The sequence below is a fragment of the Cupriavidus taiwanensis genome (genome assembly GCF_900250075.1).
Classification (GTDB): domain Bacteria; phylum Pseudomonadota; class Gammaproteobacteria; order Burkholderiales; family Burkholderiaceae; genus Cupriavidus; species Cupriavidus taiwanensis_C.
The window spans coordinates 1,943,879-1,992,633 of sequence record NZ_LT977070.1; the positions used below are offsets into that span (position 1 = coordinate 1,943,879).

The 48,755-nt window shown below is 68.2% G+C and carries 45 protein-coding genes; 24 read left to right on the plus strand and 21 right to left on the minus strand.

What is annotated here, in order from left to right; genetic code table 11:
* Window positions 1–255: 255 nt before the first annotated feature.
* The 4 genes from CBM2588_RS09005 to CBM2588_RS09020 are packed head-to-tail and all read right to left on the minus strand — an operon-like array spanning window position 256 to window position 3,631.
* Window positions 256–1,644 (minus strand): efflux transporter outer membrane subunit, encoded by a 1,389-nt coding sequence (locus CBM2588_RS09005; protein ID WP_115681446.1) that lies wholly within the window; start codon window positions 1,642–1,644, stop codon window positions 256–258.
* A gap of 10 nt (window positions 1,645–1,654) precedes the next feature.
* Window positions 1,655–2,830: an HlyD family secretion protein gene (locus CBM2588_RS09010; protein WP_115680245.1), complete on the minus strand. Its 1,176-nt coding sequence runs from the start codon at window positions 2,828–2,830 to the stop codon at window positions 1,655–1,657.
* Window positions 2,831–3,238 carry a DUF3302 domain-containing protein gene (locus CBM2588_RS09015; RefSeq protein ID WP_115680246.1) on the minus strand — a complete coding sequence of 136 codons (408 nt, stop codon included), beginning with the start codon at window positions 3,236–3,238 and terminating at the stop codon, window positions 2,831–2,833. It abuts the gene before it with no gap.
* Between the two features lie 51 nt (window positions 3,239–3,289).
* Window positions 3,290–3,631, minus strand: a complete 342-nt coding sequence (locus CBM2588_RS09020; protein ID WP_115680247.1) for a hypothetical protein — start codon at window positions 3,629–3,631, stop codon at window positions 3,290–3,292.
* 275 nt (window positions 3,632–3,906) lie between these two features.
* On the opposite strand from CBM2588_RS09020, the gene CBM2588_RS09025 reads away from it, so the two are divergent.
* Window positions 3,907–4,371 carry a hypothetical protein gene (locus CBM2588_RS09025; RefSeq protein WP_115680248.1) on the plus strand — a complete coding sequence of 155 codons (465 nt, stop codon included), beginning with the start codon at window positions 3,907–3,909 and terminating at the stop codon, window positions 4,369–4,371.
* Window positions 4,372–4,377: 6 nt separating this feature from the next.
* Here CBM2588_RS09025 and CBM2588_RS09030 read toward each other — a convergent pair whose 3' ends face one another.
* Complete coding sequence (locus CBM2588_RS09030) at window positions 4,378–7,335, minus strand: hybrid sensor histidine kinase/response regulator (RefSeq protein ID WP_115680249.1); 2,958 nt, start codon at window positions 7,333–7,335, stop codon at window positions 4,378–4,380.
* Window positions 7,332–7,982 (minus strand): response regulator transcription factor, encoded by a 651-nt coding sequence (locus tag CBM2588_RS09035; RefSeq protein ID WP_115680250.1) that lies wholly within the window; start codon window positions 7,980–7,982, stop codon window positions 7,332–7,334. The genes CBM2588_RS09030 and CBM2588_RS09035 overlap by 4 nt, the downstream gene beginning before the upstream one ends.
* Before the next feature lie 363 nt (window positions 7,983–8,345).
* On the opposite strand from CBM2588_RS09035, the gene CBM2588_RS09040 reads away from it, so the two are divergent.
* On the plus strand, window positions 8,346–9,398 hold the full coding sequence (locus CBM2588_RS09040) for a glycosyltransferase family 4 protein (protein WP_115680251.1): 1,053 nt from the start codon (window positions 8,346–8,348) through the stop codon (window positions 9,396–9,398).
* A 9-nt stretch (window positions 9,399–9,407) separates the two neighbouring features.
* Here CBM2588_RS09040 and CBM2588_RS09045 read toward each other — a convergent pair whose 3' ends face one another.
* The 3 genes from CBM2588_RS09045 to CBM2588_RS09055 all read right to left on the minus strand — a co-directional run bounded on the left by CBM2588_RS09045 (window position 9,408) and on the right by CBM2588_RS09055 (window position 11,619).
* Entirely contained in the window at window positions 9,408–9,635 is a 228-nt protein-coding gene (locus CBM2588_RS09045; RefSeq protein WP_115680252.1) for a hypothetical protein, read from the minus strand.
* 278 nt (window positions 9,636–9,913) lie between these two features.
* Complete coding sequence (locus tag CBM2588_RS09050) at window positions 9,914–10,735, minus strand: class I SAM-dependent methyltransferase (protein ID WP_115680253.1); 822 nt, start codon at window positions 10,733–10,735, stop codon at window positions 9,914–9,916.
* Between the two features lie 92 nt (window positions 10,736–10,827).
* Entirely contained in the window at window positions 10,828–11,619 is a 792-nt protein-coding gene (locus CBM2588_RS09055) for a TorF family putative porin (RefSeq protein WP_115680254.1), read from the minus strand.
* 242 nt (window positions 11,620–11,861) lie between these two features.
* Between CBM2588_RS09055 and CBM2588_RS09060 the strand changes: the two genes are divergently transcribed.
* The gene (locus CBM2588_RS09060; protein ID WP_115680255.1) at window positions 11,862–12,731 is read left to right on the plus strand and encodes a DUF72 domain-containing protein; all 870 of its coding nucleotides are present in this window, start codon (window positions 11,862–11,864) and stop codon (window positions 12,729–12,731) included.
* A gap of 30 nt (window positions 12,732–12,761) precedes the next feature.
* Here the strand turns inward: CBM2588_RS09060 and CBM2588_RS09065 are convergent, their stop codons facing one another.
* Genes CBM2588_RS09065 through CBM2588_RS09090 form a run of 6 tightly spaced genes read right to left on the minus strand, consistent with a single transcriptional unit; the run spans window position 12,762 to window position 18,622 of the window.
* Window positions 12,762–13,106, minus strand: coding sequence for a Na+/H+ antiporter subunit G (locus CBM2588_RS09065; RefSeq protein WP_013956828.1), 345 nt, complete (start codon window positions 13,104–13,106; stop codon window positions 12,762–12,764).
* Between the two features lie 11 nt (window positions 13,107–13,117).
* Window positions 13,118–13,390 (minus strand): K+/H+ antiporter subunit F, encoded by a 273-nt coding sequence (locus CBM2588_RS09070; protein WP_115680256.1) that lies wholly within the window; start codon window positions 13,388–13,390, stop codon window positions 13,118–13,120.
* Complete coding sequence (locus CBM2588_RS09075; protein ID WP_115680257.1) at window positions 13,375–13,878, minus strand: Na+/H+ antiporter subunit E; 504 nt, start codon at window positions 13,876–13,878, stop codon at window positions 13,375–13,377. Before CBM2588_RS09075 ends, CBM2588_RS09070 begins: the two co-directional genes overlap by 16 nt.
* A gap of 3 nt (window positions 13,879–13,881) precedes the next feature.
* Complete coding sequence (locus CBM2588_RS09080; protein ID WP_115680258.1) at window positions 13,882–15,423, minus strand: monovalent cation/H+ antiporter subunit D; 1,542 nt, start codon at window positions 15,421–15,423, stop codon at window positions 13,882–13,884.
* Complete coding sequence (locus CBM2588_RS09085; protein ID WP_115680259.1) at window positions 15,420–15,806, minus strand: Na+/H+ antiporter subunit C; 387 nt, start codon at window positions 15,804–15,806, stop codon at window positions 15,420–15,422. Before CBM2588_RS09085 ends, CBM2588_RS09080 begins: the two co-directional genes overlap by 4 nt.
* A complete protein-coding gene (locus CBM2588_RS09090; RefSeq protein WP_115680260.1) occupies window positions 15,806–18,622 on the minus strand; it encodes a monovalent cation/H+ antiporter subunit A in 2,817 nt (938 codons plus the stop codon). Before CBM2588_RS09090 ends, CBM2588_RS09085 begins: the two co-directional genes overlap by 1 nt.
* Window positions 18,623–18,994: 372 nt before the next feature.
* On the opposite strand from CBM2588_RS09090, the gene CBM2588_RS09095 reads away from it, so the two are divergent.
* Both CBM2588_RS09095 and CBM2588_RS09100 read left to right on the plus strand, forming a co-directional pair.
* On the plus strand, window positions 18,995–20,422 hold the full coding sequence (locus CBM2588_RS09095; RefSeq protein WP_115680261.1) for an amidase: 1,428 nt from the start codon (window positions 18,995–18,997) through the stop codon (window positions 20,420–20,422).
* Between the two features lie 56 nt (window positions 20,423–20,478).
* The gene (locus CBM2588_RS09100; RefSeq protein ID WP_439897443.1) at window positions 20,479–21,471 is read left to right on the plus strand and encodes a Bug family tripartite tricarboxylate transporter substrate binding protein; all 993 of its coding nucleotides are present in this window, start codon (window positions 20,479–20,481) and stop codon (window positions 21,469–21,471) included.
* 25 nt (window positions 21,472–21,496) lie between these two features.
* Here the strand turns inward: CBM2588_RS09100 and CBM2588_RS09105 are convergent, their stop codons facing one another.
* The gene (locus CBM2588_RS09105; RefSeq protein ID WP_115680262.1) at window positions 21,497–23,665 is read right to left on the minus strand and encodes a PQQ-dependent dehydrogenase, methanol/ethanol family; all 2,169 of its coding nucleotides are present in this window, start codon (window positions 23,663–23,665) and stop codon (window positions 21,497–21,499) included.
* 300 nt (window positions 23,666–23,965) lie between these two features.
* Between CBM2588_RS09105 and CBM2588_RS09110 the strand changes: the two genes are divergently transcribed.
* On the plus strand, window positions 23,966–24,763 hold the full coding sequence (locus tag CBM2588_RS09110) for a crotonase/enoyl-CoA hydratase family protein (protein ID WP_115680263.1): 798 nt from the start codon (window positions 23,966–23,968) through the stop codon (window positions 24,761–24,763).
* Between the two features lie 30 nt (window positions 24,764–24,793).
* Here CBM2588_RS09110 and CBM2588_RS09115 read toward each other — a convergent pair whose 3' ends face one another.
* A complete protein-coding gene (locus CBM2588_RS09115; RefSeq protein ID WP_115680264.1) occupies window positions 24,794–25,609 on the minus strand; it encodes an IclR family transcriptional regulator in 816 nt (271 codons plus the stop codon).
* Window positions 25,610–25,823: 214 nt separating this feature from the next.
* Here CBM2588_RS09115 and CBM2588_RS09120 point away from each other — a divergent pair, with 214 nt between their 5' ends.
* The 7 genes from CBM2588_RS09120 to purT all read left to right on the plus strand — a co-directional run bounded on the left by CBM2588_RS09120 (window position 25,824) and on the right by purT (window position 33,148).
* Window positions 25,824–27,002, plus strand: a complete 1,179-nt coding sequence (locus tag CBM2588_RS09120; protein WP_115680265.1) for a thiolase family protein — start codon at window positions 25,824–25,826, stop codon at window positions 27,000–27,002.
* A 132-nt stretch (window positions 27,003–27,134) separates the two neighbouring features.
* Complete coding sequence (locus CBM2588_RS09125) at window positions 27,135–27,899, plus strand: SDR family NAD(P)-dependent oxidoreductase (protein ID WP_115680266.1); 765 nt, start codon at window positions 27,135–27,137, stop codon at window positions 27,897–27,899.
* Between the two features lie 27 nt (window positions 27,900–27,926).
* Window positions 27,927–28,691, plus strand: coding sequence for a crotonase/enoyl-CoA hydratase family protein (locus CBM2588_RS09130; protein WP_115680267.1), 765 nt, complete (start codon window positions 27,927–27,929; stop codon window positions 28,689–28,691).
* 90 nt (window positions 28,692–28,781) lie between these two features.
* Window positions 28,782–29,783 (plus strand): Bug family tripartite tricarboxylate transporter substrate binding protein, encoded by a 1,002-nt coding sequence (locus tag CBM2588_RS09135; protein ID WP_115680268.1) that lies wholly within the window; start codon window positions 28,782–28,784, stop codon window positions 29,781–29,783.
* 295 nt (window positions 29,784–30,078) lie between these two features.
* The gene (locus tag CBM2588_RS09140; RefSeq protein WP_172583613.1) at window positions 30,079–31,248 is read left to right on the plus strand and encodes an MFS transporter; all 1,170 of its coding nucleotides are present in this window, start codon (window positions 30,079–30,081) and stop codon (window positions 31,246–31,248) included.
* Between the two features lie 143 nt (window positions 31,249–31,391).
* On the plus strand, window positions 31,392–31,871 hold the full coding sequence (locus tag CBM2588_RS09145) for a hypothetical protein (protein WP_115680270.1): 480 nt from the start codon (window positions 31,392–31,394) through the stop codon (window positions 31,869–31,871).
* Window positions 31,872–31,942: 71 nt separating this feature from the next.
* Window positions 31,943–33,148, plus strand: a complete 1,206-nt coding sequence (gene purT / locus CBM2588_RS09150) for a formate-dependent phosphoribosylglycinamide formyltransferase (RefSeq protein ID WP_115680271.1) — start codon at window positions 31,943–31,945, stop codon at window positions 33,146–33,148.
* An 11-nt stretch (window positions 33,149–33,159) separates the two neighbouring features.
* Here purT and CBM2588_RS09155 read toward each other — a convergent pair whose 3' ends face one another.
* Both CBM2588_RS09155 and CBM2588_RS09160 read right to left on the minus strand, forming a co-directional pair.
* The gene (locus CBM2588_RS09155; protein ID WP_115680272.1) at window positions 33,160–34,488 is read right to left on the minus strand and encodes a mechanosensitive ion channel family protein; all 1,329 of its coding nucleotides are present in this window, start codon (window positions 34,486–34,488) and stop codon (window positions 33,160–33,162) included.
* Between the two features lie 80 nt (window positions 34,489–34,568).
* Window positions 34,569–34,886: a DMT family transporter gene (locus CBM2588_RS09160; RefSeq protein ID WP_115680273.1), complete on the minus strand. Its 318-nt coding sequence runs from the start codon at window positions 34,884–34,886 to the stop codon at window positions 34,569–34,571.
* Between the two features lie 122 nt (window positions 34,887–35,008).
* Between CBM2588_RS09160 and CBM2588_RS09165 the strand changes: the two genes are divergently transcribed.
* The 8 genes from CBM2588_RS09165 to CBM2588_RS09200 all read left to right on the plus strand — a co-directional run bounded on the left by CBM2588_RS09165 (window position 35,009) and on the right by CBM2588_RS09200 (window position 42,445).
* Complete coding sequence (locus tag CBM2588_RS09165) at window positions 35,009–35,917, plus strand: LysR family transcriptional regulator (RefSeq protein WP_115680274.1); 909 nt, start codon at window positions 35,009–35,011, stop codon at window positions 35,915–35,917.
* 339 nt (window positions 35,918–36,256) lie between these two features.
* Window positions 36,257–36,862 carry an NUDIX hydrolase gene (locus CBM2588_RS09170; protein WP_115680275.1) on the plus strand — a complete coding sequence of 202 codons (606 nt, stop codon included), beginning with the start codon at window positions 36,257–36,259 and terminating at the stop codon, window positions 36,860–36,862.
* 28 nt (window positions 36,863–36,890) lie between these two features.
* Window positions 36,891–37,613 (plus strand): sugar phosphate nucleotidyltransferase, encoded by a 723-nt coding sequence (locus CBM2588_RS09175; RefSeq protein ID WP_115680276.1) that lies wholly within the window; start codon window positions 36,891–36,893, stop codon window positions 37,611–37,613.
* Window positions 37,610–38,590 (plus strand): NAD-dependent epimerase/dehydratase family protein, encoded by a 981-nt coding sequence (locus tag CBM2588_RS09180; protein ID WP_115680277.1) that lies wholly within the window; start codon window positions 37,610–37,612, stop codon window positions 38,588–38,590. Before CBM2588_RS09175 ends, CBM2588_RS09180 begins: the two co-directional genes overlap by 4 nt.
* Window positions 38,591–38,716: 126 nt before the next feature.
* Complete coding sequence (locus CBM2588_RS09185) at window positions 38,717–39,169, plus strand: DegT/DnrJ/EryC1/StrS family aminotransferase (protein WP_115680278.1); 453 nt, start codon at window positions 38,717–38,719, stop codon at window positions 39,167–39,169.
* Between the two features lie 251 nt (window positions 39,170–39,420).
* Window positions 39,421–40,179, plus strand: a complete 759-nt coding sequence (locus CBM2588_RS09190) for a hypothetical protein (RefSeq protein WP_147298400.1) — start codon at window positions 39,421–39,423, stop codon at window positions 40,177–40,179.
* A gap of 33 nt (window positions 40,180–40,212) precedes the next feature.
* A complete protein-coding gene (locus tag CBM2588_RS09195; RefSeq protein WP_147298401.1) occupies window positions 40,213–41,109 on the plus strand; it encodes a hypothetical protein in 897 nt (298 codons plus the stop codon).
* Complete coding sequence (locus tag CBM2588_RS09200; protein ID WP_147298402.1) at window positions 41,099–42,445, plus strand: MATE family efflux transporter; 1,347 nt, start codon at window positions 41,099–41,101, stop codon at window positions 42,443–42,445. Before CBM2588_RS09195 ends, CBM2588_RS09200 begins: the two co-directional genes overlap by 11 nt.
* A gap of 134 nt (window positions 42,446–42,579) precedes the next feature.
* Here CBM2588_RS09200 and CBM2588_RS09205 read toward each other — a convergent pair whose 3' ends face one another.
* A complete protein-coding gene (locus CBM2588_RS09205; protein WP_115680281.1) occupies window positions 42,580–43,803 on the minus strand; it encodes an HD-GYP domain-containing protein in 1,224 nt (407 codons plus the stop codon).
* Between the two features lie 224 nt (window positions 43,804–44,027).
* Between CBM2588_RS09205 and CBM2588_RS09210 the strand changes: the two genes are divergently transcribed.
* The gene (locus CBM2588_RS09210) at window positions 44,028–44,321 is read left to right on the plus strand and encodes a putative quinol monooxygenase (protein WP_062799507.1); all 294 of its coding nucleotides are present in this window, start codon (window positions 44,028–44,030) and stop codon (window positions 44,319–44,321) included.
* 121 nt (window positions 44,322–44,442) lie between these two features.
* Window positions 44,443–45,444, plus strand: coding sequence for a cysteine synthase A (locus CBM2588_RS09215; RefSeq protein WP_115680282.1), 1,002 nt, complete (start codon window positions 44,443–44,445; stop codon window positions 45,442–45,444).
* Window positions 45,445–45,460: 16 nt separating this feature from the next.
* Here CBM2588_RS09215 and prpR read toward each other — a convergent pair whose 3' ends face one another.
* Complete coding sequence (prpR, locus tag CBM2588_RS09220) at window positions 45,461–47,434, minus strand: propionate catabolism operon regulatory protein PrpR (protein WP_115680283.1); 1,974 nt, start codon at window positions 47,432–47,434, stop codon at window positions 45,461–45,463.
* A 281-nt stretch (window positions 47,435–47,715) separates the two neighbouring features.
* On the opposite strand from prpR, the gene prpB reads away from it, so the two are divergent.
* Window positions 47,716–48,624, plus strand: a complete 909-nt coding sequence (prpB, locus tag CBM2588_RS09225) for a methylisocitrate lyase (RefSeq protein WP_115680284.1) — start codon at window positions 47,716–47,718, stop codon at window positions 48,622–48,624.
* Window positions 48,625–48,755: the final 131 nt, after the last annotated feature.

The following is a 48,755-nucleotide window of genomic DNA, read 5'->3' on the forward strand; positions in this document are numbered from 1 at the left end:
AGTAGCTTGTAGCAGCTCAGCGGTAATGTCCGGTTCCGGCTAAGTTCAAATGTCCGACTTCGGGCCGACGCTCGCCGCCGAGAAGCTGCGCGAGCGCCATGCCATCGATCTCGCCAAGGAGACGGTGCGCCGGCTCATGATCGACGCCGGCTTCTGGCCGCGCAAGCTGCGCCCGCCCAAGGAGCCGCGCAGCCGCCGCGCCTGGCTGGCGAGCTGGTCGGCAGCGCTCAGGCGGCGCCCGCCAGCAACGGCAAGTCAGCCCGCCGCCGCGCTCCAGTCTCCGCCCAGCGCCAACAACAGCGCGATCCGCTGCTGGAGGTGCCGGCCGTGCGCGTCGATGCAGTCGATCTCGGCCGCCAGCAATGACTGGCGCTCCTTCAGCACGCCGCGCATGTCGGACGCGCCTATCCCGGCACGGGCTTCCTCGCGCCGGACCAGCTCCCGGCTTTCGGCTACCCGGTCCTGCAGTTGCCGGGTGCGCCCGGCATGGCTGGATTCGGCCTGCAGCGCCGCTTCGACCTCGCCCAGCGCGGCCAGCGCCTGGTTGCCATAGGCGATCAGGGCGGCCTTTTGTTCGGCGGTGTAGTAGTCGACCCGGGCCTTGAGTTCGCCGCCGCTGAAGAGCGGCGCGAAGAAGGAGCCGTTCAGTCCCTTGATTGGGCTGCCGGCCTGGTTGAGCAGGAATACGTCGCTGCGGATATCGGTGATGGCGGCACTGATGGCAATGCGCGGCAGGCGCGCCGCCTGCGCCGACTGCTTCATATCGAAAGCCGCGGCAACCTGGTGCGCGGCCGCGCTCAGGTCCGGGCGGCGGTCGAGCAGGTCCGCGGGCAACCCGGCCTGCGGCGCCGGGGGCACGGGCGGCAGGTCGCGCCCGGACGCCATGCTGCCGATCTCGCCGGCCGGATAGCGTCCCAGCAGCAGTTCCAGCGCCTGCGCGGCCTGGCTGCTGGCCAGCCTTGCCGACTCCAGCGCATCGACCCGCGACCGGCGCGCATTGCGCGCCTGCACCAGCTCGGTGTCCGGCGCGGCGCCGATGGCAACCCGCTGGCCGGCGATGCGCAGCAGCTGGTCGTGGATGGCGACGGCTTGCCGCAGCCGCGCTTCGCGTTGCGCGTGCTGGATCAGCGTGAACCATGCCCGGGCCGTGGCCGCGGCGACGACGCGCCGGGCCCACAGCTGGTCGTCCCGCGCGGCAGCGTAGCGGGATTGTCCGGCCCGCGCCTGCGCGCGGATGCGTCCCCACAGGTCGATTTCCCAGCTTGCGCCGATGGAAAGGATCTGGGTCTCGGAATTGCCCGCCCTGCCCTTCACGGCCGCATCCGGCAGCAGGCCGCTGCCCTCGATGGCGACCAGCGCCTGCGCCTGCCGGACCCGTACCTCGGCGAGCCGCAGGTCGCCGTTGTGCGCGATGGCCTCGCGCACCAGCCGCTGCAGTTCGGCATCGTCGAAGCTGGCAAGCCAGCCGTCGGCGGGGTTGCCCGCCACGGCAGGGTTGACCCAGGCGGGCTTGCCTTCAAGCACCGGCACGGCCTGGCGCATCAGGTCGGCGCCTTCTGGCGGCGCCTGCAGGGCGCAGCCGCAGAGCATCGCGGCAGCCATCGACAGCGCCGCCGGAACCCTCTTCTTGGCGTATGACGACACGGGCATCCCTCTAGTGAAGTTTGAGTACCAGGTAGTTGAGCTTGGAGCTGACGCGCAGGAACACCATCCGGACGATATGGAACATCTTCAGGTGTTCGGTATAGATTGCGCCGGCGCCGACGGCACCGACGGGCAGGTGCTGCCTTGACGCTTCAAGCAGCGCCAGCTTGACCGCGAAGCGGTTGGGCACGGCGTCGGTGGTGCCCGTGCTCGGGATCATGCCGCCCTGCGCCACCTGCCCCTGCGCTTGCGCCCAGACGATCGAGTCGACCCGCGCCTTGATGATCTGGCCCGGATGCGTGGGCAGAAAGATCTCCGCGAGGTCGCCTTCCCTGACCCGGTAGAGCTCGTTCTGCCGGTAGAAGGCGAGCACCTCCTGCTGGTCCTCGACAAAGCTGAAGGCCGGCGAGAACGGGAACGGGACCAGCATGGTGCCGACGCGCACCTGCAGGTTCACGACCCTGCCATCGGCGGGGGCGCGGTACACCGTCTGCTCCAGCTCCCACCTGGCCTGCTCCAGCAGGACTTCGGTTTCCGCGCGCCGGGCGCGCGCCGTGGCGATGGCCGCGTACTCGCCCTGGCTTTTGGCGGACAGCTTCTGCCTGGCCTCGTCCTCGGCGGCCTGCGCGCTGGCCAGTTCGCCTTCCAGTTCGCGCTGGCGCGACAGCGCCTCATCCCGATCGAACTTCGCGCCCGCGCCGGCCGCGAGCAGCGCATCCTGTTCCTTGAGCCGCTGGCGCGCCAGTGTCAGCCTGGCCGTCACCGTGCTCACCCTGCCGGCCGCGCCACGCACGGATTCGCCGAGCTGGCGCGCCGATGCCTGCGCCTCGGCCAGCGCGGCGTCGTCGGCCATCAGCCGGCGCTCGAGCTGGCGCACCGAGGCCTGATACGGAGTCGGATCGATGCGCAGCAGCACATCGCCCTTCCGGTAGCGCCGGTTTCCCTCGGCCGGGAGCTCGACGATGCGACCGCGTACCTGCGGCACCACCTGCAGGACCTTGCCGATGACGCGCACGTCATGGGAAGACGGCGCGACCACGTTGAGCGTCAGGACCATCAGCGTCAGCGCGACCACCGGGATCGTGACCACGATCACCATCGCGGTCGCGTTCCACGGCAGCCATCTGAACTTGAAGAAGATCAGCCATACAACCAGCGCGTAGGCCGCAAGCAGCAGAGCGTCCATTCAGGTCGGCTCCTTGCGCCCGCGCATGGCGCTGGCGACGCGCTGCGCCGCGGCGCCATGGTCTTCCGGTGCCTTGTCGGTGCCATAGGCGGCCCGGTAGAACACCGGCTTGGTATGCGCCCAGAGCCAGGCCAGCGGCCATAGCAGCCCGCCGAAGAACAGCGAGAGCAGGCACAGCGCGTGGATCGCCTCCTGCTGCGGATGGCGCTTGCGCTGCGCGATCCGCTCCGGCCAGATATGGAGCATCCAGAACAGGTAGATCGCGCCTGCCGGCACGAACACCAGCACCACCCAGGAGATGGCGTTGGCGGCGGTCTCGAGTGCCTTGCCGCTGAGCAGCGAGGCGAACGCGGGTTCAGTCGACGCCAGCAGGGCGATGCCCGCCAGCAGGTGTGGTCGCAGTTTCATGACGTAACGATGGGATGGAACACGGGGCGCGGCGCTGCCGCGCACATGGGCCTAGGAGCCTGCCGCCGCGCCGTGCAAGCCCGCGCGGGGCGCGTCCAGCGAGGTGCGTCGCGCCGGCTGGTCCGAGGGCGCGGGTTCTGTTTGCGGCACGGTGTCCACGGCTTCCGGCGCGTCGTCGGCGTACAGCAGGTTGTACTTGCTGCGGCCGGGATCGTCCGCAGCGCGGCACGCCGCCGTGGTCGCGGCAAGCCCGGCACCCGTGCATGCGGGCGGCAGGTCCGAGGCCGCTGGCTGCGCGGGCGTGGCCGGGTGCCGGGCATGCGCCTGCGCGCCGGCCATCACCAGCAGTGCGATGGCTGTCGCCGTGGCAGCCGATCGGCAGTTCTCGATCATGTTTGCAGTTTCTCCGAAGTCCTTGCGCGGCCGTCGATGCGCACCGGCGCGCCGGCCGCGTCCCGGCAGAGCGCACACCTTATGGCAGCGCCTCGGTCTCCGGCTATCAAAGGAATTAGAAAGTCGGCACGGGACGCTCGACACATTCACCGCAGCCCGGCCTTGCCGCGCGGATTCGAAGTCCTGTGATAGCCCGCGCGCCCCGGCCGCGCATACGCTGACGGCCTTCGCACACACCCGGGTTTCGCCCGGGTCCGCGTGAACCCGTTGCCACCATGAATGCTGTTTCCCTGATGTGCGCCGGCGTCATTGCCGCCGCAAGCACCCTGAGCGGATGCGCGATTCCCACTGCCGAGACCCTGAACCCGTTCCAGGAACCGTGGCCATGGACGCGGATCGTCGCCGTCAACCGTACCGGCCATGACGTGACCGGCGTGCGCGCCGGCCGTTGCGAAACCGGGCCGGTGTCGCGCCACTCGCAGTCGTCGCCGACGTTCTGCTTCCCTGGCGAGCGGCCCGACAAGGCGATCGAGGTCAGCTGGACCGATGCCGCCACCGGCGCGCCCGGCGCCGGGTCCGCCGGAGGCAAGCGGCACGCCGCCACGGTGCCGCTGCCACCGCTGTGGCAGGACCGACGTCTGGAGGAACTCACCGGCGGCTACCTGTGCGTGCTGCTGCGCAGCGACGCGCCGGTCGGGCTGATGCTGGCCGGCAGCGCCGAAGCGTGCGCCGTCCTCTAGCAGCTTTTAAGCGGCCGCCTGGCCGGCCACCAGCGCCTCGCACATCCGCCGCAGGCACTGCGCGATGAAGCCGGACTGGCATTCGATCTCGTCGTCCCACTCCGCCTCGTTCGCCTTGTCCATCTTTTCCGTCGCATAGTCGCGCAGGTCGGCGCACAGCTCGGCCAGCTGCGAGCCGCCGAGCACGGCCAGGGTGCCCGAGATGCGATGCAGCAGCCGTTCCAGCCGATGCACGTCGCGCGCGGCCCGGATGGCATCGTATTGCGCCAGGTCCGCGCCAGTCTGCGCAAGGAAGGCTTCGGCATATTCGCCGGGCACCGCCGGCAGTTCGGGCAGCGCCTCATCCGCCGGCGTGGCAGCCTGTGCGGCTTGCCGCTGCCCTGCCGTAGCGTCGATGCGGGCAAGCACCGAGGCGAGCGCGGCGAGAGACACCGGCTTGGTCAGGTAGCCGCTGAACCCGCCCGCCATCCCGCGCGCGACGTCGCCGGGCTGCGCGCTGGCGCTCACGGCATACGCCGGGATTGGCATGCCGGCAGCTCTGATTTCGCCGAGCAGGTCGAAGCCGTTCATCACCGGCATGTCGATGTCGGTCAGGAGCGCGTCCACGCCATCGCCATGTTGTCGCAGCATGGCCATGGCCTCGTCGCCGTTGCCCGCCTCGATCACGCTGGCCCCCAGGGCGAGCAGCTGGTCCCGCAGCAGGTTGCGGTTGAGCAGGTTGTCTTCGGCGACCAGCACCACGCGTCCGGCCAGCGGCGCAGGCACGCGCGCCGGTTCATCGAGGCCGGCCTGGCTGGCGGCCGGCTGCGGCAACGCCTGCACCTTGTTTACCACCGCCACGACGGCGGCGTGGATGCCGGTCAGGCTGTAGGCTGACACCTCGCTGCCGCCGTCGGGCCGCGTGGTCGCGACGGGCGGCCCAGACTGCTTCAGCCACACGATCGCGGCCGGCCTGCGCCACCAGGCGATGACTTCGGCGGGATCGAAGCCATCGGCCACCAGCAGGCAGTCATGGCTGTCGGCGTCCACCGGCGCATCGGTGTCCGTGCGCGCCGATGGCTGGCATGCGCCCCAGTCGAAATGGTTCAGCAGGCCTTCGAGACATTCGGCCTCGCGCGCCAGCACCAGCGTCCGGCTGCGCGGCAGCCGCAGCCGCGGCGACGGCGCCGCATCGGCCACCCGCAGCGGCAGGCGCACCGTGACCCGCGTGCCGACTCCCACCATGCTGTCCAGCGCGATATGACCCTGCATCCGCTCCACCAGCCGCAGGCAGACCGACAGGCCAAGCCCGGTTCCACGCGCCTGGCTGAGGCGGCTGTCGCCGGCCTGGGAGAACGGCTGGAACAGCCGCCCCTTGCACGCCTCGGCGATGCCGATGCCGGTATCGGAGACGACGATCTCCAGGTGCCCGTCCACCCACCGCGCGCGCAGCACGACCTTGCCCGCTGGCGTGAACTTGAACGCATTGCCGAGCAGGTTGCCGACGATCTGGGTCACGCGCACCGGATCGAGTTCGACGCTTGCGGGCAGCTCGCTGCCGTACACCGCCAGGAAGCCCAGCTTGCGCTGCCCCGCCAGCGGCGCGTGCGCGAGCGCGATTGCGCTGAAAAACGTCGTGACGGATACCGGTTCCTCGGCAAGGCTGAAGGCGCCGACATCGATGCGGGAAAAGTCGAGCACGTCGTTGACGATCTGCAGCAGGCCCTCGGCCGACATCTGCATGGCACTGACGCGTGCCCGCTGCGCCGGTTCCAGCGCGCCCATCGCGACCAGCTCCATGTTGCCCAGCAGCGACGCAAGCGGCGTGCGTATCTCATGGCTCATCGACGCAAAGAACGCCACCCTGGCCCTGGCGGCAGCATCGCTGGCGAGCTTCGCCTCGTGCAGCAGCCGCTGCGCGCGCGCCGATTCGGCATAGGTGCCGGTGAGGAAGCGATAGTTCCAGTAGCGGTACATCGCAAGCAGCAAGCCGATAAGCACGGCGGCGATCAGGCCGATCACGCTCAGCTCGCCCGCCATGTCCCGAAGCTGGTGGCCGATCGGCAGCGCAAAGATCAGGTGCCCGAAGTCGGCCACCAGCGGCGGGCGGCGCAAGGCCCAGCCATAGTCCGCAACCCAGTGGAACAGCCCGTCCGGCTGCAGCGCCAGCCGCTGGTCCAGGCGCTGCATGCCGGCGCGCGCAGCCGCTGCCACCAGCGGCGTGCCGCCACTGTCGAACACGACCGGTTCGGGAATCGGCAGGTCGGGCCCCGCTGGCCGCAGCAGCTCGCGCAGCGGCATGCGCGTCAGCACGATGGCGTAGAGCGCGTCGCCCTGTGCGACCAGCGATGCGCCGAGTATCTCCGGCTCATGCCCGTGCGTGCCGGCCGGGATGCCCTTCCAGATCACGCGCTTCTCTCTGGCCGCCTGCAGCAGGTCGGGGTCGCGGCTGCGGAAGCTCTCCAGCACCGCGGCGCTGATCGCCGCGGGCGGCATTCGCGGCGGCGCCGCCTCGTAGCGATACATGGCGCCGCTGGCCAGCGAGATCATCTCGATCGAAGGCTTCTGGCTGGCGGCCGTCAGCGTACGGACCGCCTGGTCGCAACTGCGCTGCAGCACCTCGTCCGCGGGCGCAGACGGCGCGACCCGCCTGCACAGGTGGCCGCCCGGCCGCCCCGGCGCGGCCGGAAACGTGCCACTGGCGTGCAGTTCCAGGATCAGGTTGGTCGCGGCCAGCGTGCTGCGGCGTGCCAGCAGGGCATCGACCACGCCTTGCTCATACAGGCTGGCCACCTGCTCCTGCGCGCGCAACGAGCCGTTCAGCCGGACCAGCACGGTTGCCGCGGCGCTGGCGACCACGACCAGTGCCAGCAGCAGCGCCACCATCGCAAAGACCCGGCGTTCTCGCTGCAGGTTGCGTTCGATGGCTTGCAGGTCGGCCTGCGCTGGCGCCGGCGCGGGCGGCTCGAACGGGCCGGGCGTCATGCCAGGCCGTGGTCGCGCGCGTAGGCGACCAGGTCGGCATTGCTGGTGATGTTCAGCTTGCGCATGGCCGAGCGCTTCTGCGTCGCGACGGTCGCCAGCGACCGATGCAGGTAGGCGGCGATGGCCGTGACGGTGCTGCCCGCCGCGAACATGCGCACCACCTCGATCTCCCTGGGGGACAGCGGGCTCGCGGCGCCATCGGCGCGCGCGCCGGCGCTCGCCATCAGGCCGGCGATCGCCGGCGACAGGCGCTGGCGGTGGCCGGCCAGCGCGTCGAGGCAAATCTGCCGCAGCACGGCCGGATCCTCGTTCTTGCCGACGATCGCGGCGACGCCCGCCTCCCTGAGGCGCGTGAGCAGGCCGCCATTTGTCAGCATGGTAAACACAACCACCGGCGTGGCGGGGCTGGACTGCCTGAGCCGCTGCATCAGGCGCAGCCCGTCGTCATTGCCCTCGGAACGGCCCATGGTGAAGTCGGTGACGATCAGGTCGGGGCGATGCGTGACCAGCGCGGCGAACAGTTCCTTGCCCGACGAGCACGTCGCGCAGACGTTCAGGTCGGGGACCGCGCCCAGGGTGCTCTTGACCGCGAGCTGGATCACCGGGTGATCGTCGGCGATCACGACAGAGTAAGTACGTGGGGGCATGCGCGTTATGTCTCGACACTGCGGGCAGGTCCCGGAGAGGACACGCCCTGCCCTGCAGTTCTCGGGGAGGTCCCCGCCGGGGCAGCGTCGCGCTACGGTGCTGAACGGCTGCATGGACCGGGGATTCTAACCACTTGCCGGCCAGCCCATTTTGCAATACGGGACGCGCAGTTGACCGTTCGTCCCACCGCCCGCGGCGGCGCCTGAAGGCGCTCGATGCGGTGGCGGGTCCGCTGTTGCCTCCTGCGCCGGACTGTCCACCGTGCGCCAGCGAACAGAACGCCGCACCGGCTGCCGGCATGCTGGAACATCGCCGTCCCCCCAGCGGGGCCTGTGCTGTGCAAGCCATGGAGCGCAACGAGGATGAGCCAGCCCGAGCCCCCGGACATCGCGCCGCCGCTGCCCGATCTGCTGATATTCAGCGCGCCGTTCCACCCGTCGGTGGGCGGCATGGAGCGCTTTGCCGAAGACCTGGCGCTGGGGCTGACCGAGCTGGGCTATCGCATCGAGCTGGCGACGCGCACGCCGGCAGCCGCGGGCGACGCGCCGGCGTTCCCCTATCCGGTCACGCGCGTGGCGGGCATGGCCGAGCTGGCGCGCGCCATGCTTCGGCACCCGCTGGTGGTGTTCGTCGGCCTGACTTTCTACGACGTGTTGCTGGCCACTGTGCTACGGCGCCGCATCGTGCTGACGCATCATGGCCCATACAGCCACTATGGCGAGACGCGGCGTTTCACGGCGGGCAACGTCAAGCGCTGGATGTCGCGCTTCTACCACAACATCTGCGTCAGCCGGTACCTGGCCGGATGGCTGCCAGGCCAGCCACTGGTGATTCACAACGGCTATCGCGACGACATGTTCCAGCCCGCTGCCGCGCCGCGCCCGGCGGGCAGCTTCGCCTTTGTCGGGCGGCTGGTCACAGAGAAAGGAGTCGACCTGTTGCTGCGCAGCTTCGCCAGGCTGCGCGCAATGCGGCCCGAGGCCCGCCTGACGGTGATCGGCGACGGGCCGCAGTACGCGGTGCTGGTGGCCCTGGCGGCAACCCTGGAGTGCGCCGAGGCCGTGACCTTTGCCGGCGCGCAGCGGCCCGCGGTGGTGGCGGCGATGCTGGCGCAGCATGCCTGCCTGGTGGTGCCGTCGATCGGCTACGAGCCGTTCGGCATCGTCGCCCTCGAAGGCCTGGCAGCCGGCTGCGAAGTCATCGTCACGCGTCGCGGCGGGCTGCCCGAGGCGGTCGACGGCTTCGGCTGGGTGGTGGACCCTGGCGTGGACTCGCTGTGCGAAACGATGCTGGCCGTTTGCGCCGGCGAGTCGCGCCGCAGCGAGCCAGGCCTGCGCCTGTTCCTGGCCGACCACCAGCGCCAGGCCGTGGTGCGCCGCTATGCCGAAGCCATCTCCGGCTTCCTGCGGCAATAGCGTGCGGCACTAGCGCGCTGGCTTCTTCGGCTTGCCGGTTTCAGCCTGGTGCTGCCGGCGCGGATCCTCGTTGCGGAAGCCGCCATAGCTGCTTTGCCCCGGATCGGCGCTGCGGCTCTTGATCTCGCTGGCGTCGCGGTCCATGCGCGCGCCCGGGTTCTTCCGGTCGGGGCCGGCCTTGCCAGCGGTCTTGCCTGAGGTCTTGCCTGCGGTCTTCCCGCTCGAACCTGGTTTCATTGCCAACTCCTTGTCGTGACACGTCGGTCGGTCTGAGGACTTGCTCCCCCGTACAGGCCGGCCCTGATTTCCGCAGCGGGCCGCCGGCAGCGGGAAGCCAGAACCACGCAACTTTCGTTCCACGATGCAAGGCCGCACGCTGGCTCCCGTGATGGCCTGTACGGCAGTCGTATCGAGCAAGCCGCGGAGCAGCGTTGCAGAATTTGCAGCCCGGCGCTTCGCTGCCGCCGTCGAATTGCGCACCCCCTGCGCGGGCCGTGAAGGGCCCGGACGTGGCTTCAGGGCGCGGCGACCATGACCACGTGCGCCTGCATCGGGCCGGCCAGCGGCCCGGCGCCATAGGCCTGGATCAGCGCCCGCTCGCAGTGACCGGTCGCGCGCGCCAGGGCGTCCGGCCCGCGCGCTTCCAGCTCGGTGCGCAGCGGCGTGCCCTGGCAGAACGCCGTGGCGGCGATGCGCGCGGCGGCTGCGTGGCTGGTTTCGGTGACGGTCTCGAATACCGCGCCCGCCGTAAACCCGCCGCTGCGCAGGTCCTGCTCGATCGCGGCCTGGCTGTGGTAACCGTGCGGGACGCGGACCATGAAATCGGGCGGCGCCTCGGGGAACAGCGTGGCCAGGGCCGCGGTGATATCGCGGGCAAAGGCGTTGAACTCGATCCGGTCCCACACGTTGAACACCAGCGTGCCGCCCGGCACCAGCACGCGGCGGGCCTCGGCAAAGGCCCTGCCCTTGTCCGGGAAGAACATCGTGCCGAACTGGCACGCGACCAGGTCGAAGCTGGCGTCGTCGAACGGCAGCCGCAGCGCGTCGGCCTCGCGCCATTGCACCGGGCGCGCGGTGCCCGCGGCCTGCGCGCGTGCCAGCATCGGTGCATTGAGGTCGGTGGCGACCACCAGGGTGTCCGCCGGCAGGCGCCGGGCCAGCTCCCGCGTGAGCGCCCCGGTGCCGGCGGCCAGCTCCAGCACCCGGCGCGGCCGCAGCGCGGCGATGCGCCGTCCCAGGTCGGCGGCATAGGGCGCAAAGATCATCGGCACCATCAGGGCCTCGTAGACCTCGGCGATCGCCCCGGCAAAGACCTTGTCCTGCTGCTGCATGCCCATGGCCCGTCCCCCCCTTGCCTGCCCGGCCGCAAAGTCGCCGGGGTTGCCTGAGTGGGTGTAGGACACATCGCGGGCAATGTAAACCGCCCCCGCTAGAAGGTCTTGCTCAGCGAGCCCCACACGGTGGCGCGGCCAAGGTAGCGCCCCCTGGCGCTGGTGTACACGGCGCGCCGGGCATTGGTATCGAGATACGCCAGCGCCAGCGCGAAGCCATGGCCCAGCTCCTTGGTCAGGCCGAGCTTCCAGTCGGCGTACGAGGCATCGGCGACCTGCACTTTCTGGTAGCCCACATGCGCGTTGAGCGTCAGCCCCCAAAACCCGAGCGGAACGTTGGCCGACAGGTCGGCATACCAGCTGTGACGGCTGTCGGCCAGCCCGAACAGGTTGGTCGGCGCGTAGGAATATTTCAGCGTCACCGGGCCGTAGCCGATGCCGGCGTAAAGCTCGGTGGTGTCGGGGCTGGTATAGCGGTCGGGATAGCTGCCCGGATAGTAGTACTGCAGCACGCCCACGTCGGTGCTCCAGCCGCTGTCGCCAAATGCATGGCGGTAGCCGCCGTAGAAGTCCATCTCGATCGGTGCGGACACGTCCGGGTGGCTGTCGCCCAGCCAGCTGATGCTGGAGTTCCAGTTGCCCAGGTAGAAGCCGCTGGCATGGCTGTAGTCGAAGCCGCCCTGGATCGCCGGGCGGCCGTTGCTTTGGGTCAGGCCGCGGTAGCGGTAGTCGGTGGCGAGCGCGAGGTTGGCGCTGAAGCTGTGGACCGCGGCGTCAGCCGCGTTGGCGGTGGCTTGCGCCAGTACGGGCTTGGCGCCGGCCAGCCACAGGGCGGCGGCCAGCGCGGCAGTTGCGGTTTGTCGGCCGGCGCAGATGCGAGGCAAGGTCATGGTCGAAGGTGGCGGATTGAGGAGCGCGTCCGCATCGGAACGCCCCGCCACGATAGGGACTTCGACATAAAAACGGCGTCAAGAGACGCCGCGACCGTATTGAAATGCGGTAAATGCGCAGGTCTGCGCAAGGCGCGAATCTTGCGAGAATCGCCTCGACAGGCTGGCGCGACGGAACTTCGGGGTCAAACGCATGAACCGTGGCGCCGTCGCTTGCAAAAAGTACAGACCAGGGCATCGCGATGATCCGGATCGGCATTTCAGGCTGGCGCTATGCCGGCTGGCGCGGCGTGTTCTATCCCGCGGGGCTGGCGCAGCGGCGCGAGCTCGAATACGCGTCGCGCGCGGTCGAGACCATCGAGATCAACGGTTCGCACTATGCGCTGCAGACGCCGAAAAGCTATCGCGCCTGGCATGAGGCCACGCCGCCCGGGTTTGTGTTCAGCGTCAAGGGTCCGCGCTACCTGACCCACATGCTGCGCTTTCGCGACGACTCGGCGCGGCCGGCGATGGCAAACTTCTTTGCCTCCGGCGTGCTGGCGCTGGAGGAAAAGCTGGGGCCGGTGCTGTGGCAGTTTCCGCCCAACTTCGGCTTCGATCCGCAGCGCATGGAGCGCTTCCTCTCGCTGATTCCGCACGACACGCACAGCGCGCGCGAGCTGGCGCGCCAGCACAACCGCAACGTCAGGGAGCCGTGGTGCGAGACCCGGCGCCGGCGCCCGATCCGGCATGCGGTGGAAATCCGCCACGCCAGCTTCTGCACGCCCGAGTTCCCGGCCCTGCTGCGCCGGCACCGGGTTGCGCTGGTCATCTCGTATGCCGTCTTCTGCTTGAAAAAAAAAAAGGACGTCACCAGCAATTTCCTGTACCTGCGCCTGCATGGCACCGAGACGCTGTACGGCGGCGCCTATTCCGACGAGGCGCTGGACCGCTGGGCCGCGCGACTGGTCAAGTGGGCCAATGGCGGCGAGCCTGCCGATGCGCAGCGGATCTCGCCGAAACGGCCTCGCGCCGCCGCGCACCGGGACATCTACTGCTACTTCGATAACGACAAGAAGGTCAAGGCGCCCTTCGATGCGCAACGGCTGCGCGCGCGCATCGAGGAGAAATAGCGCGCAGGACCGCGCTGGCGCCCGCTCCGTTCAATCGCGGATGCGCGGCATCCAGCCGCTGCCGCGCGTGCGCGGGTCTACCGGCAGCTGTCGTTGCAGCGCGGCCTTGGCCAGCATATGGGCGCTGATCGGCGCCGTCAGGAACAGGAACGCGGTCACCAGCAGCTCATGCAGGCTGGCGTCGCCGCGGAAGCTGAAATACGCCACCGAGGCCAGCACCACGCCGCCCACGCCGAGCGTGGTCGACTTGGTCGGCCCATGCAGGCGCATGAAGAAATCCGGCAGCCGGAACAGGCCGATGGCCCCGACCAGCATGAACACGCTGCCCACCAGCAGCAGCGCACAGACGATGAATTCGGCAACGGGATGCAGCATGGGCCGGCCTCCTAGTATTCGATGATATCGCCGCGCTGCAGGTACTTCGACAGCGCCACGGTGGCAACGAAGCCCATCACCGCGATCAGCAGCGCGGCTTCGAAGAACATCGCCGAGTCCAGGCTGATGCCCAGCACCACGATCAGTGCGATGGCGTTGATGTTGAGCGTGTCGAGCGCGACGATGCGGTCGGGCAGGCTGGGCCCGCGCAGCAGCCGGCCCAGCGTCAGCAGGAAGGCCAGGCCCAGGATCGCCAGGCAGACCGGAATCACGATGGCAAGCATTGGAAGATCTCCTTGAGCGGGGTTTCATAGCGCGACTTGATCAGCGCGACCAGCGCGGCCTCTTCCTCCAGGTCCAGCACATGGACCAGCAAGGCGCGGCGGTCGTCGCTCAGTTCGGCGCACAGCGTGCCGGGGCTGAGCGAGACGATGCTGATCAGCGCGGTGGTGGCGAGTTCATGCTCGACATCGAGCGGCACCACGATAAATGCCGGGCGCAGGCGCGCGGTGCGCCCAAGCACCATCACCGCCACTTCCAGGTTGGCCTTGACGATGTCGATCAGTACATGGCAGCTCAGGCGCAGGATCAGGTCCGGACGCGACAGGCGGAAAGCCCCCAGCACCAGCCAGCGGTCGGCCAGCCGGCCGATGGCCCACCCCAGCGCGGCGCCCAGCAGCCAGTGGCCCAACGCAATGCTCTGCGCCAGCATCAGCCACATCAGCATCAGGATCAGGCTCAGCCAGGGATGGGGCAGCAGACGACGCAACATGGCCTACCCCCGCTCGCCGGGCAGCACCGCCCGCAGGTAGGCGGCGCGGTCCAGCAGTTGCGCGGCGGCATCCGCCACGTAGTCGCTGACCGGACGCGCGGCCACCGTCAGCGCCAGGTTGCCGGCCAGCAGCAGCAGGCAGCAGGCCAGCTTGCGCGCGTCCGGCCGCACCCGCAGGCGCGCCGCGCCGGGATGGTCTTCGTCCAGGTATTCGGCGCCTTCGGCGACGCGCTGTGCCTCATGCGGCAGGCGCCACAGCAGCCGCGTGCCGGTGCGCGAGACGGCGATCAGCAGCAGCAGGCTCGAGCCCAGCACCGCCGGCCACAGCACCGGCATCCACGGCGCCGGCGTGGCGCGCAGGATCATGGCCTTGCCGAGGAAGCCCGACAGCGGCGGCAGGCCCACCGCCGCGACCATGCCCACCAGGTACAGCAGCCCGGCCAGGCGCGAGGCAATGACCGGCGCGCCGTCGGTGCGCGCGGCTTCGGGCTCGAGCGCGTCGGCCAGCAGGAACAGCGCGGCGGTGCACAGCGTGGTGCTGAGGAGGTAGTACAGCGCCGCGGCCCAGCCGGCCTGGCTTTGCATCGACACGCACGCCGCCAGCAGCCCGACCGACGCCACCACCAGGTAGCTGGTGGTGGCGCGCAGCGTCGTCGCGGCCAGCGCGCCCAGCGCCCCGACCGCCAGCGTGGCCAGCGCCAGCGCGAACACCCAGTCGTGCAGGAACGGCCCCAGCAGCCCCTGCGCGCCGCCGAAGATCAGCGCATCGCAACGCAGCATGGCATAGATGCCGACCTTGGTCATGATGGCGAACAGCGCCGCCACTGGCCCGGTTGCGCTGCCATAGGCGCGCGGCAGCCAGAAGTACAGCGGGAACAGCGCCGCCTTGAGCGCGAACACCAGCATCAGCATCGCGCCCGCGGCCACCGCCAGCGGCAGGTCCTGGGCCGGCAGCCCGGCCAGGCGCAGGCCCATGTGCGCCATGTTAAGCGTGCCCGAGAGCCCGTACAGCACGCCGATCGCGACCAGGAAGAACGACGACGCCACCAGGTTCAGGATCACGTAGTGCAGGCCGGCGCCGACCCGCGCGCGCCCCGCCCCATGCACCAGCAGCGCGTAGGAAGCGATCAGCAGGATCTCGAAGAAGACGAACAGGTTGAACAGGTCGCCCGCCAGGAACGCGCCGTTCAGGCCCATCAGCTGGAACTGGAACAGCGCGTGGAAGTGCCGGCCCTGGCGCGCCGTGCCCTCGCCGGCCGCGGCCAGCGCGGCCACCGCCAGCAGCGCGGTCAGCGCCAGCATGATCGCGCCGGTACGGTCCAGCTGCAGCACGATGCCGAACGGCGCGCGCCAGTCGCCCATGGCGTAGACCGCGATATCGCCGCCGGCCGCATGGCGCAGCAGCAGCACCGCCACCGGCACCAGCAGCAGCGTCGCCACCGCGCTGGCCAGGCGCTGCGCGTGCAAACGCTGCGCAGGCATCGCCGTCAGCAGCGCGCCGGCGAACATCGGGACCAGGATGGGCAGCAGCACCGCATGGTTCATGGCCGCGGCTCCTTGTCACCAGCGTTGCTGCCTGCGGCAGCATGGCCGTCGCGCGACTCCGGCTGGCCGGCGGCGTCGACATGGTCGCTGCCGGTTAGCCCGAGCGAGCGCAGCGCCAGCACCACCGCGAACGCGGTCATGCCGAAAGCAATGACGATGGCGGTCAGCACCAGGGCCTGCGGCAGCGGATCGGCATAGCTGGCTCCCGGCGCGATCACCGGCGGCTGGCCGATCGACAGTCGCCCCATGCCGAGCAGGAACAGGCTGACCGCATACGACAGCAGCGTCAGCCCCAGCACCACCGTGAACACGCGCTCGCGCAGCAGCAGGTAGATGCCGGCGGCGGTCAGGATGCCGATGGCGATGGCATAGAGCGCGGCCATCAGTCGTCCTCCGTGGCCTGTGCCGGCGGCAGATTGCGGACGCCCAGGTGAGACACGATCACCAGCGTGGTTCCGGTCACGGTGCAGAACACTCCCAGGTCGAAGATCATGGCGGTGGCCAGTTCCACCTCGCCGATGCCGGGCAGGTGGAAGTGGCCGAAGGCGGTGGTCAGGAACGGATGGCCGAAGGCCAGGCTTCCCAGGCCGGTCAGCCCCGCCAGCAGGATGCCGGCGCCGGCGATGGCGCGGTAGTCCGGGGCGATGCGCGCTTCGGTCCAGCGCACGCCGTTGGCAACGTATTGCAGCAGCAGCGCCACCGAGGTGATCAGCGCCGCGATAAAGCCCCCGCCCGGCTGGTTGTGCCCGCGCAGCAGGATGAAGGCCGCCACCAGCAGCGTCAGCGGCAGCATCAGCCGCGCCAGCATCGCCAGCAGCAGCGGATGCGCCTGGCTGGTCCACGGCAGGCCATCCGGCGCCGCCGACGGGGTCGGCAGGCGCATGCCCCTGAGCAGCGCCTGCACCGCCAGCCCGGCGACCAGCAGCACGCAGATCTCGCCGAGCGTGTCGAAGCCGCGGAAGTCGACCAGCAGCACGTTGACCACGTTGTGCCCGCCGCCGCCAGGCACCGCCTGCTCGATGTAGAACGTCGACACCGGGTCATACGGCCGCGTCATCACCGCGTAGGCCGCCACTGCCAGCAGCGTGCCGCCGCCCAGCGCCAGCACGGCGTCGCGCACGCGGCGGCCGGCGCGCGCGCGGTCGTGCGGGTTGTCGTGAGTTTCGCGCGGCAGGTAGAACAGCGCCAGCACCAGCAGCAGGATGGTCACCACCTCGACCGAGATCTGGGTCAGCGCCAGGTCGGGCGCCGAGAAGCGCAGGAACACCAGCGACACCATCAGCCCGCAGCCGCTCAGCAGCACCAGCGCCAGCAGCCGCTGCCGGTGCGTCGCCACCACGGCGATCGCGCACAGCGCCAGCAAGGCCAGCGCGGCGGCGCCGATCGGGTCGATGGCGCCGGCCGGCACGCTGCCGGCCAGCGCCGCGAGGTCAGCCAGGAAATAGGCCGGCAGCGCCAGCATCGCCAGCAGCATCCACGCGATATAGGTTGGCAGCGAGCCGTTTTCGAGCCAGCGCGTGACCGCCGCGGCAAAGCGTTCCAGCGCGCGCATGCCGTGTTCGAACGAGCGCCGCGCGCTCAGGTGCTCGATCGCCTGCTGCCAGCGCCGCAGCGCGTCGCGGCGCAGGAAGAACAGGGTCGCGCCGCCGGCCATCGACACCAGGCTCATCAGCAGCGGCAGGTTGACCCCGTGCCACAGGTTCAGGCTGTATTCGGGCAGCGGCGCGCGCAGCGTCGCCAGCGACGCGGCCGCGAGCAGGTCGCCGACGGTGTAGGCCGGCACCAGCCCGACCACCAGGCAGATCACCACCAGGAATTCCACCGGCACCTTCATGAAGCGCGGCGGCTCGTGCGGCGGGTAGTTGGGCAGGTCGGGCCGGCCCCCGCCGAAGAACACGCCGTAGATAAAGCGCAGCGAGTACGCCATGGTCAGCGCGCCGGCCATGGTGGCCGCGGCCGGGATCACCCAGTTGAACTCGCCCAGCAGCCCCTGCGCCAGGGTCTCGCCGAAGAACATTTCCTTGCTGAGGAAGCCGTTGAACAGCGGCACCCCCGCCATCGACAGCGACGCCACGATCGCCAGCACCGCGGTATGCGGCATATAGCGGGCCAGGCCGCGCAGGCGGTCCAGGTCGCGCGTGCCGGTTTCATGGTCGATGATGCCGGCGGCCATGAACAGCGACGCCTTGAACACCGCGTGGTTGATGATGTGGAAGATCGCCGCCACCGTGCTGAGCTGGGTATCGAGGCCGAACAGCAGCGTGATCAGCCCCAGGTGGCTGATGGTGGAATACGCCAGCAGGCCCTTCAGGTCCCGCTGCAGCAGCGCCAGCCCGGCGCCGACGATCAGCGTGGCCAGCCCCGTCATGCTGACCAGGTAGAACCAGCTGTTGGTGCCGTCCAGCACCGGATAGAGCCGCGCCAGCAGGAACACGCCGGCCTTGACCATGGTGGCCGAGTGCAGGTAGGCCGAAACCGGGGTGGGCGCGGCCATCGCGTGCGGCAGCCAGAAGCTGAACGGAAACTGGGCCGACTTGGTGAACACCGCCAGCAGCACCAGCACCAGCATCGGCAGGTACAGCGGGTGGTGCTGCACCTTGCCGGCCTGCGCCAGCACCACCGACAGCTCGAAGCTGCCGCAGATATGGCCCAGCAGCAGCACCCCCGCCAGCAGCGCCAGCCCGCCGCCGCCGGTCACCGCCAGCGCCATGCGCGCGCCCTGGCGCGCATCGGCGCGCCACGACCAGAAGCCGATCAGCAGGAACGACAGGATGCTGGTCAGCTCCCAGAACACCACCAGCAACAGCAGGTTGCCCGCCAGCACCACGCCCAGCATCGCCGCCATGAACAGCAGCAGCAGGCAGAAGAAGCGCACCGCCGATTCGTTGCGCGCCAGGTAGTAGCGCGCATACAGGATCACCAGCAGGCCCACGCCCAGCACCAGCAGCGCGAACAGGAAGGCCAGCCCGTCGAGGCGCAGCGATAGGTCCAGCCCGAGCGCGGGCAGCCACGCCACGCGCCAGCCGAGTGCGTGCCCCGGCTGCGCGAAGACCTCGCCGCGCAGGCTCAGCAGCAGCATCAGCCCGGCCAGCGGCAGGCCGATGATGACCGGCGCCAGCAGCCGCGGGGCACGCGTGCCGATCAACCACGTCAGCGCCGCGGCCAGCAGCGGCAGCGCAATCAGCAGCGGCAGCGCCATGCGCGCCCCTTCAGCCGTTGCCAGGGGCCGGCAGGTGCCAGCCGGCCTTGCGGCGCAGGGTCAGCCGGGTCGCCGGTGGGGCGCAGTGTCGGAGTCGGAGTGTCGGGGCGGTGGTCATGATGTGGCAGATCTGGTGGGCGATTGCGGCCGCTACTGTCCGGATTCTGCCGGCATTGCGCCGGCTGTGCCAGTCAATTGGCGCGATTTGCAAAAAAAATCATCCTATCGCGCAAGGAACCGGAGGCGTGTGGCGATGGGCAGGCCGCACCCGCGCCAGGTCATCCGGGCTGCCATGCGAGAGGCCCGCACAGCAAGTTGTAAGATGGGGGAACCACCGCGCCCCACGTCCCCAACCGCCCGGAGCCACCACCCATGAGCGACGCGCTTTGCCTTGCCAGCGCAACCGAACTGCAGCAGCGCATCCGGCGCAAGGAGATTTCACCGGTCGAGCTGACCGCGGCCGTGCTGGAGCGCGCGGCCCGGCTGCAGCCCGCGCTGAACTGCCTGATCACGCTGTGCGCGGACGAGGCCATGACTGCGGCGCGCGCGGCCGAAGCACAGCTGATGTCGGGCGCGCCGCTGGGCGCGCTGCACGGCATTCCCTTCACGGTGAAGGACATCGTCAACACCGCGGGCGTGCGCACCACCTTTGGCGCAGTGCCGATGCGCGACCACGTGCCCGCCGAAGACGCCGTGGCGGTGGCGCGGCTGCGCGCGCAGGGCGCGATCCTGGTGGGCAAGACCACCACGCCGGAATTCGGCTCCAAGTGCCTGACCGATGCGCCGCTGTTCGGCCGCACCCGCAATGCCTGGCACGCCGGGCGCACCAGCGGCGGCTCCAGCGGCGGAGCCGCGGTGGCGGTGGCGAGCGGCATCGCCCCGCTGGCGGTGGCCACCGACGGCGGCGGCTCGACCCGCATCCCGGCCGCGTGCAATGGCGTGGTCGGGATCAAGCAAAGCCAGGGCGTGGTGCCGCACAGCCAGGCCCAGGACCTGTTCGGCAACCAGACCTACGTGACCCCGACCACGCGCACGGTGGCGGACACCGGCCTGATGCTGCAGGCCATGGCCGGCGAGCACGCCTGCGATCCGTGGTCGATCGGCGTGCCCGTGCCCGACTACGTCGACGCCGCGCGGCCGCACGGCGATCTGCGCGGCCGCCGCATCCGCTATTGCCTGGCGCCGCCGGGGCGGCCGGTGGCCGCCGACGTGGCGCGCGCGTTCGAGGTCAGCCTGGCGCAGCTGCGCGGGCTCGGCGCGGAACTGGAGCCGTTCAGCGGCGATGGCTTCGACATCGAGCCGGTCTGGCGCACCATCAACCATACGGTATGGCGCACGCGCTTTGCGCCGATCGTGGCGCAGCACCGCGACGCGCTGAGCCCGACCTTCGTGCGCCAGGTCGAATCCGCCGCCGCGTTCACCGCGGTGGAATACCAGCAGGCCATGTTCGCGCGCTCCCAGCTGTTTCTGCGCGTGCAGGCGCTGCTGGCGGATGCCGACTGGCTCGCCATGCCCACGCTCACGCGCACCGCGCTGCCGCTGGAGCAGGACCTGTTCGGCCAGATCGAGATCGACGGCCAGGCCTGCCCCGATGTGCGCGCAAGCTGGTTCCCGTGGACCATGCCGTTCAACCTGACCGGCCATCCCGCCATCAGCCTGCCGTGCGGCTTTGGCCAGGATGGCCTGCCGGTCGGCCTGCAGCTGGTGGGACGGATCCGCGGCGATGCCGCGCTGCTGCGCGCCGCGGCCCTGTTCGAATCGGTGCACGACTTCACCGGCCGGTGGCCCGCCCTGCCATGAGCACCCAGACCGCCCTGAACACCCTGACCGCCTTACCCCATGACCTGCCGACTGCCATGACCCCATCCTTCCGACCGAAGCGCCGCTTGCTGGCGCTGGCCGCTGCCGCCGCCGCCGCCCTTGCCCTTGCCGCGCCAGCCAACGCGGCCGACCCCGAGCCGATGCATATCATCGTCGGCTATGCCCCCGGCGGCGCCGCCGACAGCCTGGCGCGCCTGTATGCCGAGCAGTTGCGCCAGGACGGCCATGGCACCGTGGTGGTCGAGAACCGCCCCGGCGCCTCGGCGCGGCTTGCGCTCGACTACGTGAAGCGCGCCAGGCCGGACGGCAAGACCGTGTTCATCGGCCCATCGCCGCTGTTCACCATCTTCCCGCTGACCTACAAGAAACTGTCGTACGACGCCGACAAGGACCTGGTGCCCGCGGCGGTGCTGACCGACGTGCCGACCGCGGTCGTGACCGGCGTGCAGCAGCCGTACCAGAACATGAAGGAGTATGTCGGCTGGGCCAGGCGCAACCCCGGCAACGCCAGCCTCGGCCTGGCCACCATCGGCAGCGCCGGCCACCTGGGCACGGTGGCGCTGGGCAAGGCCGAAGGCATCGCCATCACGCCGGCGGCGTACCGCGGGGCGTCGCCGATGCTGGTCGACGTGGTCAGCGGCAATGTGTCGATCGGCTGGGACGCGGTGGCCAGCATGATGCCGCTGTACAAGGGCGGCAAGCTGCGCTTCCTCGGCGTCAGCGGCGCGCGCCGCGCCAAGGCGCTGCCCGAGGTGCCCACCATGAAGGAACAGGGCTTCAGCCAGTATGAGCACGCCACCAGCTGGTACGGCGTGTTCGTGCCCGCCGGCACCCAGCCGGACGTGCTGGCGCAGGTGGAGAAGATGTTCCTGGCCGCATCGGCCAACCCCGCCACCGCGGCGAAGCTGGAGGCGCTGGGCCTGGAAGTGGTGGCGCGCCCCGGGCAGGAGGGCCGCCGCCGCATTCAGATCGAGCGCGCCGCGTGGAAGCCGATCGTCGAGGCGACCGGGTTCCAGGCCGAGGACTGAGCTTCGCCGCGGCCCTGCTCCGTGCTCAGGGCTTGGGCCGCACCGCATCCGCGGTGCCCTGGATAAAGGCCTTGATCTTCTCGACGTCCTGCGCCGTCAGCTTGCCGGTGAAGTCCGGCATGCCGCGCGCCATCGCCGGGCCCTTGAACACGACCTTGTCCAGGTTCTCGATGAAGGCGGCATCGATATAGCCCAGGTTGGGGATATTGCCGCCGCGGTCGACGCCGGGCACGCCGTGGCACAGCACGCAGTTGCTGACGTACAGCGCGGTGCCGTCCCTGACCAGCGCCGGGTCGTACTTCACGCCCTGCAGCAGCTTGCCGGCACGGTATTCGGCGAACGCCGGCAGCGGCGCCTTGCCGCCGAGCGCGAAGGTGTAGACCGTGCCCGGGCCTTGCCGGTTGGTGGCGCGCTGCGCCTGCCCGTAGACCCCGCCCCAGCCCACCGCCACCGAGACATACTGCCTGCCGTCGAGCTCGAAGCTGACCGGCGCGGCGACCACGCCGGTGCCGGTCGGCGATTCCCACAGCTTGTCGCCGGTGCGCGCGTCATAGGCGACGAAGCGGCCGTCCGCTGTGCCCTGGAACACCAGGTTGCCGGCCGTGGTCAGCGTGCCGCCGTTCCACGGCGAGACCAGCTCCTTGGTCCACGCGGCCTTCTGCTGCACCGGATCCCACGCAATCAGCCGGCCGAAGGGCTTGCTTTGCGGTGGCTCGGCGTTGAGGAACTTGGCCGTGTTCCAGCCCACGTTGCCATGCGGCGTGCCGGGCTTGCCCTGGTTGAACTGCCAGGTCTTGTCGTCCATCAGGTTGAGCGGCACGTGCTGCGCCGGCAGGTAGACCAGCCCGGTCTGCGGATTGAACGACATCGGGTGCCAGTTGTGCGCGCCGTACGGGCCGGGGATCGCGTCATAGGCCCGGTCCACCGCGCGCGCCTCGGGCCGTTCGATCGGGCGCCCGCTGGCGTCATAGCCGGTGGCCCAGTTGACGTCGACGAAGTTCTTCGCCGAGATGAACTTGCCATTGGTGCGGTCGATGACGAAGAAAAAGCCGTTCTTGGGCGCGTGCAGGATGACCTTGCGCAGCTGCCCGTCCAGCTTCAGGTCGGCCAGGATCATCGGCTGGGTCGAGGTGTAGTCCCAGTTGTCGCCCGGGGTCTCCTGGTAATGCCAGACGTACTTGCCGGTGTCGGGGTTGAGCGCCACGATCGAGGCCAGGTACAGGTTGTCGCCGCCGCCCGGGCTGCGCTTGCTGCGCGACCACGGCGCGCCGTTGCCGGTGCCCACGTACATCAGGTTCAGTTCGGGGTCGAAGGCGAGCGTGTCCCAGGCGGTGCCGCCGCCGCCCGCTTCCCAGTACTTGCCGCTCGGGTCCCAGGTCTTGGCCGCGGCCGCCATCGACTCGTCCTCGAACGGTTTGGACGGATCGCCGGGCACGGTGAACCAGCGCCACTGCTGCGCGCCGGTGGCGGCATCGTAGGCGGTGATGTAGCCGCGCACGCCGAACTCGGCGCCGCCGTTGCCGATGATGACCTTGCCCTTGAACACGCGCGGCGCGCCGGTGATGGTGTACGAATAGCGGCGGTCGATGATGGTGTCCTGCTCCCACAGCTTGCGGCCGCTGGCGGCGTCGAGCGCGATCAGCCGGCCATCGTAGGCGGCGACGAACACCTTGCCCTGGTACAGCGCCACGCCGCGGTTGACCACGTCGCAGCAGCCGCGATAGCCGAGCGCGCGGTCCACCTTGGGGTCGAAGGTCCAGAGCCGCTTGCCGGTGCGCACGTCGACCGCATGCACCACGCTCCACGACGCGGTCACGTACATCACGCCGTCGACCACCAGCGGCGTGGCCTCGACGCCGCGGGTCGACTCCAGGTTATAGCTCCACACCAGCCCCAGGTCGCGCACATTGGCCACATCGATCTGCCGCAGCCGGCTGAAGCGGGTCTCGGCATAGTCCAGGCCATGGCTGGGCCAGTCGCGCGTGGTGCCGGCATTGGCGCTGATGAAGGCGCCGTCGACCCGGGCCGCCGCGTTGCGGGGCGCCGCGGCGCTGGCGGGCAAGAGTTGCGCCGCCAGCGCCAGGGTCGCCAGCCAGACCGCGGCGCGATTCCCGGTACGGCGCCTGGCCGTGGCAACTGCGGAGGCAAATTCGGCGGCAACGGGATCCGTTGCCGGCTTCAACGCATGGCTCATATCGTCTCCTGAAGGGCATTCTTGTTGGAATTCGGGACTGCAGGATTACGGTACTGCGCGGTACTGCGCGATGCCGGGCGGTAGCCGGGGCCCACCGATCATCGGCGAGCCCTCGCGTTATGGGTACAGGGATAACCCCAATCCGGCTTCGCGGCCGGCACTGCCCACCGGAGGTCCGGGCCGCGCGAGCAATATCCCCTGGATATCGGCAGGGAAGAAATGAATATTGGACGCTGCCGGCCACCGTGGCTTAGCCTTGGCGCCAGGACAGACCTTGCATCCCTACCCGGAGCCCCCCACATGAGCCAGTTCCTTCTCTACGAGCAGCAGGACCACATCGTCACCCTGACCATGAACGAGCCCGAGCGGCGCAACCCGCTGACCGGCAATACCGCGGTGGCGGAGTTCCTGGAGGCGATCGACCGCATCCACGGCGACGGCAGCGTGCGCGCGGTGGTGATCACCGGCGCCGGCACGGCGTTCTCGTCGGGCGGCAATATCAAGGACATGGAGCGCCAGGCCTCAGGCAAGGTGCCGGGCATGGAGATCCGCCAGGACTACCGCCGCGGCATCCAGCGCCTGCCGCTGGCACTGTTCAACCTGGAGGTGCCGGTGATCGCCGCGGTCAACGGCGCGGCCATGGGCGCGGGCCTGGACCTGGCCTGCATGTGCGACATCCGCATTGCCTCGGAGCGCGCGCAGTTCGCCGAGTCCTTCGTCAAGCTGGGCATCATTCCCGGCGACGGCGGCGCGTGGCTGCTGCCGCGCGTGATCGGCCTGTCGCGGGCGGCCGAGATGACCTTCACCGGCCAGCCGATCGACGCCAGGCTGGCGCTCGAATGGAACCTGGTGTCGCGCGTGGTGGCGCCCGACGCGCTGCTGCCCACGGCCTATGAGCTGGCCGGCCGCATCGCCGCCAATCCGCCGCACGCGGTGCGGCTGGCCAAGCGCCTGATGCGCGAAGCCATGCATACCCGGCTGGATACGCTGCTGGAACTGTCGGCCGGCTTCCAGGCGCTGTCGCACCAGACCGCCGACCACCGCGAAGCGGTGCAGGCCTTCCTGGACAAGCGCACGCCGGTCTTTACCGGCAACTGAGGCGGCCGCCGAAACTTCGCTGGCGCGGCCCTATCCCGCCACGCCCAGCGCGCCTTCGACATTGCGCACCAGGCTGACCAGGCGCGGGCCGATATCTTCCTCCAGCTGCTTGCTCTGCTGGCTGAACACCGGCACCGACGCGGCGAAGATCCACGCCTCGCCATCGCGGCGCGTGCGCAGCGGCACGGCCACCGATTCCACTTCGCGGTGCAGGTCGCGATGGCCGCGGCAGAAGCCGTGCTCCTCCAGGTCGCGCGCGGCATCGGCCAGGCGCGCCTGCAGCCAGTCGGCGCGCGGCGGGTCGGTGGCGCGCAGCTGGGCCAGGTAGGCCTCGCGCTCGGCCTCATCCAGGCGCAGCAGGTACGCACGGCCCGAGCCGGTGCGCGTGGCCGACACGCGCGTGCCCACCTCCGGCCGGAACACATGGCTGCCGACACCCTGCGCGATCTCGACATAGGTCAGCGCATGGCCGCTGCCGACGATCAGCTCGACCTGCCCGGCGATATGGTCGGCCAGCTCCTGCATCGCCGGCCGCGCCAGCTGGCGGATGGTCATGCGCGCCAGCGCCGGCGCGGCCAGGTTGATCAGCCCGACGCCGGGCACATAGCGCGACAGCCGTTCCGAGTAATGCAGCAGGCCCAGCCCGCACAGCGTGTCGAGCAGCCGGAACAGGGTGGGCTTGGCCAGCCCGGTGCGTTCCATCAGTTCCCGGCTGCTGAGTTCCTGCACCGTTGGCGAGAAGCAGTTGAGGATCGAGACGCCGCGTGCCAGCGCGCTGACAAGGCGCGCCTCGCCGTCGGCATCAGCGGCTGGCGGGGCCACGGAGGCATGTGAAGCATTGGTCATTGCAAGGCCTGAATCTGATTTTTTCGATACGTGCGTCTCAAAACCCGGATGTTGCCCTTCGCCTTTTCGAAAGTCAAACCGGGTTTTTTGCGTTTACATGGCGGTTTTCCGACGCCAGAATCCCAATTCATCGTATCGGACGATCACTTTTCGATACAGACGTCTCAATATCCCGCCACGACTCGCAACGCTCAGCTTTCTCAGGAGACTCCGCATGCAACAAGCCGTCATCGTCGACGCTATCCGCAGCCCGATGGGCCGCTCCAAGCCGGGCTCGGCCTTTACCGAGCTCCATGCCACCGAACTGCTGGCGCAGGTGATCAAGGCGCTGGTCGAGCGCAACCGGCTGGACCCGGGCCTGGTCGACGACGTCATCACCGGCTGCGTGACGCAGGCGGGCGAGCAGTCCGCCGGCCCCGGCCGGGTGGCGTGGCTGGCGGCGGGGTTCCCCGAGCACGTGCCGGCCACCACCATCGACCGCAAGTGCGGCTCCAGCCAGCAGGCCGTGCACTTCGCCGCGCAGGGCATCATGGCCGGCGCCTATGACATCGTCATCGCCTGCGGCATCGAGTCGATGAGCCGGGTGCCGATGGGTTCGGCGCGCATCGGCCAGAACCCGTATGGCCCGTCGATGGAAGCGCGCTATGCGCCCGGCCTGGTGTCGCAGGGCGTGGCGGCCGAGCTGGTCGCGGCCAGGTACGAGCTGTCGCGCGAGCACATGGACAGCTACTCGGCCCGCTCGCACGAACTGGCCGCCGCCGCGCGCGAAAGCGGCGCGTTCCGCCGGGAGATCGTCGGCATCAGCACCCCCAACGGCGTGGTCGAGCACGACGAGACCATCCGTCCCGGCACCTCGGTGGAGAAGCTGGGCACGCTGCAGGCGTCGTTCCGCAACGACGAGCTGAGCGCGCGCTTCCCGCAGATCGGCTGGAACGTGACCGCGGGCAATGCCTCGCAGATCAGCGACGGCGCCGCCGCCATGCTGCTGATGAGCGAGGCGATGGCGCAGCGCCTGGGTTTGAAGCCGCGCGCGCGCTTCGTCGCGTTCGACGTCTGCGGCGACGATCCGATCGCGATGCTGACCGCTCCCATCCCCGCCAGCCAGCGCGCCATCAGGAAGAGCGGCCTGACGCTGGAGCAGATCGACCATTACGAGATCAACGAAGCCTTTGCCTGCGTGCCGCTGGCCTGGCAGCGCGCGCTCGGCGCCGACCCGGCGCGGCTGAACCCGCGGGGCGGCGCGATCGCGCTGGGCCATCCGCTGGGCGCCTCGGGCGTGCGGCTGATGACCACCATGCTGCATGCGCTGGAAGACAGCGGCCAGCGCTATGGCCTGCAGTCGATGTGCGAAGCCGGGGGCATGGCCAACGCCACCATCATCGAGCGCCTGTAAGCAACCCTTCCGTCGTTCCCGCGAAGGCGGGAACCCAGTGACCTTATAAGACGCTGGATTCCCGCCTGCGCGGGAATGACGGGCAGAGCATTCCTGCCCCATTCAGCAATAGCACCCTACTAGGAGACATCCATGAAACTCGAGCATATGTCCGCCGTCGTCACCGGCGGCGCTTCCGGCCTGGGACTGGCCTGCGTGCGGCGCCTGGTGGAGCGCGGCGTCGACGTGGTCATCGCCGACCTGTCGGAAGAACGCGGCAACGCCGTGGTCGACGAGTTCGGCGGAAAGGTCCGCTTCCTCAAGGCCGACGTGACCGACACCGAGCAGATGAACGCGGTCTACGACGCCGCCGAGGCCGTTGCCCCGCTGCGCGCGCTGATCCATTGCGCCGGCCTGGGTGGCCCCGTGCGCGTGGTCGAGAAGGACGGCTCGCCGGGCTCGCTGGAAAAGTACGAGTCGATCGTGCGCATCAACCTGATCGGCACCTTCAACGCGCTGCGCCTGGGCGCCGCGCGCATGGCCAGGAACGAGCTGGTCGACGGCGAACGCGGCGCCTGCGTGCTGACCGCGTCGGTGGCCGCCTACGAAGGCCAGATCGGCCAGATTCCCTATGCCTCGGCCAAGGCCGGCATCGTCGGCATGACGCTGGTGGCCGCGCGCGACCTGGCGCAGCGCGCGATCCGCGTCTGCACCATCGCCCCGGGACTGTTCGACACCCCGCTGCTGGCCAAGCTGCCGGAGAACGTGCGCGCCTCGCTCGGCGCCATGGTGCCGCACCCGGCGCGCCTGGGCGCGCCCGACGAATACGCCTCGACCGCGCTGCACATCCTCGAGAACCCCATGCTCAACGGCGAGACCATCCGCCTGGATGGCGCCATCCGCATGGCACCGCGCTGAACCGGCCGACCAGACAGGAGAGAACTCATGAGCGATACCCTGCTGAAGGAAATCCGCGGCAACGTGATGGTGCTGACCATCAACCGTCCCGAGGCCCGCAATGCGATGGACTTCGAAACCGCCACCGCGATTGCCGCCGCGCTGGATGAACTCGATGCGCGCGACGACCTGAGCCTGGCGGTGCTGACCGGCGCCGGCGGCACCTTCTGCTCCGGCATGGACCTGAAGGGCTTCCTGGCCGGCAAGCGCCCGAGCATTCCCGGCCGCGGCTTCGGCGGCGTGACCGAGCAGCCGCCGCGCAAGGTACTGATTGCCGCGGTCGAGGGCTATGCGCTGGCCGGCGGTTTCGAGCTGGTGCTGGCGTGCGACCTGGTGGTGGCTTCGCGCGCCGCCAGGTTCGGCCTGCCCGAGGTCAAGCGCGGCCTGGCCGCCGCGGCCGGCGGCCTGATCCGCCTGCCGCGCCGCGTGCCGTACCACGTGGCGATGGAATACGCGCTGACCGGCGACATGCTGCCGGCCGAGCGCGCCTACGAGCTGGGCCTGGTCAACCGCCTGACCGATGCCGGCGGCGCGCTCGACGCCGCGCTGCAGCTGGCCGATGCGGTCGGCGCCAACGGGCCGCTGGCCATCGCCGCCAGCAAGCAGGTGGTGGCGCAGTCCGGCGACTGGACCCGCGAGGACATGTTCGTGAAGCAGAAGCCGCTGATCGACCCGGTCTTCACTTCCGCCGATGCGCGCGAGGGCGCCGCCGCCTTCGCCGAGAAACGCAAGCCGGTGTGGACCGGCAAGTGACAAACACCCGCCCTGACCTGAGAACGGCCGGCCGCAAGCCGGCCGTTCTTGCCTTGCCAAGCAGCACATAAAGATACGTGGAGGAGACCCATGGCACCCAAGCTGCCCGCATCGCAGTCCCATACCAGCGCCGCACTGCTGCTCGCCGCCGCCGCGGCGCTGCCCTGCGTGGCCCCCGCGGCCGCGCATGCCGCGGCCTGGCCCGAGCGGCCCATCACCATCATCGTGCCCGGCGCGCCCGGCGGCACCACCGATATCCCGACGCGGCTGGTGGCGCAGAAGCTGTCGGCCATCCTGGGCCAGCCGGTGGTGGTCGACAACAAGCCCGGCAGCGGCGGCATCATCGGCACGCAGGCCTTCATGCGCGCGGCGCCGGACGGCTACACGCTGCTGGTCGGCAATACCGGCTCGCATGCCATCAACTACAGCGCCTACAAGCAGCTGTCCTACCAGCCGCAGGATTTCCTGCCGCTGACCGACCTGATCTCGTTCGCCAACGTGCTGGTGGTCGGCGCGCAGGCCCCGGTGCGCAGCGTGGCCGAGTTGGTGGCGCAGCTCAAGCAGTCGCCGGGCAAGTATTCCTATGCCTCGGCCGGCATCGGCCAGACCACCCACCTGACCGCGGAACTGTTCCGGCTGCGCACCGGCACCGAGGTCATCCACGTGCCGTACAAGGGCTCGACGCCTGCCACCACCTCCGTGCTGGCGGGCGAAACCACCTTCATGTTCGACAACCTGACGCAGGCGCTGCCACAGATCCGCGCCGGCAAGCTGCGTGCGCTCGCCGTGACCAGCGCCGAGCGCCTGCCCGCGCTGCCCGACGTACCCACCATGGCGCAAGCCGGCGTCAAGGACTTCGTGGTGATGGGCTGGCTGGGCTTCTTCGCCCCGGCAAAGACCCCGCCGGCGGTGGCCGCGGCGCTGCAGGAGGCGCTGGGCAAGGCCATGCGCGATCCCGAGGTGGCGGCGCGCTTGCGCGACATGGGCGGCGTTGCCGGCGGCGAGCCGCAGCCGAAGTTCGCCGCGCTGGTGCGCGGCGAGATCCAGCGCTGGGGCGAGACCATCCGCGCCTCGAAGGTCAGCCTGGACTGACCCCGCGGGCGCCGCGCCGGGCCGGCTTCGCCAAAGCGGAAGGCGGCCCGGCCCAAAGCCAAATTGACATGGCCGGGGGCGGCGGCATACCCTCGCCTTACCCTGCGGTATATTCAGTGCCCGCTTAAATTCCAGACATTGCAGACATGGAAGGCGCCCCGGGGTCCACAACGATAACGATAACCCCGCGACGAGACCTGCCGTGCCCCGCTCCCCCGCCCCTGCCCCGTCTTCATCCCCTTCCCGCTTCGAGGGCCTGCGCCCGGCGCTGCCGATCCTGCTCGGCGCTTCGGTGATGCTGAGCCTGGCCATGGGCCTGCGCCAGAGCCTGGGCATTTTCATGCCGCCGCTGACGCGCGATATCGGCATCTCGGTGTCGGATTTCACCGTCGCCATCGCCGTGCAGAACCTGGCGTGGGGCCTGCTGCAGCCGCTCGCCGGCGCGTGGGCCACGCGCATCGGCTTCCGGCCGCTGATGATGGCGGGCTCGCTGCTGTACGTAACCGGGCTGGTGCTGCTGGCGACCGCGCACAGCATGGTCGGCGTCACGCTGGGCGCGGGCGTGGCCATCGGCGCGTCGATGGCCTGCACCGGCAGCGCGCTGGCGATGGCGGTGGCGGCGCGGCCGGTGCCGGCGGCGCTGCGCAGCACGGTGCTGGGGCTGGTGTCGGGCGCGGGCTCGCTGGGCGCGCTGCTGGCGGCGCCGATCGGGCAGATGGTGACGCAGGCCTACGGCTGGCGCACCGGCCTGGCCGCTTTCGTGCTGCTGGCGCTGGTGATGCTGCCGGCGGCATGGTCGGCCGGGCGCGTCGACCGGCTGCCGCTGGCCGCGCCGGCGGGCATCGGCCAGGACAACGCGCGCCAGGCGCTGGGCACCGCGCTGCGCCACGCGCCGTTCGTGGTGATGGCGCTGGCGTACTTTGTCTGCGGCATGCAGCTGGTGTTCCTGACCACGCACCTGCCGTCGTATCTCGACGTGTGCGGCATGGACCCGATGCTCAGCGCCGAGGCGCTGGGCGTGATCGGCGGCTTCAACGTGCTGGGCAGCATTTTCTTTGGCTGGGCCGGCGGCCGCTACAACAAGCTGATGCTGCTGGGCGGCATCTATACGCTGCGTTCGCTGGCGCTGACCTGGTACTTCTCGTCGGCACCGACGCCGCAGAGCACGCTGGTGTTCGCCGCGGTGATGGGCTTCCTGTGGCTGGGCGTGGCGCCGCTGGTCTCGGGCTGGATCGCCGAGACCTTCGGCCTGCGCTGGCAGGCGATGCTGGGCGGCGTGGCCTTCTTCAGCCACCAGATCGGCAGCTTTGTCGGCGCCTTCGGCGGCGGGCTGGTCTATGACGCGCTCGGCTCCTATACCGTGGCCTGGCAGGCCGGGGTGGCGCTGGGGCTGGCGGCGGGGCTCGCGCAGATCGCTTTCGCGGTGGCGACGCGGCCGCGGCCGCCGTTGATGGCGGCGTCCTGAGCGCGGCGGCGGTAAGAACGGGCGCGCATTGTAAATCTGGCGTCACGCGGCGCGCGCCCCGGCCGGTACGGCGCGGGCCGCGCGGCTGGAACGGTTCGTGCCTGTCTGCGCAGAGACGCAACGCCCAGACCCAAGGAGGCCCCATGACCTCGACCGAACAGGAGATCCTGGTGTGCGGCCCGGAAGACGGCCGCTGGCATCTGGAAATGCGCACCGGCAACGGCGCGCCCGAGCGGCTCGACGGCGAGTTCGACTCGCCCGAGATGGCGATCGCCGGCGCCCAGCAGGTCTATCCGTCGATTCCGGTCCGCGTGACCGATATCTCCGGCGCGCCGGCTCCGTCAGCGCCCGCGCATGAAGGCTCGCTGACCGACTACCATTACGGCGGCCACAGCGTGACCCGCGACGAGAAGCTGACCGGCCGCGCGCATCCGTCCAGCGACACCTCGCAGCCGCCGCCGGGGCCGCACCCCTACCAGCCCACCGATCTCGGCAACCTGCCCCCGGGCACGCCCCGCCACGGCATGTACGGCGTCGCCTCCAGCCTGGCCGAGGCCGAGGCGGCCGACCGCAAGGACCAGGCCGCGCGACGCCCCGCCGGCTCGCGCGACGCCGAAGACTAGGCCCGGCGGCGCCAGCACGCGCGGCAGCACGTACAATCTCGGTTTTCCCTGCGCCTCGCCGCCCCGCCGCCATGACCACCCTCGGAACGCCCCTTTCCCCCTCCGCCACCAAAGTGATGCTGCTCGGCTCCGGCGAGCTCGGCAAGGAGGTGCTGATCGCGCTGCAGCGCCTGGGCGTGGAGACGATCGCGGTCGACCGCTATGACAACGCGCCCGGCCAGCAGGTCGCGCATCACGCCCGCACCATCGCGATGAGCGACCCGGACCAGCTCAAGGCCCTGATCGAAGCCGAGAAGCCGCACCTGGTGGTGCCCGAGATCGAGGCGATCGCCACGCCGATGCTGGAAACCCTGGAAGCTGCCGGCACCGTGCGCGTGATTCCCACCGCCCGCGCCGCGCGCCTGACCATGGACCGCGAAGGCATCCGCCGGCTCGCCGCCGAATCGCTCGGCCTGCCCACCAGCCCGTACAAGTTCTGCGATTCGCTGGAAGAACTGCAGGCCGCCATCGACGGCGGCATCGGCTACCCGTGCGTGGTCAAGCCGGTGATGAGCAGCTCCGGCAAGGGCCAGAGCAAGATCGACGGGCCCGAAGGCGTCAAGGCGGCGTGGGACTACGCCATGGCCGGGGGCCGCGTCAGCCACGGCCGCGTGATCGTCGAAGGCTTTATCGATTTCGACTACGAGATCACGCTGCTGACCGTTCGCGCCATCGGCGCCAGCGGGCAGGTCGAAACGCAGTTCTGCGCGCCGATCGGCCACGTGCAGGTCAGCGGCGACTATGTCGAGAGCTGGCAGCCGCAACCCATGCATCCCGCCGCGCTGGCCAGCGCGCAGCGCATCGCGCAGGCGGTCACCGCCGACCTGGGCGGCATGGGCCTGTTCGGCGTGGAGCTGTTCGTCAAGGGCGAGCAGGTCTGGTTCAGCGAGGTCAGCCCGCGCCCGCACGACACCGGCATGGTCACCATGGCCACGCAATGGCAGAACGAGTTCGAGCTGCATGCGCGCGCCATCCTCGGATTGCCCGTCGACACCACGCTGCGCAGCCCCGGCGCCAGCGCCGTGATCTACGGCGGCGTGGAAGCGCAGGGCGTGGTCTTCGACGGCGTCGACCAGGCCTTGCGCGTGCCGCAGACCGAGGTGCGGCTGTTCGGCAAGCCCGAGAGCTTCGCCCGCCGCCGCATGGGCGTGGCGCTGGCCTATGCCGACGACATCGACACCGCGCGCACGCGCGCCAAGGAAGCCGCCAGCCGCGTGCGCCCGCGCGCGGTGGGCTGAGGCGCGCGCCGCTAGATCGGATGGCTGCCCGCGGCGGCGCCGTGCGCCGGGGCATGCTGGGCCGCCTGCACGGCCGCCACCTGCGCGGCCGCCAGCACCGGCGCGATGCGCACGCCGTTCAGGTCGGCGCCCGACGGCGCCTGGTACAGCCGCAGCCCCAGTTCGGGCAGGATCGCCAGCAGGTGGTCGAACACATCGCCCTGGATGCGCTCGTAGTCCATCCACGCGGTCAGCGCGGTAAAGCAGTAGATCTCGACCGGGATGCCCTGCGAATCGGGCTCCATCATGCGCACGTTCAGCAGGAGGTCGTGGTGGATCTCGGGGTGCGCCTTCAGGTAGGCAATGCCGTAGGCGCGGAAGGTGCCGACATTGGTCAGCCGGCGCCGGTTGACCGGGTCGTTGCCGGCGGCGATCAGCAGCCGGTTGGCCTCGTCGACCTCGCGCTGCTTTTCTTCCAGGTAGTCGTGCAGCAGGCGGAAGCGCATCAGCGCGTGGACCTCGCGGTCTTCCAGGAAGCGCACGCTGCCCGCATCCAGCCGCAAGGTGCGCTTGATCCGGCGCGCGCCGGACTCGAACATCTGGCGGTAGTTGCGATAGCTCTCCGAGAACAGCTTGTAGGTCGGCACCGTGGTCACGGTGTTGTCCCAGTTCTGCACCTTGACCGTATGCAGCGCGATGTCCTTGACGTAGCCGTCGGCATTGCACTGGGGCATTTCGATCCAGTCGCCGATGCGCAGCATGTCGTTGGAGGTCAGCTGCGTGCTGGCGACCAGCGACAGCAGCGTGTCCTTGAACACCAGCAGCAGCACCGCCGACAGCGCCCCCAGGCCGGACAGCATCCATAGCGGCGAGCGGTTGATCAGGATCGACAGCACCAGCACCGCGCACACCAGCCCCAGCCCCAGCCGTCCTACCTGGATATAGCCCTTGATCGAACGCGTCTGCGCCCGGCGGCTGCTGGCGTACACGTCCTGCCAGGCGCCCAGAACGCCGCCGAGCATCAGGAAGAAGCATACCCACAGGCTGGCATGCGCCAGGCGCTCGATCGCCAGCGCATAGCGGCCCATATGCGGGACTTCGCCGATGCCGACGGTGATCACGGCAAAGCCCACCGCATAACCGAAGCGCCGGTAGGCGCGATGGCGCGTCAGCGCCGTGCTCCACGGCGTCTTGCCCCACACCTTCAGCACCCGGTGGGCGATGCGCGACATGACATGGCCGAACAGCCACTGCGCCAGCGCGGCGATCAGGACCAGCGCTACCATGTATAGCGCGATCTGGGCCCACGGATGGGCAGGAATACGTTGCTGGAACAGCTCCAGCAGGGCATCGAAATTCATGGCGGGGCAACTCTGGCCTTTGACTTGGCCAGATAGTGTACCGAACGCGCCAGCGTCCCTGCGTGCGGTGCGGATGCGGGCTAGGCCGGCAGCAGCTTGAGCCCGCCGATGCCGACGAAGATCAGCCCGATCAGCACCAGCCGCAGCGGCGACGCGCTCTCGCCCAGGAACAGGATGCCGATCAGCGTCACGCCGATCGCGCCGATCCCGGTCCAGATCGCATAGGCCGTCCCCACCGGCAGATGCCGCAACGCCGCGCTGAGCAGATAGATGCTGGCCAGCGCGGCGCCGATGCCCAGTGCGGTCGGGCCGACGCGGGTCCAGCCATCGGTATGCTTGAGCGCCAGCGCCATCACGATCTCGATCAACCCGGCCAGCACCAGCAGCGTCCACGCCATTGCCATGTTTTTCCTCCCTTCGCACAGCGTGCGCCGGCACCCATTGCCGGCCACGCCCAGCCACTGTAGGCTGTGCGGATCCGCACGGGAACTACCCGAACTTGCAAAGGGAGTATGCAAACATGCAGGAAGCAGACTGGGACGACCTGAAATACTTCCTCGCCGTGGGCCAGTCCGGCTCGCTGGCCGGGGCGGCCCGCGCCCTGCACGTCAACCACTCGACGGTGCTGCGCCGGCTGGCGCGGCTGGAAGACGCCCTCGGTACGCTGCTGTTCGAGCGCCATGCCACCGGCTACGCCATGACCCCGGCCGGCGAGGCGCTGGCGCAACGGCTGGCCGGGGTGGGCGAACAGATCGATGCGGCGCAGCGCCAGCTGTCCGGCCTCGACAGTCAGCTGAGCGGCCCGTTGCGCGTGACCACCACCGACACGCTGCTGGGCGGGCTGCTGATGCCGCTGTTGGCCGAGTTCCGCGCCCTGCATCCGCGCATCCAGCTGCAGCTGGTCGTCAACAACAGCTTCCTAAGCCTGAGCCGGCGCGAGGCCGACGTCGCGATCCGGCCGGCGAACACGCCGCCCGAGTACCTGGTGGGCCGCCGCATCGGCCGGTTGCAAACGGCCCCGTACGCGGCGCGAAGCTACCTGCAGCAACTCGGGCTGCCCGCCATGGCCGACAGCCCCGCGCTGGCGGACTGGCCCGCCTATGACTGGGTCGTGCCGGACGAAGCCCTGTCGCACCTGACCCAGTCGCGCTGGATCCGCGAGCACGTGCCCGAGCCGCGCCGCGTGGTCAGCGCCGACAGCCTGGTGGCGATGGCCGACGCGGTCCGGCATGGCATGGGCGCCGGCATGCTGTTGTGCCTGCTGGCCGGCGACGATCCGGCGCTGGTGCGGCTGGCGCCGCCCGATGCCGCCATGGACACCGACCTGTGGGTGCTGACCCACCCGGACCTGCGGCACAGCGCGCGCGTGCGGGTGCTGGGGGATTTTCTGTATGAGCGGCTCAGGCAAGGCAAGTGGCTGGTGGGATGACGCCATACCCGCGCAACGGCCTTAGACCGTATTGACGGTGTCACCGTTGCGACACTAAATCTGTCAACTCGCAGCTCGTTGCAAGGAACCTTGTTGGTCTTGGCCGCGACGTGCGAACGCGAAGTCTCGTCTCGCTGAAAAAACTAGGTGCACAAGAAATCCGCCCTCCCACCAAAACGAGGGGGCATTGTATTGAAGAAGCGAATTCAATACATTGAAAATATTTAATTCGCCGCTGAGTTTTTCTACTTGCGGACTTTTCCATAGCCGCAAACAATCCACCATCGCCCATCCATTGCAGATTCAACTCCATGGCTCGTGCCATTCTCGGGAGGATTGATGATTAAAAAATGGAATATCTTGGCCAGCGATGATCTTGTCAAGGACGAGTGGATTCACCTTAGTCGCCATCGTTGCCTGAGGTCCGATGGATCCATTGTCGACCCTTATTACGTTATTAACGGACGGCACTGGGTCAACATAATGCCGGTAACTCGGAATGGCCTCGTTTATTTGATACGGGAATACCGGCATGGTTTCGGCGAGATACTGATGGGCTTGCCAGGCGGGCTGATCGACGAGGGCGAATCCTGCGCTGCGGCCGCCGTCAGAGAACTGCGGGAAGAGACCGGCTTGGCAGCATGTTCCCCGCCTCTTTTGACCGGAGCGATGGTTGTCAATCCATCGACACATTCAAACATGGGTTACAGCTTCCTGACGCTCGTAACAGAGCCACAGTGCCCTCTGGCAGCTAGCCTCGAACCGGATATCGAGGTAGTCAGGTACAGCCTGGAAGAGCTCTTCGATATTGTTATCAGCGGCTCCCAAGCACTTTCCGGCTATGACGCGGCCTCGATCCTGAGAGGTTTCTTTTCACTACGTAAGCTTCCGGATTTCGAATTTGACATTCTGGCGAGGCTAAGTCAAAGAGAATACGTGAGTTGAAGCAATCCCAACGTAGAGGGTGCGAATCATGTGGACAACATTAATTGTCGCGGGTGGATTTGGTACCAGGTTGAGCCCGTTCACGAAAGTCATACCAAAGCCGCTCATGCCTATAGGAGATCATAGTCTCTTGGAGCGGCATATCAGTGCCCTGGCAAAAGCCGGTTCGCAGGATATATTCATCGCCGTTCACTACTGTGCAGACCTCTTCGGGAGCATCGTAGGAGCGCTGGCAGCACGATATGACGTGAATATTCAGCTTCTGCTGGAACCCGAGCCCAGAGGCACATTCGGGTCGGCCCTGGCACTCTGCCAGGAACTGATCGACCGCAAGCAAAGCAAGCCGCTGATGGTACTGAACGGAGATATCGCATCAGACCTGGACCTCATTGATTTCCATCGATTCCACTTGGCCAGCGGGGCCGACTTCTCCGTCGCGGTGAATGACTACATATACAGAGTGCCATATGGCGTGGTGGAATCGCACGACTCTCGGATGCTGGGGGTCAGGGAAAAACCCTCGGTTCCATTTCCGGTTCTCGCCGGGTACTACCTGATGCGGCCATCGATCGGCACACTTCTGAGCGCCTTGGGCAATGGTGAGATAGGTGTCGACAAGGTTCTCTCATCGCTACTGGAACGCGGATCATATGTGTCGACCTATCAGCATCATGGTAAATGGATCGACGCAGGCACAATTGAAGACCTGCACCGGGCCAATGAGCTTTTCTCGGAGAGGGGAATGGCATGAGCGAACGGAAACGAGTTCTCGTTACTGGTGCGGCCGGCTACATTGGAAGTGGCGTGTGCCGCAGGCTGTTGAGTGCGGGATTTGACGTCATCGGCATCGACAGCCTGATATATGGGGCAACGGGCCTGTTGCCGCTTCTGGTGACGCCGCGATTCAGGTTTGTCCAGCTCGATATCAGGGAATACTCACGACTCCAAGAGCAACTGAACCAGATTCGTCCATTTGCGGTGGTTCATCTGGCGGCCATTGTTGGAGACCCCGCCTGCAAGAAGATGCCGGAGGTCACCCGGCAAACAAACCTGGCCGCCACCAAGGCACTGTTCAGCGCTGCCACTGAAAACGACTCCAGCCGCTTCATTTTTGCCTCAACCTGCAGCAACTATGGCCTGAGTGATTCGACGGCCTTGCTCAGCGAAGACAATGCACTCAATCCACTGTCGCTCTACGCGGAAACGAAAGTTGAAGCCGAGCACTGGCGGATCGAGAATGCAGCCACCCTCGAAACCTATATCCTGCGTTTTGGAACGGCGCATGGGTTATCGGCGCGGATGCGCTTTGACCTGACGGTCAACGAATTTGCACGGGCCATCGCCATGGAAGCGCCGTTCGACGTCTATGATTCCGAAACGTGGCGACCGTATTGCCATGTCAATGACTTTGCCGAGCTGATTTGCGGCATTTGCAGCGATACCAATATTCGCACCGGCGCCAACGTTTTCAATGTTGGATCGGACGAGGAAAACTATCGCAAGATTGACCTGATCAATGCGATTGCTCAGGCAACGAACCGGACCGCGCGCTTCTCGGATACCGGCAACGGCGCGGACCGCAGGAACTACCGGGTGAGTTTCGCCAGGATCGTGGAGGAACTGGAGTTCAAGCCGCGATATGGGGTCGAGTACTCTGCCCGCCAGATCAGCGAAGCCTTGAGCCTGGGCCTCCTTTCCTCCCATGAGGCTCACTATGCAAACGTCTGAGGACAGGCGCATTGAAAACTATGCCCCGCTCCTGAATGGGCGCGAGCGGGACTATGTTCTGCAAGCCATCGAGTCAGGCTGGGTGTCGTACGGGGGCCAGTACGTGAAGGAGTTCTGGCCGATACGATGTCATTCTTTCATGACGATTATGGATTGAACTTCCGCATGAGCAACATCAATGCCGCCATAGGTGTTGCCCAGATGGAGCTGCTGTTCGACCGCATTCGTCGAAAGCGAATACTTCACGAATACTACGCTACAGCCATCCAGAAGCGAGTGAATGGTGTGCGGCTTGCTCAGCATACGCCTGAGGCAGCCGGCATCTGCTGGATGACGTGCATCGAACTGCCGCAGCCGTCCAGATCCGTCATCGAAAAACTGGTGGCACAACACATCATGGCGCGTCCAGTCTGGATTCCCCTTCCGCAGCTTCCTGTCTATTCGCGCTTTCAGTACTATCAGCACGACGCGTTCTCCACACATCTGCATGAGCATGCCATCATGCTTCCCTCGGGTCCCGGCATTACCGAAGCCCAGGTGGATCGCGTCGTATCCGCGCTGGCGGAGGCGTGCAGATGACATATCCCGGGTATTTTTTCAACTACGCCAGCTGTGTGGAAGAAGGCCGGTACTGCCAATCACCGCACACGACATTGCGAGAACTCCGAGCGCACGCGGATCTGCTTCAGCCGCTTACGGGCTGGTACGAGCTCACCTATCGCCGCGCCGTCTTCGAAGAAGTGGCAAGGCCTAGGCTCCTGGACCCGTCTGACTTGCGGGGCATACGGTCCGCGAGGGTCACACAACTGGTACTGTTCCTCTGTGCTGCCATGGTGATGCGGCAACACGGAGCGCCAACGCATGTCGCGGGATATTCTCTCGGCTATGGCGCAGCGTTTGCGCTGTCAGGCGTGCTGACGTTTCCGACTTTTGTGCACGATGTTTTCAGCGCGAATTTTCCTTATGCAGAGGACAACCATGCGGCACTTCAGGAAGATCGGCTGCGCTCCTGCATCCTGTATGACCCAACGGAGTCCACCTTTGGCGACACCGTCGCAAGTGCCATCCAGCACCATTTTCCCGAAGTAATCGTCAAAGACGACCGCCCCCCATTCTGCATGCAGGTAGTGGCCCCCCAGACGGTACTGGACGCGCTTCGTGCATGGGTATTCCGCTCTTTCCCGGCGGCTGCCTCGCACTCCACAAGGATGATCAGCAGCGATTCCGCCCATCTTTACCCTGACAGATACAGGGCCGTGAAGGCAGCATTCCGGCAGGTAGCCTACGGAAAACCGACTCTGGACATTGTCACGCACCAGCACGGCGTCCTTCGCCAGGGGCAATTGCCCGAAGATGGTGGCGGCGTGCTTTTCGACGCGATCCAGGCGCCGCTCTCGATGCGGCGAGTCGTCGATAACCTCGTCGCCTATCGCGGGCCACTGATCATGTTCGGATCTGCCAGGACGGCAGATTTTGTCTTCTTCGGTCTGGGCAGCAAGGCATTGAACCGGCCGCTCCTTGACTGGGAGCAAGCGCTGCTGCAACGCGACACATCGATTCTCATACCTAACGCAGCCGACTGGCGATAGCCGTTCAGACATATTGCAAGGGCACAGACTCCCATGCTGAAGCGGATCGAAAGCGGATCGTATTCTTCCGGCAACCAACCGTCCGAAGACATTTGCGGCTATGTGGCCGATGACACGTCTGTGCACGCCTGGGTCATCGACGGCGCTACAGGAATTTCTCCATCCTTGATGCTGGCGCCCAATCATTCCGACGCCGCATGGTACGCGCTTCGAATCAACTGGCACTTGCATCGCTCGATCGTGTGCAATGGTACAACGCACGATTCGGATGCGCTTCTCGCGTCTGCCATCGACGCTGCGAATGCGGACTGCCGTGAATTGATCAAGGATCGCGCTGCCGATGCGCACCTTCTTCCCTCTGCCTCGGTCATCCTCGCAAAGGTGCAACGGGATTCGGGAGGCCACCGGGTTTCCTTTGCCAAACTCGGAGATTGCTGCGGCGTGTTACGGGCTGGACCTGCATCGGCTCATATCGTGGAATCCACGCTCGGACCATGGTTTGACCTGGAATTCGATGCACTCGCTGCGCGCCTCGCAAAGACGCATGGTGACGACCAACGGCGAAGCGCTGTCCTGACCGAGATCTCGGGACGCCTGCTGGTTAGGCGCAAGACAATGAACCAACCAGGGGGCTATGCCATCGCGGCACCAAACTGGGATCCCTCCACCCTTGCGTTCGAATCTTTCCATTCCATTGAACCGCCATCGCTAATGCTGTTGAGCGATGGCGCTGCCAGGCTGGTCGACAAATATTGCGCCTGTACCTTGGAAGAGGCGCTGGACGAAGTATTCAGGATCGGGGTGGCGGGACTCGTACGCAAGGTCCGAGAAATCGAGCGCGACGATCCGGCCTGCCAGTCGTGGCCGAGATTGAAGGCATCCGACGACGCCACGATTGTCGCACTTCAGGTCGGTGCACATGTTCCATGAAGCCCGCCGGATCGCCGGGCTGGCTGCGCCTACGCTCGGAATGCAACTTACTGCCATTGGCATGATGAGCATCGACTCAGTCATGGCCGGGCGCTTCGGCACTTCGGATCTAGCCGCCATCGGTATCGGCAGTGCCCTTTACGTGGCCTTGCTGGTTATCCTGACTGAGATTGCCAATGGCATCACACCTGTCGCTGCGCGACTCTGGGGGAGCGGTGCAATTACCGAACTGCGCGCCGTGCTATCGGCTGGCATGGTCCTCTCAATCGGATGCGCCCTGCTTTCCTATCCCCTGCTCATGACCTGCCTCGCCATGCTGGTCGACACCGATCCGGTGACCATGGGCAAGACCGGCTCATTCCTCGGCGTACTCTCCATTGGCTTGCCTGCACTCCTGGCCTACCGGCTGCTGTTTGCGATGGAAGCGGCAACTGGACGTCCCGCAGCATTCATGTGGATCAATATTGCCGGTCTGATATTGAAAGTGCCGCTGAATTTCGCCCTGATGAGCGCGACCATCGACGACACGGGCGAACGACTGGGAGTGGTGGGCTGTGCTGCCTCGTCCGTGATCATCTCGTGGGCGAGCCTGGCCATCTGCTGCCATCTCTTGCGACGCAGCAACGTCCTGAGGGGGTTGGGTCGCCGCCAGGATCTCCGGATCTCACTGACCGCGTTAAAGCTCGTTCTGCAAGCCACGATCCCAGTCTCTGCGGTTCAGTTCGTTGAAATCGTGTCGTTTTCAGGCATGGCTATCCTGATCGCCAGGGCGGGATCGAATGCGTCTGCTGCACATCAGATCGCGGCCAACATCGCCACGCTCGTCTTCATGTTGCCGCTATCTGTCGCCATTGCGTCGGGCGCGTTGATTGCGAGATCCGCCGGAGCGAGCGCATTTTCTGAGGAGATCTTGACATTCAGGGCAGGCCTGCTGATGGCCTGCTCTCTAGCGGCAGCAACAACGGTGGGCCTGCTGCTCGGACGGAGCGCAATTGCCGCGCTGTTCACGGCCGATGCCGATGTGGCTGCCCTGGCGTCCAGAATGCTCTTCTGGGTAGCTGCCAGCCAGATGGCCGATGCCATACAGATCTATTTCTGCGTGGTGCTTCGCTCCTACCGCATAGCATGGCCGGCAGTTGCCGTGGCTGTGGTCTTGCGCTGTGGTCTCGGACTTGGCTTGGGTGCATGGATGGCATTCCGCCTGGATGGCTTCGGCCCTGTCGGCGTATGGATAGGCGGATTTATCGCGCTGTGCGCGGCAGCACTTGCCATCGGCGCAATCTTTCATCGGAAGGTTGCATCTCAGCGACGACTTGCAATGGAAGTGGCGCGCTAACGTTCTGACAACCGAGGGACATCCAACATGCGTACGAAGTGACAGAGAATGCCTCAACACAGCGGCGTCAAGCCGCGTCAGGCAACGCTAACAGTAGTGACAGATAAATTGCGCTCTACGATCGCGGGACGGCCTCACGCCGCCGGCGCATACATCTCCAGCAACTGCTCATCCGTAAAGCCCCACTCCGTCGCGTTCTCGAACGCCACCACGGTCTCGTCGCCGTGTCGCAGGTCGATCAGCTCGGTCGGCACCGGCCGCGACTGCGACACCGAATAGAACGCCATCACCTTGGGCCGCAGCGGGTCGGCGTCATGCTGGGCGCATACCACCGCCAGCCGGTTGGAGCGCAGCCGCAGCACGGTGCCGAGCGGGTAGATGCCGACGGTGCGCGAGAAGGCCTTGAATACGCGCCGGTCGAACAGCGTGTCGACGCGCACCGCCATGTATTCCATGGCGCGGGCCGGCGACCATGGCTGGTGCCCGGGGTGGCTTGCGGTGAGCGTGTCATAGGTATCGCAGATCGCGCCGATCCTGGCGTGCACGCTCAGTTCGTGCCCGACCAGGCCGTAGGGAAAGCCGCGCCCGTCGACGCGCTCATGGTGGTGGACGCAGACATCGAGCGGGATATTGGAATAGAGCCGGGCTTCGTTGAGGATGCGGTAGCCGGCGGAGGGATGGCGGCGGTAGGCCTCCTCCTGCTCGGGCGTGCGCTCGCCGGCGCGGAGGCTGGCGGCGCCGGGCACGGCCAGCTTGCCGATGTCATGCACCAGGCCGGCCAGGCCCAGCTCGCGCACCTCGTCGTCGGGCAGCCCCAGCGTGCGGCCGACCGCGATCATCAGCGCGCAGACCGCGAAGGCATGCAGGTAGTTGTCGTCGCCGCGCGCCTTGAGCCGCGCCAGCGCCAGCAGCGCCTGCCCATGCCGCGACAGCGAGCGCGACGCCGCCTCGACCAGCAGCAGCGCGCCGCTGACCTCCAGCGCCCGCCCCATGCGCACGTCGGCAAACATCGAGCCGATCACGGCCTTGCCGGACTGCAGCAGTTCGCGCGCATGCACGATCTCGGCTTCGAGCATGGTGGGTGGCGGCGCGTGGGCTGGGCCCTCAGCCCCGGTTGCGGGGTGGGCCGTGGCAAGGCCCGACGCGGCGTTGGCGGCCTCTTCCGGCACCGGCACGTTGCGGCCCTTCAGGATGTCGATCCACACTTCGCGCACGCCCGCCGACCGGATCTGCCGTACCTGCTCCTCGCTGGCGACCAGGAAGCGCGCGCGCCAGAACGGATGGTTGATCCAGGGCCCGCCCAGCCTGGCGACGAACATCCCGACCTGCAATTGCTCCGATCCAATGCGTCTCAGCATGCGCCCCCTCGGATGATGGTTTTCTCGTTGTCGCACCGGATATCGGCGGCGGCGGACATAACTTGAGCGTCGGCCACGGCGGCAGGAACCGTGCCGCGCACCCTTGTCAAGCGCCGCCCGAATGCCCGGACGGCGCCGTCGGGCATTGCCGGGCCGGGCCATGGCCGCCGCTACAATGGCTGGCCCAGTGCTCACAGACGCCAGCCAGTCGCCCCCGTTCACCCATGTCCGGAACGTACACGCTAGTCGGCATCGCCCGTGCCAAGACCCACCGCCGCGACGCGCTGGTCTCCCAGCTCGCTGCGCTGCGCTCGCGCGGGCTGACCGAGCCCGGTTGCCTGGACTACCACGTCGGGCAGGATGCCGAGGACGCGCGGGTGTTCGTCATCTACATGGTCTGGGACTCCAAGCGCGCGCTCGAATCCCACCTGAACCGCCCCTATATGCGCGATTTCCACGCCGCGCGCGCGGACTTCGTCGAGGGCGATTTCAGCTTCCGCTGGCTCAACGCGGCCTGAGCGCGAGGCGCTATCCCGGTCACTTTCCGTTGCTCCGGCGCGCCTGCCGCCGCTTGTCATTCCCGCCGCACCGACCTATCAATCAAGGTGACGCCCGCCCCGGGCGCGGCAGGAGTGCACCATGGAGATCAGGGATGGATTTGCCGGCACCATCGGCCACACGCCGCTGATCCGCCTGGCCGGCCTGAGCGCCGACACCGGCTGCGACATCTACGGCAAGGCGGAATTCCTCAATCCCGGCGGCTCGGTCAAGGACCGCGCGGCGCTCTACATCATCCGCGACGCCGAGCGGCGCGGGCTGCTGAAGCCGGGCGGCACGGTGATCGAAGGCACGGCGGGCAATACCGGCATCGGCCTGGCGCACCTGTGCGCGGCGCGCGGCTACCGCTGCATCGTGGTGATCCCCGACACGCAATCGCCGGAAAAGATGGAGCGGCTGCGCATGCTGGGCGCCGAAGTGCGCGCGGTACCGGCCAAGCCGTACGCCGATCCCGACAACTACCAGAAGATCGCCGGCCGGCTCGCCGACGAAACCGAAAACGCGATCTGGGCCAACCAGTTCGACAACCTCGCCAACCGCCAGGCCCACTACGAGACCACCGGCCCGGAGATCTGGCACGCCACCACCGGCCATATCGACGCCTTCACCTGCGCCACCGGCACCGGCGGCTCGCTCGCGGGCATCGCGCGCTGCCTGAAGGAACACAAGCCGGGCGTGCGCATCGTGCTGGCCGACCCGCACGGCAGCGGCCTGTACCATTTCGTCAAGCACCGCGAGGTCAAGGCCGAAGGCAGCTCGATCACCGAAGGCATCGGTTCCAGCCGCGTCACCGCCAACCTGCAGGACACCCCCATCGACGATGCCGTGCGCATCGACGACCAGACCTGCGTGGACATGGTCTACCGGCTGCTGCGCGAGGAAGGGCTGTTCGTGGGCGGTTCATCCGGCATCAATGTCGGCGCCGCGGTGGCGCTGGCGCACGAGATGGGGCCGGGGCACACCATCGTCACGCTGCTGTGCGACCGTGGCGACCTGTATATGGGACGGCTGTTCAATGAGGCGTGGCTGCAGGGCAAGGGGCTGCAGCCGATTCCGTTCCGCCGGGCCAGCCCTGCCGGATAACGGGATAACGCCCGGGCTAGGCCGCCTTCAGCCGCCGCCACAGCGTGGTCGGGCTGATGCCGAGGATATGGCAGGCGGCGGTCCGGTCGCCGCCGCACTCTTCCAGCACGCGCCGGATATGGTCGACCTCGCTGGATTGCTTGACGCGCGCCAGCGAGCGGCGCGCCCGCGCGGCCGGCGCCGCCGCTGCGGCTTCGGCTGCGGGCGCGGGCGCCGTGGCCAGCGCGGCCTCGCCGAACAGCTCGGGCGCGGCAGCCTGCAGTTCGCGCTGCAGGGCCTCGCCCTCGAGCCGGCGGCCGGCCACCAGCACCGCAATGCGCTCGGTCACGTTTTCCAGTTCGCGGATATTGCCGGGCCAGCGGTAGCGCGCCAGCCGCGCGCGCGCCGCGGCAGGCAGGCGCTGCGGGCGCTCCAGGCCCAGCCGGTCCTGCGCGCGGCGGTACAGCAGTTCGGCCAGTTCGGGCAGGTCTTCGGCGCGCTCGCGCAGCGGCGGCATGGCAATGCGCAGGATGTTAAGGCGGTAATACAGGTCTTGCCGGAAGCTGCCGTCGCGCACCATCGCGGCGAGGTCGCGATGGGTGGCGGCGATCACGCGCACGTTCACCGGCACCGCGTCGAGCCCGCCGATCGGCAGCACCTGCTTTTCCTGCAGCACGCGCAGCAGGCGCGTCTGCAGCGCGGGCGGCATGTCGCCGACCTCGTCGAGAAACAGCGTGCCGTTGTGGGCCGACTCGAACAGGCCGGCCTTGCCGCCGCGGCGCGCGCCGGTGAAGGCGCCCTCTTCGTAGCCGAACAGCTCGCTTTCCAGCAGCGCCTCGGGGAAGGCGGCGCAGTTGACCGCGACGAACGGGAACGCGCGGCGCGGGCTGGCATCGTGCATGCCTTGCGCCAGCACCTCCTTGCCGGTGCCGCTCTCGCCGCCGATCAGCACGGTGGAGTCCACCACGGCGTAGCGTCGCGCCAGTTCGCGCAGCGCCGTCATCGCGGCCGAGGTGCCGGCCAGGTCGTCCAGGCTGTAGCGCACCGCTGCCGGCCGCGCACGGCTGCGCGAGCGCAGGTTGCGGTCGACGCGCTGGATCGCGCTGGCGTCCTGGATGGTCAGCACCGCGCCGGTGGTGCCGGCCTCGGAAAGGATGGGAATGCGGTTGACCACCACCATCTTGTCGCCGAGCTTGTGGATCGCCTCGAGCTCCTTGTCGCCGCTCTGCATCACGCCCTCCAGCGCCAGGCTGGGCGCCAGCGTCTGCAGCTTGCGCCCGACCGCGGCGGCGGCCGAGGTGCCGAGGAAGCGTTCCATCGCCGGGTTGAACGACTGGATCCGCCCCTGCGCGTCGACCGCCGCGACGCCCTCGTTCAGGTGCGCCAGGATGGTGTTGACGTAGTCGCGGCGGGTGGCCTCGATGCGGCGCAGGCGCGCCGCCTCGATCGCGTCTTCCAGTGCCATGCGCACCGAGTTGCCCGAGTACAGGAACACGCCGGTCAGGCCATAGCGGTCGGCCAGGTCGGTCACCAGGCCGGGGCCCACCACCACCTGGATGCCCTCCTGCTTCAGCGCCTTCACGCGCGCCACCGCGTCGTCCTCGGTCAGGTAGGTGTAGGCCGGCACCGACAGCGAGAACGCGCGCACGAATTCATCGACCTCGGCATAGGTTGCCGCGTGCGTGACCAGCGCCACCCGTGGCGAGATCCGCCGCGCCGTGGCCAGTGCGCTCATCACGTCGAAGCCCGTGACCTTGACCAGCACCACCGGCACGTCCACATGCTGGCGCAGGTAGGCGCCGTTGGAGCCGCCGGCGACGACCACGTCGAGCCGGCCCTCGCGCGCCTCGCGCGACACCGCGCTGGCGGCGGCCTCGAAACCCTTGCCGACGATGCGGAATTCGGCGCGGTCGGCATAGGCCGGGATCAGGTCGGCGAAGGCGCGCGCGAGGCGGCTGATGCCGATCGCCCAGATGCGCGGGCGGCCTTGCGCGGAAACGGGAGGAGCCATGATGCGGTGCGGAAGGAAAGTGGGATGAAAGGCGGGATGATCAGGCGTACAGTGCTGTCACATTGTCCGCCACGATGCCCGGGATTTCAACTCTGAATTCCAAAAACACAGGTCGTGGATTTCAAATGTGCGGAAAACCCGGCACGGAACCCGCGGCGGCGCCTGTCGCCCTGCCCGCCAGCCCAGCGCTGGCAAGGGATTCCGGGTTTTCCGGCTGCTTTCGCCGAGCCTGGCACACCCCTTGCAGTATTCGGCTTGTCCTGTTCACCAACGCATACGCCATGACCTACTCCGCTTCCGACCTCGCGCGCTCCGCTGGCGCCCGTTTCCGCCAGGCGCTTGCCGACGAACATCCGCTGCAGGTGGTCGGCGCCATCAACGCCAACCACGCGCTGCTGGCCAAGCGCGCCGGCTACCGGGCCATCTACCTGTCGGGCGGCGGCGTGGCGGCCGGCTCGCTGGGCCTGCCGGACCTGGGCATCTCGAACCTGGACGACGTGCTCACCGATATCCGCCGCATCACCGACGTGTGCGACACGCCGCTGCTGGTCGATGTCGACACCGGCTTCGGCGCCTCGGCCTTCAACGTGGCCCGTACCACCAAGTCGCTGATCAAGTTCGGCGCCGCGGCCATGCATATCGAGGACCAGGTCGGCGCCAAGCGCTGCGGCCACCGTCCCAACAAGGAAATCGTCACCCAGGGCGAAATGGTCGACCGCATCAAGGCCGCCGTCGACGCCCGCACCGACGAGAACTTCGTCATCATGGCCCGCACCGATGCGCTGGCCGTGGAAGGCCTGGACAGCGCCATCGAGCGCGCCGTGGCCTGCGCCGAAGCCGGCGCCGACGCCATCTTCCCGGAAGCCATGACCGACCTCGGCATGTATCGCAAGTTCGTCGACGCGGTGAAGGTGCCGGTACTGGCCAACATCACCGAGTTCGGCGCCACGCCGCTGTTCACCACCGAAGAACTGGGCGGTGCCGGCGTGTCGATGGTGCTGTACCCGCTGTCGGCCTTCCGCGCCATGAACAAGGCGGCGGAAAACGTCTACGCGGCGATCCGCCGCGACGGCACGCAGAAGAACGTGGTCGATACCATGCAGACCCGTGCCGAGCTCTACGAGAGCATCGGCTACCATGACTTCGAGCAGAAGCTCGACGCCCTGTTCGCGCAAGGCAAGGGCAAGTAAGCAACCAGACGCAGGCGCGGCCGGGCCGGGGACATCCCCTCCCGGCCGCTTGCACGACCAAGACAGGCAACACCAGGCATCACACCAAGGAGACCCAGATGTCCGAAGCGCAACCGCTCGTCACTCCCAAG

Coding starts and splice junctions, on each gene's coding strand:
- prpR (WP_115680283.1), bottom strand. CDS start 47,434: ATGGCTCCTCCCGTTTCCGCGCAAGGCCGCCCGCGCATCTGGGCGATC.
- CBM2588_RS09010 (WP_115680245.1), bottom strand. CDS start 2,830: ATGGACGCTCTGCTGCTTGCGGCCTACGCGCTGGTTGTATGGCTGATC.
- CBM2588_RS09070 (WP_115680256.1), bottom strand. CDS start 13,390: ATGCTTGCCATCGTGATTCCGGTCTGCCTGGCGATCCTGGGCCTGGCC.
- CBM2588_RS09210 (WP_062799507.1), top strand. CDS start 44,028: ATGTCCGGAACGTACACGCTAGTCGGCATCGCCCGTGCCAAGACCCAC.
- CBM2588_RS09105 (WP_115680262.1), bottom strand. CDS start 23,665: ATGAGCCATGCGTTGAAGCCGGCAACGGATCCCGTTGCCGCCGAATTT.
- CBM2588_RS09125 (WP_115680266.1), top strand. CDS start 27,135: ATGAAACTCGAGCATATGTCCGCCGTCGTCACCGGCGGCGCTTCCGGC.
- CBM2588_RS09140 (WP_172583613.1), top strand. CDS start 30,079: ATGCTGAGCCTGGCCATGGGCCTGCGCCAGAGCCTGGGCATTTTCATG.
- CBM2588_RS09050 (WP_115680253.1), bottom strand. CDS start 10,735: ATGGGCATGCAGCAGCAGGACAAGGTCTTTGCCGGGGCGATCGCCGAG.
- CBM2588_RS09040 (WP_115680251.1), top strand. CDS start 8,346: ATGAGCCAGCCCGAGCCCCCGGACATCGCGCCGCCGCTGCCCGATCTG.
- CBM2588_RS09035 (WP_115680250.1), bottom strand. CDS start 7,982: ATGCCCCCACGTACTTACTCTGTCGTGATCGCCGACGATCACCCGGTG.
- CBM2588_RS09085 (WP_115680259.1), bottom strand. CDS start 15,806: ATGGCCGCGCTCTATGCCATCGCCATCGGCATCCTGACCGCCGCCGGC.
- CBM2588_RS09180 (WP_115680277.1), top strand. CDS start 37,610: ATGAGCGAACGGAAACGAGTTCTCGTTACTGGTGCGGCCGGCTACATT.
- CBM2588_RS09160 (WP_115680273.1), bottom strand. CDS start 34,886: ATGGCGTGGACGCTGCTGGTGCTGGCCGGGTTGATCGAGATCGTGATG.
- CBM2588_RS09045 (WP_115680252.1), bottom strand. CDS start 9,635: ATGAAACCAGGTTCGAGCGGGAAGACCGCAGGCAAGACCTCAGGCAAG.
- CBM2588_RS09135 (WP_115680268.1), top strand. CDS start 28,782: ATGGCACCCAAGCTGCCCGCATCGCAGTCCCATACCAGCGCCGCACTG.
- CBM2588_RS09120 (WP_115680265.1), top strand. CDS start 25,824: ATGCAACAAGCCGTCATCGTCGACGCTATCCGCAGCCCGATGGGCCGC.
- CBM2588_RS09090 (WP_115680260.1), bottom strand. CDS start 18,622: ATGGCGCTGCCGCTGCTGATTGCGCTGCCGCTGCTGGCCGCGGCGCTG.
- CBM2588_RS09075 (WP_115680257.1), bottom strand. CDS start 13,878: ATGTTGCGTCGTCTGCTGCCCCATCCCTGGCTGAGCCTGATCCTGATG.
- CBM2588_RS09115 (WP_115680264.1), bottom strand. CDS start 25,609: ATGACCAATGCTTCACATGCCTCCGTGGCCCCGCCAGCCGCTGATGCC.
- CBM2588_RS09185 (WP_115680278.1), top strand. CDS start 38,717: ATGTCATTCTTTCATGACGATTATGGATTGAACTTCCGCATGAGCAAC.
- CBM2588_RS09190 (WP_147298400.1), top strand. CDS start 39,421: ATGGTGATGCGGCAACACGGAGCGCCAACGCATGTCGCGGGATATTCT.
- CBM2588_RS09100 (WP_439897443.1), top strand. CDS start 20,479: ATGACCCCATCCTTCCGACCGAAGCGCCGCTTGCTGGCGCTGGCCGCT.
- CBM2588_RS09175 (WP_115680276.1), top strand. CDS start 36,891: ATGTGGACAACATTAATTGTCGCGGGTGGATTTGGTACCAGGTTGAGC.
- CBM2588_RS09200 (WP_147298402.1), top strand. CDS start 41,099: ATGTTCCATGAAGCCCGCCGGATCGCCGGGCTGGCTGCGCCTACGCTC.
- CBM2588_RS09025 (WP_115680248.1), top strand. CDS start 3,907: ATGAATGCTGTTTCCCTGATGTGCGCCGGCGTCATTGCCGCCGCAAGC.
- CBM2588_RS09195 (WP_147298401.1), top strand. CDS start 40,213: ATGCTGAAGCGGATCGAAAGCGGATCGTATTCTTCCGGCAACCAACCG.
- CBM2588_RS09215 (WP_115680282.1), top strand. CDS start 44,443: ATGGAGATCAGGGATGGATTTGCCGGCACCATCGGCCACACGCCGCTG.
- prpB (WP_115680284.1), top strand. CDS start 47,716: ATGACCTACTCCGCTTCCGACCTCGCGCGCTCCGCTGGCGCCCGTTTC.
- CBM2588_RS09030 (WP_115680249.1), bottom strand. CDS start 7,335: ATGACGCCCGGCCCGTTCGAGCCGCCCGCGCCGGCGCCAGCGCAGGCC.
- CBM2588_RS09130 (WP_115680267.1), top strand. CDS start 27,927: ATGAGCGATACCCTGCTGAAGGAAATCCGCGGCAACGTGATGGTGCTG.
- purT (WP_115680271.1), top strand. CDS start 31,943: ATGACCACCCTCGGAACGCCCCTTTCCCCCTCCGCCACCAAAGTGATG.
- CBM2588_RS09155 (WP_115680272.1), bottom strand. CDS start 34,488: ATGAATTTCGATGCCCTGCTGGAGCTGTTCCAGCAACGTATTCCTGCC.
- CBM2588_RS09060 (WP_115680255.1), top strand. CDS start 11,862: ATGATCCGGATCGGCATTTCAGGCTGGCGCTATGCCGGCTGGCGCGGC.
- CBM2588_RS09020 (WP_115680247.1), bottom strand. CDS start 3,631: ATGATCGAGAACTGCCGATCGGCTGCCACGGCGACAGCCATCGCACTG.
- CBM2588_RS09065 (WP_013956828.1), bottom strand. CDS start 13,106: ATGCTGCATCCCGTTGCCGAATTCATCGTCTGTGCGCTGCTGCTGGTG.
- CBM2588_RS09110 (WP_115680263.1), top strand. CDS start 23,966: ATGAGCCAGTTCCTTCTCTACGAGCAGCAGGACCACATCGTCACCCTG.
- CBM2588_RS09170 (WP_115680275.1), top strand. CDS start 36,257: ATGATTAAAAAATGGAATATCTTGGCCAGCGATGATCTTGTCAAGGAC.
- CBM2588_RS09055 (WP_115680254.1), bottom strand. CDS start 11,619: ATGACCTTGCCTCGCATCTGCGCCGGCCGACAAACCGCAACTGCCGCG.
- CBM2588_RS09205 (WP_115680281.1), bottom strand. CDS start 43,803: ATGCTGAGACGCATTGGATCGGAGCAATTGCAGGTCGGGATGTTCGTC.
- CBM2588_RS09080 (WP_115680258.1), bottom strand. CDS start 15,423: ATGAACCATGCGGTGCTGCTGCCCATCCTGGTCCCGATGTTCGCCGGC.
- CBM2588_RS09095 (WP_115680261.1), top strand. CDS start 18,995: ATGAGCGACGCGCTTTGCCTTGCCAGCGCAACCGAACTGCAGCAGCGC.
- CBM2588_RS09145 (WP_115680270.1), top strand. CDS start 31,392: ATGACCTCGACCGAACAGGAGATCCTGGTGTGCGGCCCGGAAGACGGC.
- CBM2588_RS09015 (WP_115680246.1), bottom strand. CDS start 3,238: ATGAAACTGCGACCACACCTGCTGGCGGGCATCGCCCTGCTGGCGTCG.
- CBM2588_RS09165 (WP_115680274.1), top strand. CDS start 35,009: ATGCAGGAAGCAGACTGGGACGACCTGAAATACTTCCTCGCCGTGGGC.